This window comes from Pseudoflavonifractor sp. An176, from assembly GCF_002160435.1.
Lineage (GTDB): Bacteria > Bacillota > Clostridia > Oscillospirales > Oscillospiraceae > Enterenecus > Enterenecus faecium.
Window position 1 is genome coordinate 1 of sequence record NZ_NFKO01000014.1, and the last position, 52,082, is coordinate 52,082.

43 protein-coding genes and 1 tRNA gene are annotated in these 52,082 nt (G+C 58.7%); 15 read left to right on the plus strand and 29 right to left on the minus strand.

What is annotated here, in order from left to right; translation table 11 throughout:
• From B5F12_RS07340 to ychF, 3 genes are all read right to left on the minus strand, one after another.
• Positions 1–412: helix-turn-helix domain-containing protein (locus B5F12_RS07340; protein ID WP_143482355.1), on the minus strand; the 412-nt coding region annotated here is incomplete at its 3' end.
• Between the two features lie 85 nt (positions 413–497).
• Positions 498–1,820, minus strand: a complete 1,323-nt coding sequence (locus B5F12_RS07345; protein WP_087232566.1) for a solute carrier family 23 protein — start codon at positions 1,818–1,820, stop codon at positions 498–500.
• Between the two features lie 276 nt (positions 1,821–2,096).
• Entirely contained in the window at positions 2,097–3,194 is a 1,098-nt protein-coding gene (gene ychF, locus B5F12_RS07350) for a redox-regulated ATPase YchF (protein ID WP_087232569.1), read from the minus strand.
• A gap of 201 nt (positions 3,195–3,395) precedes the next feature.
• Here ychF and B5F12_RS07355 point away from each other — a divergent pair, with 201 nt between their 5' ends.
• The 4 genes from B5F12_RS07355 (at position 3,396) to B5F12_RS07370 (ending at position 9,322) form a co-directional block, all read left to right on the plus strand.
• Positions 3,396–4,016 carry an NUDIX hydrolase gene (locus tag B5F12_RS07355; protein WP_087232572.1) on the plus strand — a complete coding sequence of 207 codons (621 nt, stop codon included), beginning with the start codon at positions 3,396–3,398 and terminating at the stop codon, positions 4,014–4,016.
• A 128-nt stretch (positions 4,017–4,144) separates the two neighbouring features.
• The gene (locus B5F12_RS07360) at positions 4,145–5,317 is read left to right on the plus strand and encodes an NADP-dependent malic enzyme (protein ID WP_087232575.1); all 1,173 of its coding nucleotides are present in this window, start codon (positions 4,145–4,147) and stop codon (positions 5,315–5,317) included.
• A 39-nt stretch (positions 5,318–5,356) separates the two neighbouring features.
• Positions 5,357–7,360 (plus strand): fructose-1,6-bisphosphatase, encoded by a 2,004-nt coding sequence (locus B5F12_RS07365; protein WP_087232578.1) that lies wholly within the window; start codon positions 5,357–5,359, stop codon positions 7,358–7,360.
• A gap of 132 nt (positions 7,361–7,492) precedes the next feature.
• Positions 7,493–9,322 (plus strand): LTA synthase family protein, encoded by a 1,830-nt coding sequence (locus tag B5F12_RS07370; RefSeq protein WP_087232581.1) that lies wholly within the window; start codon positions 7,493–7,495, stop codon positions 9,320–9,322.
• Positions 9,323–9,372: 50 nt separating this feature from the next.
• Here the strand turns inward: B5F12_RS07370 and malQ are convergent, their stop codons facing one another.
• Positions 9,373–10,860 (minus strand): 4-alpha-glucanotransferase, encoded by a 1,488-nt coding sequence (gene malQ, locus B5F12_RS07375; protein WP_087232584.1) that lies wholly within the window; start codon positions 10,858–10,860, stop codon positions 9,373–9,375.
• A 295-nt stretch (positions 10,861–11,155) separates the two neighbouring features.
• Between malQ and B5F12_RS07380 the strand changes: the two genes are divergently transcribed.
• From B5F12_RS07380 to B5F12_RS07395, 4 genes are all read left to right on the plus strand, one after another.
• Positions 11,156–11,764, plus strand: coding sequence for a recombinase family protein (locus B5F12_RS07380; RefSeq protein WP_087232587.1), 609 nt, complete (start codon positions 11,156–11,158; stop codon positions 11,762–11,764).
• Positions 11,765–11,971: 207 nt separating this feature from the next.
• Positions 11,972–12,571, plus strand: coding sequence for a zinc ribbon domain-containing protein (locus B5F12_RS07385; protein WP_087232590.1), 600 nt, complete (start codon positions 11,972–11,974; stop codon positions 12,569–12,571).
• A gap of 159 nt (positions 12,572–12,730) precedes the next feature.
• Positions 12,731–12,979, plus strand: a complete 249-nt coding sequence (gene spoIIID, locus B5F12_RS07390) for a sporulation transcriptional regulator SpoIIID (protein ID WP_087232593.1) — start codon at positions 12,731–12,733, stop codon at positions 12,977–12,979.
• 294 nt (positions 12,980–13,273) lie between these two features.
• On the plus strand, positions 13,274–17,797 hold the full coding sequence (locus tag B5F12_RS07395) for an immunoglobulin-like domain-containing protein (protein WP_087232596.1): 4,524 nt from the start codon (positions 13,274–13,276) through the stop codon (positions 17,795–17,797).
• 57 nt (positions 17,798–17,854) lie between these two features.
• Here the strand turns inward: B5F12_RS07395 and B5F12_RS07400 are convergent, their stop codons facing one another.
• On the minus strand, positions 17,855–19,246 hold the full coding sequence (locus tag B5F12_RS07400; protein WP_087232599.1) for an MATE family efflux transporter: 1,392 nt from the start codon (positions 19,244–19,246) through the stop codon (positions 17,855–17,857).
• Positions 19,247–19,270: 24 nt separating this feature from the next.
• Complete coding sequence (locus tag B5F12_RS07405; protein ID WP_087232602.1) at positions 19,271–20,407, minus strand: cysteine desulfurase family protein; 1,137 nt, start codon at positions 20,405–20,407, stop codon at positions 19,271–19,273.
• Positions 20,408–20,682: 275 nt separating this feature from the next.
• Between B5F12_RS07405 and B5F12_RS07410 the strand changes: the two genes are divergently transcribed.
• Complete coding sequence (locus B5F12_RS07410; RefSeq protein ID WP_087232605.1) at positions 20,683–20,898, plus strand: cold-shock protein; 216 nt, start codon at positions 20,683–20,685, stop codon at positions 20,896–20,898.
• Between the two features lie 48 nt (positions 20,899–20,946).
• On the opposite strand, the gene B5F12_RS07415 is transcribed toward B5F12_RS07410, so the two are convergent.
• From B5F12_RS07415 to B5F12_RS07425, 3 genes are read right to left on the minus strand one after another with little or no spacing between them, the layout of a single operon-like run.
• Entirely contained in the window at positions 20,947–21,156 is a 210-nt protein-coding gene (locus tag B5F12_RS07415) for a DUF896 domain-containing protein (RefSeq protein ID WP_087232608.1), read from the minus strand.
• Positions 21,157–21,178: 22 nt separating this feature from the next.
• Positions 21,179–21,970 carry a YlmH/Sll1252 family protein gene (locus tag B5F12_RS07420; protein WP_087232611.1) on the minus strand — a complete coding sequence of 264 codons (792 nt, stop codon included), beginning with the start codon at positions 21,968–21,970 and terminating at the stop codon, positions 21,179–21,181.
• Positions 21,967–23,706, minus strand: coding sequence for an ABC transporter ATP-binding protein (locus tag B5F12_RS07425; protein ID WP_087232688.1), 1,740 nt, complete (start codon positions 23,704–23,706; stop codon positions 21,967–21,969). The genes B5F12_RS07420 and B5F12_RS07425 overlap by 4 nt, the downstream gene beginning before the upstream one ends.
• A gap of 174 nt (positions 23,707–23,880) precedes the next feature.
• On the opposite strand from B5F12_RS07425, the gene ytvI reads away from it, so the two are divergent.
• Entirely contained in the window at positions 23,881–25,041 is a 1,161-nt protein-coding gene (gene ytvI / locus B5F12_RS07430; RefSeq protein ID WP_158096777.1) for a sporulation integral membrane protein YtvI, read from the plus strand.
• Between the two features lie 72 nt (positions 25,042–25,113).
• Here the strand turns inward: ytvI and B5F12_RS07435 are convergent, their stop codons facing one another.
• Positions 25,114–25,326: a helix-turn-helix transcriptional regulator gene (locus B5F12_RS07435; RefSeq protein WP_242954918.1), complete on the minus strand. Its 213-nt coding sequence runs from the start codon at positions 25,324–25,326 to the stop codon at positions 25,114–25,116.
• Between the two features lie 224 nt (positions 25,327–25,550).
• Here B5F12_RS07435 and B5F12_RS07440 point away from each other — a divergent pair, with 224 nt between their 5' ends.
• The gene (locus tag B5F12_RS07440) at positions 25,551–26,990 is read left to right on the plus strand and encodes a trypsin-like peptidase domain-containing protein (protein WP_087232621.1); all 1,440 of its coding nucleotides are present in this window, start codon (positions 25,551–25,553) and stop codon (positions 26,988–26,990) included.
• An 838-nt stretch (positions 26,991–27,828) separates the two neighbouring features.
• On the opposite strand, the gene eno is transcribed toward B5F12_RS07440, so the two are convergent.
• The 5 genes from eno to B5F12_RS07465 form a co-directional block, all read right to left on the minus strand.
• Positions 27,829–29,130, minus strand: coding sequence for a phosphopyruvate hydratase (gene eno / locus B5F12_RS07445; RefSeq protein ID WP_087232624.1), 1,302 nt, complete (start codon positions 29,128–29,130; stop codon positions 27,829–27,831).
• A 95-nt stretch (positions 29,131–29,225) separates the two neighbouring features.
• Positions 29,226–30,749, minus strand: a complete 1,524-nt coding sequence (gene gpmI / locus B5F12_RS07450) for a 2,3-bisphosphoglycerate-independent phosphoglycerate mutase (protein ID WP_087232627.1) — start codon at positions 30,747–30,749, stop codon at positions 29,226–29,228.
• Between the two features lie 330 nt (positions 30,750–31,079).
• Positions 31,080–31,856 carry a triose-phosphate isomerase gene (gene tpiA, locus B5F12_RS07455; protein ID WP_087232630.1) on the minus strand — a complete coding sequence of 259 codons (777 nt, stop codon included), beginning with the start codon at positions 31,854–31,856 and terminating at the stop codon, positions 31,080–31,082.
• Positions 31,857–31,936: 80 nt separating this feature from the next.
• Positions 31,937–33,130: a phosphoglycerate kinase gene (locus tag B5F12_RS07460; RefSeq protein WP_087232633.1), complete on the minus strand. Its 1,194-nt coding sequence runs from the start codon at positions 33,128–33,130 to the stop codon at positions 31,937–31,939.
• Between the two features lie 454 nt (positions 33,131–33,584).
• The gene (locus B5F12_RS07465; protein WP_204210533.1) at positions 33,585–34,073 is read right to left on the minus strand and encodes a tRNA (cytidine(34)-2'-O)-methyltransferase; all 489 of its coding nucleotides are present in this window, start codon (positions 34,071–34,073) and stop codon (positions 33,585–33,587) included.
• 348 nt (positions 34,074–34,421) lie between these two features.
• Between B5F12_RS07465 and B5F12_RS07470 the strand changes: the two genes are divergently transcribed.
• From B5F12_RS07470 to B5F12_RS07480, 3 genes are all read left to right on the plus strand, one after another.
• Positions 34,422–34,922: a DUF4358 domain-containing protein gene (locus tag B5F12_RS07470; RefSeq protein ID WP_087232636.1), complete on the plus strand. Its 501-nt coding sequence runs from the start codon at positions 34,422–34,424 to the stop codon at positions 34,920–34,922.
• A gap of 151 nt (positions 34,923–35,073) precedes the next feature.
• On the plus strand, positions 35,074–36,474 hold the full coding sequence (locus tag B5F12_RS07475) for an MBOAT family protein (protein ID WP_087232639.1): 1,401 nt from the start codon (positions 35,074–35,076) through the stop codon (positions 36,472–36,474).
• A 14-nt stretch (positions 36,475–36,488) separates the two neighbouring features.
• The gene (locus tag B5F12_RS07480; RefSeq protein WP_087232642.1) at positions 36,489–37,607 is read left to right on the plus strand and encodes a DHHW family protein; all 1,119 of its coding nucleotides are present in this window, start codon (positions 36,489–36,491) and stop codon (positions 37,605–37,607) included.
• 691 nt (positions 37,608–38,298) lie between these two features.
• Here B5F12_RS07480 and B5F12_RS07490 read toward each other — a convergent pair.
• From B5F12_RS07490 to fabG, 10 genes are all read right to left on the minus strand, one after another.
• Positions 38,299–38,991: an ABC transporter ATP-binding protein gene (locus B5F12_RS07490; protein WP_087232647.1), complete on the minus strand. Its 693-nt coding sequence runs from the start codon at positions 38,989–38,991 to the stop codon at positions 38,299–38,301.
• A complete protein-coding gene (locus tag B5F12_RS07495) occupies positions 38,982–40,043 on the minus strand; it encodes a hypothetical protein (protein ID WP_087232650.1) in 1,062 nt (353 codons plus the stop codon). The genes B5F12_RS07490 and B5F12_RS07495 overlap by 10 nt, the downstream gene beginning before the upstream one ends.
• Positions 40,044–40,047: 4 nt before the next feature.
• Positions 40,048–41,160, minus strand: coding sequence for an ABC transporter permease (locus B5F12_RS07500; protein WP_087232653.1), 1,113 nt, complete (start codon positions 41,158–41,160; stop codon positions 40,048–40,050).
• Position 41,161: 1 nt separating this feature from the next.
• The gene (locus B5F12_RS07505) at positions 41,162–41,746 is read right to left on the minus strand and encodes a hypothetical protein (RefSeq protein ID WP_087232656.1); all 585 of its coding nucleotides are present in this window, start codon (positions 41,744–41,746) and stop codon (positions 41,162–41,164) included.
• A 634-nt stretch (positions 41,747–42,380) separates the two neighbouring features.
• Positions 42,381–43,082 (minus strand): ABC transporter ATP-binding protein, encoded by a 702-nt coding sequence (locus B5F12_RS07510; RefSeq protein WP_087232659.1) that lies wholly within the window; start codon positions 43,080–43,082, stop codon positions 42,381–42,383.
• Positions 43,083–43,086: 4 nt separating this feature from the next.
• Positions 43,087–43,908, minus strand: a complete 822-nt coding sequence (locus tag B5F12_RS07515; RefSeq protein WP_242954919.1) for an ABC transporter ATP-binding protein — start codon at positions 43,906–43,908, stop codon at positions 43,087–43,089.
• A 22-nt stretch (positions 43,909–43,930) separates the two neighbouring features.
• Complete coding sequence (locus B5F12_RS07520) at positions 43,931–45,010, minus strand: branched-chain amino acid ABC transporter permease (protein ID WP_087232665.1); 1,080 nt, start codon at positions 45,008–45,010, stop codon at positions 43,931–43,933.
• Positions 45,011–45,020: 10 nt separating this feature from the next.
• A complete protein-coding gene (locus B5F12_RS07525) occupies positions 45,021–45,941 on the minus strand; it encodes a branched-chain amino acid ABC transporter permease (RefSeq protein ID WP_087232669.1) in 921 nt (306 codons plus the stop codon).
• Positions 45,942–46,083: 142 nt separating this feature from the next.
• The gene (locus B5F12_RS07530; RefSeq protein WP_087232672.1) at positions 46,084–47,250 is read right to left on the minus strand and encodes an ABC transporter substrate-binding protein; all 1,167 of its coding nucleotides are present in this window, start codon (positions 47,248–47,250) and stop codon (positions 46,084–46,086) included.
• Between the two features lie 158 nt (positions 47,251–47,408).
• Positions 47,409–48,140, minus strand: coding sequence for a 3-oxoacyl-ACP reductase FabG (fabG, locus tag B5F12_RS07535; RefSeq protein WP_087232675.1), 732 nt, complete (start codon positions 48,138–48,140; stop codon positions 47,409–47,411).
• A 100-nt stretch (positions 48,141–48,240) separates the two neighbouring features.
• On the opposite strand from fabG, the gene B5F12_RS07540 reads away from it, so the two are divergent.
• A tRNA-Val gene (locus tag B5F12_RS07540) sits at positions 48,241–48,317 on the plus strand.
• A gap of 163 nt (positions 48,318–48,480) precedes the next feature.
• Here the strand turns inward: B5F12_RS07540 and B5F12_RS07545 are convergent.
• The 4 genes from B5F12_RS07545 to B5F12_RS07560 all read right to left on the minus strand — a co-directional run bounded on the left by B5F12_RS07545 (position 48,481) and on the right by B5F12_RS07560 (position 51,957).
• Positions 48,481–49,896 carry a site-specific integrase gene (locus B5F12_RS07545; RefSeq protein WP_087232678.1) on the minus strand — a complete coding sequence of 472 codons (1,416 nt, stop codon included), beginning with the start codon at positions 49,894–49,896 and terminating at the stop codon, positions 48,481–48,483.
• On the minus strand, positions 49,854–51,059 hold the full coding sequence (locus B5F12_RS07550) for a site-specific integrase (RefSeq protein ID WP_087232680.1): 1,206 nt from the start codon (positions 51,057–51,059) through the stop codon (positions 49,854–49,856). Before B5F12_RS07550 ends, B5F12_RS07545 begins: the two co-directional genes overlap by 43 nt.
• Positions 51,060–51,063: 4 nt before the next feature.
• The gene (locus B5F12_RS07555) at positions 51,064–51,366 is read right to left on the minus strand and encodes a hypothetical protein (RefSeq protein ID WP_087232683.1); all 303 of its coding nucleotides are present in this window, start codon (positions 51,364–51,366) and stop codon (positions 51,064–51,066) included.
• 261 nt (positions 51,367–51,627) lie between these two features.
• Entirely contained in the window at positions 51,628–51,957 is a 330-nt protein-coding gene (locus B5F12_RS07560; RefSeq protein ID WP_143482356.1) for a hypothetical protein, read from the minus strand.
• Positions 51,958–52,082 lie beyond the last annotated feature (125 nt).

The window sequence follows — 52,082 nt, forward strand, 5'->3', positions numbered from 1 at the left end:
TAACAATTTGGATACGCTCTTCCTGCGTGGTTTCCCGTCCTTGCTTCATGTAGCTTCCTCCTCCTGAGTGTTTTACGGAGTTGAAATCTCCATGAGCATTATACACCTTTATCCAATCCCTGAGCTGTGCACGATTCCCAATATGATATTTTCTGCAAATATCTGCCAGACTTCCTATGCCAGACAGATAATCCTCCACGGCCTGCCTCTTTAACTCCGGTCTGTACACATGGTTTTTGCGCGATAGAAATGCATCTACCCCATCTGCCTCATAGTTGCGTATCCATTGATTGACTGTCTCACCTGAAACCTTGCCTCTCCGAGCCGCTTCACTTATGCTGATCTGTCCCTTGAGATAATCTCGTATAATCTTGATCTTTTCTTCTACACCTAACTTTTGCTTCCTTGGCATGACAATGCTCCCCCCATGATTGACAGTGTTTTATTTCACTGTCTCTCATAGAGGGAGCATATCACTGTGCCGGGCGGCAAACATTTTACTTCTGGGCTTCCTCTTCCTTGGGAATGATGAGGTTGAGGAGGATGGCCATAATGGTGGCCACCACCACGGAGGAGGAGCCGAACACGGTGTTCACCCAGCCGGGGAAGCCAGCGCCGGACAGGCAGCCGGACACCTGGGTGATGCCCACGCCCATGGCCACAGACAGACCCATGACGGCGCTCTTCCGGGGAGTAAAGCCGCCCTGGGTGATCATGCGGATACCGGTCATGGTGATGGCGGCAAACACGGAGATGGTGGCGCCGCCGATGACGCTCTGGGGAATGGTGGTGAGCAGGGAGGCGAACTTGGGCATCAGGCCCGCCACCAGCAGGATACCGGAGGCCAGGGCGAACACGGACCGGTTGATGACCCGGTTGACGGTGACGATGCCCACGTTCTGGCTGTAGGTGGCGGTGGGCAGGCCGCCGAAGAACGCGCCCAGCACGCTCATGACGCCCTGACCGATGATGCCGCCGGACAGCTCACGGTCGGTGGGCATACGGTCCAGACCGCCCATGGTGGTGGAGCTGAGGTCGCCGATGGTCTGCACGGCGTTGACCACGTAGACAATGCTCAGGGACACGGCGGCGGAGGGCACGAACTTGATCTCAAAGGGCATGAACTGGGGCAGGGCAAACCACTGAGCGGAGCCGATGGAGGAAAAGTCTACCAATTCCAGGGGAATGGAGATGACATAGCCCACAATCATGCCGATGAGGATGGCGCCCAGTTTGGTCAGCCCCTTGGTGAAGTTGGTCAGGGCGATGACCACCACCAGGGTGATGAGAGCCACCAGCCAGCTCTTGGGGGTGCCAAACTCAGGGGTGCCAGCCCCGCCAGCCATGTACTTCACGGCAGTGGGGTAGAGGGACAGACCGATGGTGAAGATGACGGTGCCGGTGACCAGGGGCGGGAAGAGGGGGCGGATCCACTTGACGAAGATGCCGAAGACGATGGCCACACAGCCGCCGATGATCTCCGCGCCCAAGATGGTGGCGATGCCGAACTCCGCGCCGATGGCCTGGAGGGTGGGGATGTAGGCAAAGCTGATGCCCATAATGACGGGCAGGCCCGCTCCGATGCGCCCGAAGATGGGGAACAGCTGGAGGAGGGTGGCCAGGGCGGTGAGGATGAGGGAGACCTGAATCATCAGGGTCTTCTGCTCCTCGCTGAGGCTACAGGTGTTGGAGATGAGGATGGCGGGGGTGATGATGCCCACCACGGCAGCCACCACATGCTGGAGTCCCAGGGGAATGAGCTGTCCTGTGGGGGGGATACCCTTCCACTGGAATACCGTGTCGGATTTGGTTTGTTTCATCTGCTTCTCTCCTTCTCGTTTTCTCTTTGTGTTGTCCATACTTAAAAAACACCGGGAGGGAACACAAGGTGTTCCCTCCGAGATTGTCATGGGAAAAGCCAAAGACCATGCAGGGAGTCGTGACGATCTTGCATTGACAAAAGCCCTCGGCAGAGTTTTCCGCCCGCAGGCGGGAAAAAATTGAAATCTGTTTTTTCCGAGGACATGCGCCTCGGAAAAAACACTTCTCAGCCCGCTGCATCCCCTCGAGAAAACGCTTGCGTTTTCGAGAAATGATTATACATTGAAGCGGAAGAGAATGATGTCTCCGTCCTTGACCACATAGTCCTTGCCCTCGGAGCGGATCAGGCCCTTCTCTCGGGCGGCGGCCATGGAGCCGCAGGCCTTCAGGTCCTCAAAGGCCACGGTCTCGGCCCGGATGAAGCCCCGCTCGAAGTCGGAGTGAATCTTACCGGCGGCTTGGGGGGCCTTGGTACCGTTGGTAATGGTCCAGGCGCGGCACTCGTCCTCACCGGCGGTGAGGTAGGAGATGAGGCCCAGCAGGGTGTAGCTGGCGTTAATGAGACGGTCCAGACCGGACTGGGCGATGCCCAGGTCCTCCAGGAACATGGCCTTCTCCTCGCCGTCCAGCTGGGCGATCTCTGCCTCCAGCTGGGCGCACACGGGGATGCACTGGGCCCCTTCCTCGGCAGCCCGCTGGGACACCTGCTGATAGTACTCCACCTGGTCGGGGTGGGAGAAGCCCTCCTCATCCAGGTTGGCGGCATAGATGACAGGCTTGAGGGAGAGCAGTTCACTGGTGGCGATGAGGGCGGCGTCCTCCTCGTCCACCTGGCTGAGGTAGCTGCGGGCGGACTTGCCCTCGTTGAGCCAGTCCCGCAGGCCCTGGAACACCTCTGTCTCGTGGAGGAACTTCTTATCCGCCTTGGCGGCCTTGGTGGCCTTGTCAATGCGGCGGTCGGCCATCTCCACGTCGGCCATGATGAGCTCCAGGTCGATGATATCAATGTCCCGGATGGGGTTGGTGGAGCCCTCCACGTGGATGACGTTCTCGTCGTCAAAGCAGCGCACCACGTGGACAATGGCGGCGCACTCCCGGATGTTGGCCAGGAACTTGTTGCCCAGACCCTCGCCGTGGCTGGCGCCCTTCACCAGACCGGCGATGTCCACGAATTCCACCACAGCGGGGGTGGTCTTCTTGGGCTTGTAGAACTCACTGAGCCAGTCCAGACGGGCATCGGGGACGGCCACGATGCCCACGTTGGGGTCGATGGTGCAGAAGGGGTAGTTGGCGCTCTCCGCACCGGCGTTGGTGATGGCGTTGAACAGGGTCGATTTGCCCACGTTGGGCAGACCCACAATACCGAGCTTCATAGATAAGGATATCCTTTCAGACGTTATATATTCTCAACGATTATACAGGGTTTGGCATGGAATTACAAGATGAAGCCGTGAAAACTGTGGGCATAGCTCTTTTATTTTGCAAGATGGTATGATATGATATCACTATTGCACAACAATTCCATTCACAGGCATATTCAAGGAAACAAATCGGAATTTTATGAGGAGTTTGAAATGGACACACAGGAAAAGTGGTTGGAGTGGGCCATGGAATTGCAGAGCATCGCACAGGCAGGCCTGTTCTATTCCAAAGACAGATTTGATTTGGAACGGTTTGAGCGGGTCCGCACGGTGGCAGCGGAAATGGTTTCCCATCAAACGGAGCTTCCGCTCAACAAGGTCAAGGATTTGTTTTGCAACGAAACGGGGTATCAAACGCCGAAAATTGACACGAGGGCAGCCATGTTTGACCAGGGGAAAATCCTGCTGGTGCAGGAGCATGACGGCCGATGGGCGCTCCCGGGCGGTTGGTGCGATGTGGATGTCTCGGTCAAAGAGAACACCATCAAAGAGGTCAAGGAGGAAGCCGGCCTGGATGTCACTGCGGATAAAATCATAGCCGTACAGGATCGGTCAAAGCACAATTTGCCCGTATACCCCTACGGTGTATGCAAGATCTTTGTCTTATGTACCGTAGTTGGCGGCCACTTTGAAGAAAACATCGAGACCCAAGGGTTTGCCTATTTCTCGGCGGAGGAACTGCCAACATTGGCAACGGAAAAAAACAACGAGGAACAGATCCGCATGTGCTTCGATGCGTTTCACAGTCCCAACTGGGAGGTCCTGTTTGATTAAAGCAGAGACCTTGGTAGGCGACGTGTGGGAAGGGTCCTTTTATTTTGAAACATGGTGTGATATGATAACACTATTGTATAACAATTCCTTCCATCCCAGATGGAAGAGTGGAAAAAGGAGTTAGACAAATGGATTACGCAGCAGAATCTTTGAAACTTCACTACCAGTGGCGGGGCAAGCTGGACACTGTGCCCAAGATGGAGGTCAAGGACCGCCAGGCCCTGTCCCTGGCCTACACCCCCGGCGTGGCCCAGCCCTGCCTGGAGATTCAGAAGGATATCAGCAAGAGCTACGAGCTCACCGGACGGTGGAACACCGTGGCGGTGGTCACCGACGGCACCGCCGTGCTGGGCCTGGGCGACATCGGCCCCGAGGCCGGTATGCCGGTGATGGAGGGCAAGTGCGTGCTGTTCAAGGCCTTCGGCGACGTCAACGCCGTGCCCCTGTGCATCCGCTCCAAGGACGTGGACGAGATCGTCCACACCGTTTCCCTGCTGGCAGGCTCCTTCGGCGGCATCAACCTGGAGGATATCTCCGCCCCCCGCTGCTTTGAGATCGAGCGCAAGCTCAAGGAAGTGTGCGACATTCCCATCTTCCACGACGACCAGCACGGCACCGCCATCATCGTGGCCGCAGCCCTCATCAACGCCCTGAAGCTGGTGAACAAGAAGATTGAGGACATCACCGCCGTGTTCTCCGGCGCTGGCGCCGCTGGCACCGCCATTTTCAAGCTGCTGAAGTCCATGGGCCTGGGCGACGCCATTATCTGCGACCGCAAGGGCGCCATCTGCTCGGCCCGCACCGACCTCAACGACGAGAAGAAGGCTCTGCTGGAGCTGTCCAACAAGGCCGACAAGTCCGGCTCCCTGGCCGACGTGATGGTGGGGGCCGACCTGTTCATCGGCGTGTCCTCCCCCGGCGTGGTCACCCCCGAGATGGTGAAGACCATGGCCCCCAACCCCATCCTCTTCCCCATGGCCAACCCCGTGCCCGAGATCATGCCCGACCTGGCCCGGGAGGCTGGGGCCGCCGTCATCGGCACTGGCCGCAGCGACTTCCCCAACCAGATCAACAACGTGCTGGCCTTCCCCGGCGTGTTCCGGGGCGCCTTCGACGTGCGGGCCAGCGATATCAACGAGGAGATGAAGCTGGCCGCCGCCCGTGCTCTGGCCGAGCTGGTCAGCGACGAGGAGCTCACCCCCGACTATATCATCCCCGCCCCCTTTGACCAGCGGGTGTGCCCCGCTGTGGCCGCCGCTGTGGCCCAGGCGGCCCGGGACAGCGGCGTGGCCCGCATCTAAGGCCCGGGACCCCATACACACCAGTTAGGAGGTTATGACATGAACCAGGATACCAATACCCACGGCAGCGAACAGGACAACCTGCACTATCTGCGCATGCTGGCCAAGCAGTACCCCACGGTCCAGGCCGCCAGCACCGAGATCATCAACCTCCAGGCCATTCTCATCCTTCCCAAGGGCACCGAGCACTTCATCTCGGATGTCCACGGGGAGTACGAGGCTTTCCAGCATATCCTCAACTCCGCCTCCGGGGTGGTGCGGGAGAAGATTGACCAGCTGTTTGCCACCAGCGTGTCCAAGGCGGACCGGGACCAGCTGGCCACCCTCATCTACTACCCCCGGGAGAAGCTGGAGGAGCTCCAGAGCCGCATGAACCAGGAGGACATGGAGGAGTGGTACCGCCTGACCTTCCACCGCCTCATTGAAATCTGCTGTCTGGTCAGCTCCAAGTACACCCGCTCCAAGGTGCGTAAGGCCATGCCCAAGGAGTATGCCTACATCATCGACGAGCTCATCCACACCCACTACGAGGACACCGACAAGCGGGACTACTACGAGAACATCATTTCCACCATCATCGAGCTGGACCGGGCCGGGGATTTCCTGGTGCAGCTGTGTCAGCTCATCAAGCGCCTGGCGGTGGACCACCTGCACATTGTGGGGGATATCTTCGACCGGGGCCCCGGTGCAGATATCATTCTGGACGCCCTGATGGACCACCACAGCGTGGACATCCAGTGGGGCAACCACGACGTGCTGTGGATGGGCGCCGCCTCCGGCTCCCGTACCCTGGTGGCCACCGTGCTGGTCAACTCCCTGCGCTACAACAACCTGGACGTCATCGAGACGGGGTACGGCATCTCTCTGCGCCCTTTGTCCGTGTTCGCCGCCGAGGTGTACAAGGACTGTGACGTCAGCCGCTTTGAGGTCAAGCTCAGCCGGGAGGACGAGGAGAACTATAACGAGCGGGACAAGCGCCTGGCCGCCCAGATGTACAAGGCCATTACCATCATCCTCTTCAAGCTGGAGGGGCAGAAGATCATGCGCAACCCCTGCTTCCGCATGGACGATCGGCTGTTGCTGGACAAGATCAACTACGAGGACAAGACGGTGGTGGTGGACGGCAAGACCTACGCCATGGAGGATACCGACTTCCCCACCGTGGACCCCGCCGACCCCTACACCCTCACCCCGGAAGAGGAGAAGCTCATCAACCAGCTCACCCGCTCCTTCCGCCACAGCGAGAAGCTCCAGCGCCACGTCCGCTTTCTCTACTCCAAGGGCAGCCTGTACCAGGTGTTCAACGGAAACCTCCTGTTCCACGGCTGCATTCCCATGACCGAAGAGGGAGAGTTTATGCGCTTCTCCATCGGCTGCGACAGCCTGGGGGGCAAGGAATTTCTGGACTTTGCCGACCTGGCCGCCCGCAGGGCCTATTATGATAAGGTGGGCTCCCCTGAGCGGCAGTTCGGCATGGACTTTTTGTGGTTTTTGTGGGCCGGGCGCAACAGCCCCATCTTTGGCCGGGACCGCATGACCACCTTCGAGCGGCGGTTCATCGCCGACGAGTCCACCTGGACCGAGCAGAAAAACGCCTACTATCGCCTGTACCACGACCCCCAGGTGTGTGAGAAAATCCTCCATGAGTTCGGCCTGGAGGGGGCCCACTCCCACATCATCAACGGACACATCCCGGTCAAGTCCAAGAAGGGGGAGAGCCCAGTGAAGGGGGGCGGCAAGCTCATCGTCATCGACGGCGGGTTCTGCAAGGCCTACCAGAAGACCACTGGCATCGCCGGGTACACCCTCATCTACAACTCCAACTTTATGCGCCTGGTCTCCCACCAGCCCTTTGCAGGCCGGGAGCGGGCCATCCATGAGAACTGGGATATCTCCTCCAGCTCGGAGATCTTCGAGCGCATGGAACAGCGCATGAAGATTCGGCAGACCGACGTGGGCCGTCAGCTGCTGGAGCAAATCCGGGACCTCAAGGACCTGGTGGCCGCCTACCGGGCTGGTGAAATTGTGGAAAATCATTCATAATCCAAGGAGAATTGCCGTAGACTTCCAGGGTCTACGGCAATTCTTTGTCCCTTTTGCAATTTGACTTTTGTGTAAAATTCGTGTATAGTCTGTGTGAATATGCAAAAAGGAAAGGAACCTGGAGAAATTGTGATGGAATGGAAAGAAATGGACAAGAAAAGGAGAGGCATTCTGCTCACCGTGATGCTGCTGACCCCCGTGACGGCGTTTTATCTCATGCAGCTGATCATGGGCACCAAGTTCGTAGACGTCAAGCTCATGGCAGTGGCGGCCAACGGGCTGTGGTTGGCCGGGGTGTACTGGTTGCTGTGCTCCTTCACTGGGTACCCGGTGATGAGCAGCTTGGTGGTGCACCTGCTGTCCGCCCTATGGGGCATGGCCAACTACTTTGTCAATCTGTTCCGGGGTACCCCCATTCTTCCCTGGGACTTCTCCGCGCTGGAGACGGCGGCAGCGGTGTCCGGCAGCTACAAGCTGAGCTTGACAAAGGACATGTATCTGTGGTTGGGCGTGCTGCTGGTGGCGGCCATTCTCTTGCGCAAGTACTTAACCTGGGGCAAGTTCCGGCCCACAGGAAAGACCATCATGCCCCGTATGGCGGGGGTGGTGGCCGGCCTGAGCCTGATGTTCATCTTTGCCCAGCCCGCCGTGCTGGAGGAGATGAAGGTGGGGGCCTACACCTGGCAGCAGATGGTGGGCTACTGCACCGATGGAGCCCTCAGCGCCTTTTTTGACAACACCAAGTACATGGAAGTGGAGCAGCCCACCAACGCCACCATTGACGACGTGAAGTACGTCCTCAGCCAGGTGGAGGACGCCCAGGGGGAGGGGCTGACCTTCCACGTGGAGGGCCCCGCCGACCAGCAGGGCGGCACCCAGACCGGGGAGAAGTACAACGTCATCGCCATTATGAACGAGTCCTGGGCGGACTTTGAGAGCTACGGCAACCTGTCTCTCAGCGAGAGCGTCATGGACTACATCAAGTCCCTGGACAACGCCGTCTTTGGCCACGCCTATTCCTCTGTGTTCGGCGCTGGCACCAGCGCCTGTGAGTTTGAGTTCCTCACAGGCAACTCCATGGCCTTCCTGCCCTCGGGCAGCGCCCCCTATCAGCAGTACATCACCCAGGAGACCCCCTCCATGGCTTCCCTGTTGGGGGATTTGGGCTATCGCACCCTGGCCTTCCACCCCGGAGAGGTGAAGTCCTGGAACCGGGATAAGGCCTATCCGCTGCTGGGCTTTGACGAGATGAAGTTCCGCCAGGACCTGGATGTGCCCGAGCTCATCGAGCACGCCTACCCCAGTGATTACACCGACTTCCAGCAGATCATCTGGGAGTTTGAGCACAAGGAGGCCGGGGAGCCCCTGTTCCTCTTCAACGTCACCTATCAGAACCACGGCGGCTATGAGGAGCCGGACTACCCCACCGAAGTGACCCTCACCGACTGCCCCGGCCAGTACCCCCGGGCCGAGCAGTATCTGACTCTGGCCAACAAGACCGACGAGTATTTCAAAGAGCTGGTGGACTACTTCTCCACCTATGAGGAGCCCACCATCATCGTCATGTTCGGCGACCATCCCCCCTCTCTGGAGCAGGAGTTCCTGGACAAAGCCTACGGCGTGGCTCAGGCGGACATGACCATGGAGCAGTACATGGCCAAGTTCCAGGTGCCCTTTGTCATCTGGTCCAACCGCCCCCTGGAGGCCGAGGACGCGCCCCAGGAGACCAGCCTCAACTTCCTGGGCCAGTACCTGCTGGAATATGCGGGCATCGAGACCGACCTGTACGGCAAGTTCCTTCAGGAGGTGCAGCAGCAGCTGCCCGTGTTCACCTCGGTGGGCTACATCGACACCCAGGGCAAGGCCTACAGCCACTGGGAGACCACCCAGTATGAGCAGCTCCTCAAGGACTACCAGCTGCTGCAATATGATCGGCTGTTTGGTATTTCTGATGTAACATAAATTGCATAAAAAAGGAGCGTTCCGCCTGGAACGCTCCTTTTTTATGCAATTTATGGCCGCAGCCGTCCGTACAGCTTGGTCGTCCGGTACAGCCGATGGGCCAGCTCTTGGGTGAGATAGCCGGGGGTGGCCCGCCACTGCCAGTTCTCTCCGGTGGTGGAGGGGGTGTTGATGCGCCCCTCACTGCCCAGGCCCAGCACATCCTGCATCTGGACGATGGTGTACCGGGCGGCGCTGGCCCAGATGCCCCGCATCATGCCCCAGTTCTCCCCCTCTTCCGGGGTGAGGTTCAGGTAGGCCCGGGCGGCAGCCACGTCGTCCGGGTCGGCGGTGCGGGTCCAGCCCAGGGCGGTATCGTTGTCATGGGTGCCCACATAGGCGATGCAGTTGACGGGGTAGTTGTGGGGCAGGTACAGGTTTTGCCCGCTGTCCCGGTGGTCGAAGGCAAATTCCAGCACCTTCATGCCGGGGTACCCGGTGTCGGCCAGCATCTGGTGCACCGAGGGGGTGAGAAAGCCCAGGTCCTCGGCGATGATGGGCCGATCGCCCAGAGTCTCCTTGAGGATGTTGAAAAAGGCGATGCCCGGGCCAGGACGCCAACGGCCCCGGCGGGCGTTTTTGTCCCCGGCGGGGATGGCATAGTAGGAGTCAAAGCCCCGGAAGTGGTCAATGCGCAGCACATCATAGATGGTGAACTGGAAGGCCACCCGGCGCATCCACCATTCATAGCGGTTTTCCGCCATGCCCTCCCAGTCGAAGAGGGGATTGCCCCACAGCTGTCCGTCCTCGGAGAAGCCGTCGGGGGGACACCCGGCCACCTCGGTGGGGCACAGGTTCTCGTCCAGCTGGAACTGCTGGGGATTGGCCCATACGTCGGCGCTGTCCGAGGCCACATAGATGGGCAGGTCCCCGATGATGGAGATGCCCTGGCGGTTGGCGTGCTCTTTCAGGGCTTTCCACTGGGCGAAGAAGAGGAACTGTACCCCCTTCCAGAAGAGAATGGAGTCGGCCAGCTCGCCCGCCAGCTCCTCCACGGCCTGGGGCTGGCGCAGCCGGATGGGGTCGGGCCATTGGGACCAGGGTGCCCCATCATAGGAATCTTTGAAGGCCATAAACTGGGCGTAGGGCTCCAGCCACTCCTGCTGGGTGCGGCAGAAGTCGGCCAGCTCCTGGGGCCGCTTGATGCTCAGACGAGATACCGCCCGGCGGAGGATGGGGAACCGCTGGCGGTAAATGAGACCGTAGTCCACCTGGGTGGGACTCTCTCCCCAGGTGAGGGACTGAAACTCCTCGGGCAGCAGCAGCCCCTCCTGGGCCAAATCATCCAGGTCAATGAAGTAGGGGTTGCCGGCAAAGGAGGAGAAGGACTGATAGGGGGAATCCCCAAACCCGGTGGGGCTGATGGGGAGAATCTGCCAGTAGGTCTGGCCGGACTCCACCAGGAAGGAGACAAAATCCCGGGCGCTTTGACCCAGCGTACCCACGCCATAGGGGGAGGGCAGGGCGGAAATGGGCATCAAAATACCGGAACTTCTCATGGAACATCCACCTTTCTCTCACAGGAAAACAACACCGCCGGTTCCCGCTGCGGCGTGCCAGATCGGAGGGAAGCTGGAGAGACAGGGGAACGGAGGAATTTATATTGTGTATTATGCTATAAAATGACGAAAAATGCAAGGGGGCTTGACAAGTTTTTGCACAAAGTATACAGCAGCGAAGACGAATAGCGTTCTGTTGTCATGATCTTCCGGGGAGACAACCGGAAGAAGCGTGAGTGTATTCACGAGTATCCACAATCCAGTACCATAGAAGAGCAGAAGGGAGGGAAAGGAAATGGGAAATCTGTATGGCTATATTCGTGTCAGCACCAGAGAGCAGAATGAGGATAGACAGCTTCTTGCCATGAAAGAATTATTCATCCCGGAGAAAAATATGTTCATAGATAAGCAATCGGGCCAGGATTTTCAACGGCCCCAGTACCGGAAAATGGTGCGAAAATTAAAAAAAGACGATTTGCTTTTTATCAAAAGCATCGATCGTCTAGGGAGAAACTATTCTGAAATTCTGGAGCAATGGCGGATTCTGACCAAGGAAAAGGGCATTGACATTGTGGTACTGGATATGCCGCTATTGGACACTCGCCGGGGCAAGGACCTGATGGGAACATTTTTAAGCGACATTGTCCTGCAAGTGCTGTCCTTTGTGGCAGAGAATGAACGCACCAACATCCGGCAGCGTCAGGCGGAAGGGATCGCTGCGGCCAAGGCAAGGGGCATCCGCTTTGGCAGGCCTCCGAAGCCGTTGCCGGAAAATTTTCATCGCCTGTATCAACAATGGAAAAGCGGAAAAATAACCGGTACCACAGCTGCAAAGCTGTGTGGAATGCCGCTGTCTACGTTCCGATATCGTGCGGAAATTTACGAAAATGCCAAATTACTGTAAGTGGGCAATTTTGCAGAAATGTGTACTTTTTTGTAAAATACACACCTCTTTAAGTGAGCAAAATCATTCTACTATAACACGGAAGGAAAATCCAGTGGCAAATGTAAAAATCAGCAAAGTGCACACAAAATTATCTGGAAAATATACCTGCAAAAAAGTACACGATTATGTAAGTGAAAATCAAAGACTTTGCAGGGAGGAAAAGAGATGTCAAAAGAGAGTAAAATGGTAACTTGTAAGCATTGTGGAGCTGAAATTGCTGCGAGTGCCAAGACATGCCCCCAGTGTGGCGGGAAAAACAAGAAGCCCATTTATAAGCGCCCGTGGTTTATTGCTGTGATTGCCATTATCATTCTTGGCGCAATTGGCGGTTCTTTGGGCGGCGAAACCGCCGACAAGCCGGGGAAAACTGATGCTCCAGTGTCCCAATCTGAGAACATCAACACCACACAGCCGGAATCCGAAACCCCGGAAATCACTTATACCGCATATGCCGTCTCTGAGCTGATGGATGATTTGAATGGCAACGCACTGAAAGCAGCGGAGAAGTATAAGGACCAGTACGTGGAGTTGACGGGTCGCCTGAATGTCATTGACAGCAGCGGTATGTACATTTCCATTGTCTCTACCCAGGACGAATTTGCCATTTTGGGAGTTCAGTGCTACATCAAGTCGGAGGACCAGAAAACAGCGGTGATGGATATGGCTGTGGGTGACACCTTGGTGGTCAAAGGAAAAATTACAGATGTGGGAGAAATTTTAGGGTATTCCCTGGATATTGACTCCGTGGAAAAAGCGGCAAATTAAATAGCTCATAACCGATGAAAGGATTTCCATACCGGAAATCCTTTCATCGGCTTCTAGAAGTGGAATTGCCTGAAAGACCCTCAGCGGTAGAAGATCACATAATTGTCCCCCTCCTCACATATATATGCTCGTGTGAGAACCATGAGGGAGTGTTGCCGTTTGAAAGGGAACATGGAAGAGCGAGCCTGCGAGATGGCACTGTACATCATCGAAGAGAAGGGCACGGTGCGCAGTGCCGCCCAGAAATTCGGCTTGAGCAAATCCACGGTGCACAAGGACCTGTCCGAGCGGCTGCCCACCTTCAACCGCCCACTGTATGAGCAGGTGAAGGTGGTGCTGGAGGTCAACAAGGCCCAGCGACACATCCGGGGCGGCCTGGCCACCCGGAAAAAGTACAAAGGGGAATGAAAACATCATCGGCTGTGGCAGGTCAAGGGCGGCGTGCCACAGCCGATTTTGTGTGCAGCGGCGGAAATTTGACATTATCACAGTTTCCAATCTGGCCTGTTTACCGGAATCTTACAACTTATCCGTACAAAAACAACGGGAAACGTGGAGGTTGTCTGGAAAAAGACGGGAGGAACGGAAAAATTGTATTGTAAAGTACGTACAAATTTACGGAGTTGACCGGCTTTCCCTTGAGCAAAATGGACAGACTATGGTACAATAAGCATACCAATCTTGGCAAATAAGGAGGAAGCTATGAAGACCAACTGGAAACGGCCGGCATCTGCGGCCCTGGCAGCGGTGATGACCCTGTCGCTGGTGCCCCTCTCGGGCACGGTGCGAGCGGCGGAGCCTGTCCAGCCCACTGCCCACTATGACATGTCCCACAGCGGCAATCAGCTGCTGGACGTGTCGGGAAATGACAACCACGCCACGTTGTACAACACCGTAGACGGGAATTTCTCTACCTACGGGGACACCAATGTGCTGCACTTTGCCAACAAGCAGTACGCCACCTTGCCCCAGGGACTGATTGGCGAGTCGGACAACGACTGCGCCGTGGAGATCACCCTGTCTGTGGACGGGGGCAACTCCGCTCAGTGGGCCTGGGTCATCGGTGATGGCGTGGGCAACTGGGGCGATGGCCGCATTGGCAACTACCTGTTTGTGGGCCCCAAGTCCAACCAGGGCAGCTATGCCGGAAAGACCCTCACGGGCATTAAGGTGGGCAACGAGGCCGCCGGCGGCGAGAAGCGCAGCAGCATGCCCAATGTGGGCTGGAGCGACGGCTACCACACCCTTACCGTGGTCAGCGAGGACCAGACCGTCACCACCTACCTGGACGGCGTGGCCATCTCCACCATTGACCACGACTACAACCTGGCCGACGTCATCCCCGACGGGGATGTGTTGGGCTACATCGGAAAGTCCCTCTACGCCCCCGACCCCATGCTCACCGCCGATGTGGTGGACATGAAGGTCTATGACGAGGCCCTGACCCAGGAGCAGGTCCAGGCCAGCATGCCTGGTGTGGAGGTACTGGCCGATCTGATGATGGACGACATCATGGCGGAAGTGCTCAGCGGCAACCCCTCCGCCGACCAAGTGACCCGTGATCTGTACTTCCCCACCACCGTGGGCAGCGCCACCCTCACTTGGGGGGAGAGCAGCAACCCCGACGTGGTGGACGCTGACGGCGTGGTCACCCCCTCGGTGGACGGGGATGTCACCGTCACCATCCCTGTGACCATCACCATCCACGGCGAGAGCGTGGAGAAGACCATCACCGTCACCGTGCTGGCTGGCGAGCCGGGCAGCAATGAGGGCGAGCTGGTGGCCGCCTACGACATGACCCACGAGGGGAACACCCTGGTGGACGTGTCCGGCAACGGCAACGATGCCACCCTGTATGACACCCAGGACGGCGACTTCGTCACCTATGGCGATCAGACCGTGTGGCAGCTGGACGGGGCGGGCTATGCCACCCTGCCCTCCTCCATCACCGAGGCCATCGGGGACAGTGAGAACTTCACCATGCAGGCCACTGTCACCACCCAGACCAACGCCGCCCACTGGCTGCTGACCATCGGCGACGGCTTCGGCAACTGGAACGACAAGAACGTGGGGGACTACATCTTCGTCAACCCCTGTGAGAGCAACGGCAACTTCCTGGCCGCCATCAAGACCGGCACCGGCAGCGCCTGGAAGGAGACCCGCCTGCCCGTGGTGGACAGCGGTATGGGCCACGTGGAGGGCTTCGGCACCGTGACTTTGGTGGGCCGGGGCGGCACCCTGAGCCTGTATCTGGACGGGGAGCGGGTGTCCACCGTCACCCAGGACAAGACCATCCAGGACGTGCTCCCCGAGGGCGACGTGATGGGTTACATCGGCAAGTCCCTGTACACCCTGGACTCCCTGCTCAAGGCCAACATCTCCGATGTGAAGGTCTGGTCCTACGCCCTGAGCAAGTCTGAGATCGAGGCCTCTCTGCCCACCGGGGAGGACAAGGCGGACATGGTCATGGCCGACCTGTACGATGTGGTCAAGGGGGATAACGCCAGCCTGGACACCGTCACCGACGACCTCACCTTCCCCACCAAGCTGGACAACGTGACCCTCACCTGGGGCACCTGGGATAACACCGATGTCATCGCCGCCGACGGCACCGTCCACGCCGTGGTGGGCCAGGAGACCAAGGTGACCATTCCCGTGTCCTTCCAGGTGGATGGCGAGAGCTACACCGTGGAGCTGAAGGTCACTGTCATGCCTCTGGATGTGGACCAGGAGCTCACCGAGGCCCTGGAGTCCATCGACATCCCCAACAAGGACGATGTGCGGGGCAATATCACCCTGCCTGAGACCACTTCCAACGGCCTGGACATCACCTGGTCCACCGACCGGGCCGACATCGTCAACGTGGAGCCCATCCCCGCCACCGTGGAGGGCTATGACGACACCCCCGCCGGCACCGTCACCCGTCCGGAGAGTGACACCGTGGTCACCGTCACCGCCCAGGTGACCCTGGCCGACCAGACCGTCACCAAGGACATCGCCCTCACCGTGAAGGCTGCTCCTGAGCCCATCAGCGAGGAGGACTACACCGACTACTTCTTTACCTACTTTGCCGGCGAGGGCTACTCCGACGGCGAGCAGATCTACTTTGCCGCCAGCCAGGACGGCCTGAACTGGACCGATCTCAACGAGAATAAGCCTGTTCTCACCTCCGACAAGGGCGAGAAGGGCGTCCGTGACCCCTTCATCATCCGCTCTCCCGAGGGGGACAAGTTCTACCTCATCGCCACCGACCTGAAGATCAACGGCGGCAACGGCTGGGGCGCTGCCCAGACCGCTGGCAGCCAGGCCCTGATGGTGTGGGAGTCCACCGACCTGGTGAACTGGTCCGACATGCGCATGGTCACCGTCAGCGCTGGCATTGACGCCGGATGTACCTGGGCCCCCGAGGCCACCTACGACCCCCTCACCGGAGAGTATGTGGTGTACTGGGCCTCCAAGGTGGAAGAGGACGGCTACGCCAAGCAGCGGCTGTATTACGCCAAGACCCGGGACTTCTACACCTTCACCGAGCCCCAGGTGTTCATTGAGATGGACGAGTCCTCCATTGACACCACCATCATCCGTTCTTCCGAGGACGGCAAGTACTACCGCTACACCAAGAACGAGGGCGGTGCCACCAACGACTACGGTGCCAAGACCAAGACCGTGTATGTGGAAGTGGCCGACACCCTGCTGGGCGCGTGGACCCACATCCCCTCTGACTCCCTCAACGCCAACCAGTGGGTGGAGGGCCCCACCATCTTCAAGTTCAACCAGGACGACCAGGACAACGGCGCTTACTGCCTGCTGGTGGACCAGTTTGGCGGCATTGGCTATTACCCCCTGGTCACCGATGACCTGACCACCGGCGAGTTTGCCCAGCCCGACACCGCCTTTAAGATGCCCAGCCGTGCCCGCCACGGCACCCCCATCCGCATCACCTCTGAGGAGTACGCCCGTCTGATGCAGCAGTACGGTGGCCAGACCGTGGACAACAGCAGCCTCCAGGCCGCTGTGGATGCCCAGGTGGAGGCAAACCTCCAGGCTGCCGACTACACTCAGGACAGCTGGGAGCGCTATGACGCCGCCCTCACCAACGCCCAGGCCATTCTGGACAAGGGCACTTCCGCCACTGCCGCTGAGGTCAGCGCTGCCCAGGCCGAGCTGGAGGCCGCCGCCATGGCCCTGGTGCCCGCCAACCGCGCCGCTCTGGAGCAGCTGGTGGAGGAGTGCGCCGCTCTCACCAATGACGGCTACACCCAGGAGAGCTGGGACGCCTTCCAGGCCGCTCTGACGAGTGCCCAGACCCTGCTGCTCAACAGCGCTGCCACCCCCGCCGACCTTGCCGCTGCCACCGATGCCCTGGAGCAGGCCAAGGCCGCGCTGGAGAAGGAGGAGCAGCCCGGCCAGGCCGACAAGTTCCTGCTGGAGTACGCCTACCACTACGCTCTGGAGCAGGACACCTCCAACCTGATTCCCACCGTGGCCGCCAAGTTTGAGGCCGCCATGGAAAACGCCAAGGCCGTGCTGGACGACCCCGCCGCCACCCAGACCCAGGTGGACGCCGCCTTTGACCAGCTGGTGGAGGCCATCCACATGCTGGACTTCACCCGTGGCGACAAGACCATGCTGGAACTGCTCATCACCCGGGCCGACGGCATGGTGGACAACGCCGACAAGTATATGCCCGACAACTGGCAGCTGTTGGTGGACGCTCTGGCCAAGGCCAAGGACGTGTACGCCGACCAGGACGCCATGGACGGGGAGATCCAGCCCGTGGTGGACCAGCTGCTCAGTGCCATCCTGGCCCAGCGCTTCAAGGCCGACAAGTCCATTCTGGAGGACCTCATCCATCAGTACCAGGATACCGACCTGGAGGGCTACACTGCCCAGTCTGTGGCCGCCTTCCGCAGCGCTCTGGCTGCCGCCCAGGCTGTGATGTCCGACGAGACCCTGTCTGAGGAGGACCAAGCCACTGTGGATGCCGCCGCCGAAGCCCTGAAGGCCGCCTATCAGGGCCTCACTGCTGAGAATCCCCAGCCCTCTGAGACCCCCGAGGCCTCTCAGAAGCCCGAGGCCACCGACAAGCCCCAGGCCACCGAGAAGCCCGAGCGCGTGCCCCAGACCGGGGACAACGCCCAGCTGATGGGCTACGTGGTGGCTCTGGCCGCCGCTGTGTGCCTGCTGGCTGGCGCCACCGTTGCCGTGCGCCGTCGCCGCAGCTAATAAGCTCAAAAACGCCGGAGTCAGGTTTCGCCTGACTCCGGCTTTTTCGTATTTTAGTTATTCTTTTTCAAAGGACACGATGGTCACATCGTGAATCCACTGGGCGCTGAGGAATCGGCGCAGGCCGAAGATACACTTGATGATGTTCTCACTCATCATGGACAGGTACACCCAGAAGATGCCCAGCTGGAACACCAGGCCGGACAGGGCGGCCAGGGGGATGGCGGCCAGCCACAGGGGGGAGAGGTCGATGAGGGTGGCCATGCGCACGTCACCGCCGCCCCGGAGCACCCCCACGATGTTGGTGGTGTCAAAGGAGCGCAGGGGCATAAAGCAGAAGACCACCGTGAGCATCATGGTGCAGATGTCCCCGGCCTGGGCGGACAGGTGGAAGAGAGGGTAGAGGTAGGGGGCGATGATGAAGTAGAGGATGAGCAGGAACACGCCTCCCGACACCAGCCCGAAGGTGAAGGCCAGCACATCCAGCAGCGCCCCCAGGCTGAACACCTGGTCGGTGCGCCCCGAGCCAATCTCCTGGCCCACCAGGATGGCGGCGGTGCCGCCGATGGCGAACACGCCCACCGTGCACAGGTTGGTGATGTTGCCGGCGATGGCGTAGGCGGCCAGAATCTCCTTGGACCCGTCCATATGGCCCATGATGGTGGGGAACAGGGAGGTGCCCAGGCCCCAGAAGGTCTCGTTGCACATGACAGGAGTGGAGAAGCGGATAAACCGCCGGGTCATCTCCAGGCCGGGGCGGAAGAAGAGGGCGGGCTGGATGCGGAAGCCACGGTCCCGGATGGCCCACACCACGGCAATGGAGCAGGAGAGAATACGGGCCAGCAGGGTGGCCAGGGCGGCACCCTCCTCGGCCATGCGGGGAGCGCCCAGGTTACCGAAGATGAACACCCAGTTGAGGAAGGTGTTGCCCAGCATGGACACCGCCAGGATATACATGCCTCGGTTGGGCTTGCCCATGGCCCGGTGTGCCCCGATATACACCTGGACAAAGCTGTCAAAGAAGTAGGACCAGCCCACAATGCGGGCATAGCGGGCGGCGGTGGCGATGACGTTGGGGTCGTTGCCGAACAGGCTCATGAAGGGCTGGGTGGCAAAGCCCGTGATGAGGGCAAAGACCAGGGTGATGGCCCCGGCCACATACATGCCGATGCCAATGACCCGGTTGATGGAGGCGTAGTCTCCCTTGCCCCGGTATTGGCTGATGAGCACCGCCGAGCCGCTCTGGATGCCGAACATCATCAGCTGGATGACAAACACCGGGATGTTGGCCAGAGTGACGCCCGCCAGAGGGCCTTCGCCCAGGGTGCCCACCATGAAGGTGTCCACCAGGCCGAGGGAGTTGGTAATGAGGTTTTGAATGAGGATGGGGAGGGCCAGGGCCACCAGATGGCGGTAAAAGCCCGGCTCCCGTCGGAAGAAGGAACGCATAACAGACCTCGCAGTACGATAAGATTAGGACAGGGTGGTAAACAGGGTGGCGGCGGCCTCTTTGAGAGCGGCCACCAGTCGGTCCGCCTCCTCCTGGGTGGAGGCGGGGGAGAAGGACAGGCGCAGCGCCCCGTCCAGCCAGGGCTTGGGCAGCCCCAGGGAGGCAAAGACGTGGCTGGGCTTGCCTTTGTGGCAGGCGGAGCCGGAGGAGATGCAGATGCCCGCATCCCCCAGCACCCGCACCACCACCTCGCTCTTATACCCGGGGAGGGTGACGGCGCAGATGTGGGGGGCGTCCCCCTGGGTGATGACCTCCAGCTGGGGCAGCGCCTCGTGCAGCTTCTGGAGGGTGTAGGCCTTGATGGCGGCGGTGCGCTGGAGGCGGTCAGTCTGGGCCATGGTGGCCTGACAGGCGGCGGCAAACCCGGCGATCTGGGCGGTGGGCTCGGTGCCCGAGCGCATGCCGTTTTCCTGCCCGCCTCCGGTGAGGTAGGGAGTGAGACGGACGCCTTTTTTCACCAGCAGGGCGCCAATGCCCTTGGGGGCCCCAATCTTGTGGCCGCTCACCGACACAAAGTCCGCCCCCAGGGAGGCCATGGTGTAGGGCACCTTCAAAAAGCCCTGGACGGCGTCGCAGTGGAACAGAATGGTCTTGTCATAGGCCTTCACCAGCTTCACACACTGGGCCACCGGGAGCACGGAACCCACCTCGTTGTTCACCAGCATCATGGACACCAGGGCGGTGTCGGGGCGCAGGGCGGCGGCCAGGTCCTGGGGGTTGATGCGGCCCTCCCGGTCCGGCTTGAGGTAGGTCACCTCATAGCCCTGGCGCTCCAGGTCCCGGCAGGTCTCCAGCACGGCGGCGTGCTCAATGGCGGTGGTGATGATGTGTTTGCCCTTCCGGCGGTTGAGCTCCACCCCTCGGCGGATGGCCCAGTTGTTGCCCTCGGTGCCGCAGGAGGTGAAGTACACCTCCTGGGGGGAGCAGCCCAGAGCCTTGGCCACCGTCTCCCGGTGGGTCTTCACCCCCTGGGCGGCCTCTCGGCCCAGAGGATAGCGGGAGGAGGGGTTGCCAAAGTGTTGCAGGGCCTCCATCACGGCCTCCATGGCCTGGGGGGAGACGGGAGTGGTGGCGGCATAATCGAAGTAAGTGACGGACATAGATACAGACCTTCTTACATTAATATAATATTTGCAAACGAGCAGATAACATTCTACTGATGGGGAAGGGAAATGTCAACACCCCGGACGGGGAGAATGTTGGGCGGAGCAGACAGGGTGCGACAGGAAAATTCTTGACACCTCTGGGGAGGCAATGCTATAATAATCACGTTGTTTTGATGTATGAACTGTTGCGCCCACCCTTTTCGTACATGAAAGGGATGGGCTTCTCTTTTGCCTCAAAACCGCAATTTTTGATTCAGGAGGAATCCCACATGACCGGTATTGTCAAATGGTTCAACGCTGAGAAGGGCTATGGCTTCATCACCCCCGACGACGGCAGCGAGGACGTGTTCGTGCACTTCTCCGCCATCGTGGCTGAGGGCTACAAGAAGCTGCTGGAGGGCCAGAAGGTCACTTTCGAGACCGAGCCCGATCCCCGCGGCGCTAAGGGCGTGCGTGCTACCAACGTGGTGGCCGTGGCCGAGTAATAAAACCCAAAAAATTGCCGTCTGCATTCGGTGCAGACGGCAATTTTTTTATTGCTTCTTCTTAGGCAGTTTTACTTTGTTGCCCTTCTCGTCCACCAAATAGGTGTTCTCCAGGTTTCCCACCAGGCTGGCCTTCACGCTGTCGATGTACTCTTTCCGCAGGGCCGCCCGTTCCTCCAGCTCTTCAGGAGACAGGGCCTCTCCGGCCTTGACCCGGCGGGCAAATTCGTTGATACGGGCAATCTTTTCTTCCGTCATAGAGGGTGTTCCTCCTTCGATATTATACATAGCGGTGCAAGGTGAGGATGACCCGCCCCTTTCGGGACTGGCCCCCCACCTGAGTTAACACACATTTACCCAGCCCCCGGCAGGTGAGCACGTCCCCCTCCTCCACCAGGCGGTCGGTTTTCAGGCACTCCAGGTGGTTCACCGACACCCGTCCGGTGGTGATGAGCTGGGACGCCTTGGACCGGGACAGGGAGAACCCGGAGGCCATCACGGCGTCCAGCCGCAGGGTGGCCACGGTGTCGTGGATCTCCTTCACAGTCTGGGGGGCGGGGGAGAGCTGCTCCAGAGGGATCTCCTGGAGCTTCAGGGGGTATCGCCCCGCCTGGCTGAACTGGGAGAGCACAATGGGAAGGGCCTCCCGCAGGCACACAATCTGGGCCTGGTGGTCTCCCATGAGGATGTCCCCCAGCTTCTCCCGGGTGATGCCGATGCCCATGAGGCCACCCAGAATGTCCCGGTGGGTGAGATCGGCCTGGCGGGGGAAGGCGGCGGACACCGCCGCCAGCTCCTCCTCGGCCACGTAGTCCTCCGTCTCCTGCCAGTGGGGGAGAAAGACGCACACGGTGCGCTCGGCGTCCTCGTAGCCCCCACAGAACCGATGCTTGGGGTGGCCGCAGGCGTCCAGCAGCAGCTCCACGCTGGCCCGCAGGGCGGGGGAGAGAAACTGGGTGGCGCAGGGGATGGACCGGGTGTCGGCACGCTGCATCTGGTCCAGGACCCGGGCCAGCTGGGTGCGCTGCTCCCCGTCCTTGGCGAATTTGTTTAATAGTTCGGTCTTATTCATACGGATACACTCTTCTGGGCGTTGTACAGCTGGGCGTACTCCCCGCCGCTCTGGAGCAGCTCCTGGTGGGTGCCCTCCTCCACAATCCGGTTGTCATCCACCACAATGATGCGGTGGGCGTTTCGGATGGTGGACAGCCGATGGGCGATGATGAGGGTGGTGCGGCCCTTTGCCAACTCGTCAAAGGCGCTTTGGATGCGGGCCTCGGTCACCGAGTCCAGAGCGGAGGTGGCCTCATCCAGAATGAGGATGGGGGGATTTTTCAGGAAAATCCGGGCAATGGACACCCGCTGTTTCTGGCCGCCGGAGAGCATGACGCCCCGCTCACCTACGTAGGTCTGGAAGCCGTCGGGCATGGCCATGATATCGTCGTAGATCTCCGCCCGCTTTGCCGCCTCCATAATTTCCTCCTGGGTGGCGTCGGGCTTGCCGTAGCGGATGTTGTCGTAGATGGTGCCGGCAAAGAGGAACACGTCCTGCTGGACGATGCCGATGTTCTGGCGCAGGGACTGCTGGGTGAGGTGGCGCACGTCCATGCCGTCCACCAGAATGCGGCCCCCGGTGACGTCATAGAAGCGGGGGATGAGCTGGCACAGGGTGGACTTGCCGCCCCCGGAGGGGCCCACCACCGCCACCGTCTCCCCCTGGGGAATGTGGATGGACACGTGGTCCAGCACGGTCTCCCCGTCCTCGTAGGAGAAGGACACGTCGTCCACCAGAATGTCGCCCTTGGCGGTGTCCATGTCCACGGCGTCGGGGGCGTCCTGCACCGCAGGCTCCACCCGCATCAGCTCCACAAACCGCTTGAAGCCTGCCATGCCGTTGAGGAACTGCTCCACAAAGGCGGCCAGCTTGCGCACGGGGGTGAGGAAGGTGGAGATATACAGAGCGAAGGTAATGAGGTCAATGTAGTTCATCTCACCCTGGAGGATGAACCAGCCGCCAGCGGTGATGGTGAGCACGTTCATGGCGGGCAGGGCGAACTCCAGCCCCGCCATATAGGTGGCCATGGCCTTGTAGTAGTCCCGCTTGGCTCCCTTGAACTGGTTGTTGGACTGCTGGAACTTCCGATTCTCCTGCTCCTCGTTGGCGAAGGCCTTGGCGGTGCGCATGCCGGAGATGGAGGACTCCAGCTGGCCGTTGATGCCCGCCATGTTCTGCTTGACCTGCACCGAGGCCTTCATCATCCGCCGACGCTGGAAGATGGTGAAGATCACAAACAGGGGCACCACGGCAAAGACGATAAGGGCCAGCTTCCACTGGATGGTGAGCATCAGGCAGAAGGCGCCGCCCAGAGTGATCACCGAGATGAACAGGTCTTCGGGGCCGTGGTGGGCCAGCTCGGTGATCTCGAACAGGTCGGTGGTGGCCCGGCTCATCAGTTGGCCGGTGCGGTTTTTGTCATAGAAGGAGAAGGACAGGTTTTGCATGTGTCCAAACAGGTCCCGGCGGATGTCCGCCTCAATGAGCACCCCCATCATATGGCCCAGATAGGTGACGATGTAGTACATCCCCGCCCGCAGCAGATAGGCCGCCAGCAGACAGCCCATGACCCCGAAGAAGGCCCCAAACAGGTTCTGGGGCAGCAGTTCCTGCATGGACAGCCGGGACAGGTAGGGGAAAGCCAGGTCGATCAGGGCGATGCCCAACGCACAGGCCATATCCAGCAAAAACAGGTGCAGGTGTGGCTTGTAGTAGGACAAAAAGATAGACACATGGCTTCTCTGAAATTTCATACGATCCACGATCATTCCTCCCATTAAAATCATATTAAATTAGTATACCTGAGGGGTTTGGGGTTGTCAATGCGGCGGACTGGGAGTATAATCATGACTTGCAAGGTAAAATTTGTGCAACCGTGATCAAATGGGCTCTGACGGACGGCGGGCCTGTGGAGAGGAGTGGTGTGTTTGGAACCCATTCAACTGACCTGGAAGCAGCGGGGGGAACTGTGGCTGCGTTTGGGCGTGCGGGCTGTGCTGTTGGTGCTGGCCCTACTGGCCCTGCGTTTTGGTGTGCTGCCGCTGCTGTCGTGGCTGAGCCCCTTTGTACTGGCCCTGGTTCTTTCCTGGATGCTCAATCCCCTGGTGCGCTGGCTGCAAAAGAAGCTGTCCATCTCCCGGGGCATCATCACCATGACGCTGCTCATTGTGGTGTTCGGCCTGGTGGGCGGCGTGCTATGGGCGCTGACCTGGATGGCCGTGGACCAGGTGCAGGCCCTGTTCCAGAACTGGGGCGGCATTGTGGACAGCGTGCTCACCAACCTGGACGAGGTGGTGGACTGGCTGGGCGGCTTCGGGGACCTGCTCCCCGGGGGAGCCTACAACGCCGGAGAGCGGCTGGCCCAGCTGGTGGAGACCTGGGTGCGGGACATTGACGTGTCCGGCTGGCTGAAGGTGGTGGCGGACCGGGCCCCCTCCCTGGTGGGCCAGGTGTCCTCCTTTGTGGTGGCCACCATCGTGTTTTTGATGGCCACTTACTTCATCACCGCCGACTATCCCCGGCTGCGGTTTTTCATCACCGACCGAGTGCCTGCCCCCGCCCGCAGCTTCTGCGGTGAGGTGCGGCGCATCTTCATGGAGGCCTTCGGCGGCTATCTGAAGAGCCAGCTGATTATCTCCTTTGTGGTGTTTCTCATCCTCTCCCTGGGCTTTTTCTTCATCGGGCAGTCCTACGGCCTGTTGCTGGCCCTGGGCTTTGCGGTGCTGGACTTCATCCCCATCATCGGCTCCGGCACCATCATGGTGCCCTGGGCGGTGGTGGATATCATCACCGGAAACTACACCCACGCCGCCCAGCTCATGATTATCTGGGGTATCATCGCCCTGTTCCGTCGCCTGGGCGAGCCCAAGATTCTGGGCGATCAGACGGGGCTGTCCCCCATCCTCTCCCTGGTGGGCATCTATGTGGGTATGCTCCTGGGGGGCGTGCTGGGCATGATCGTGGGCCCGCTGCTGCTGTTGGTGTTTATCAACCTGACTAAGCTGGGCATCTTCTCCCCCGTCATGGCAGACCTGTCCGCCGCTGCCTCCGACGTGGCCGCCATCCTGAAAAGCGGACACCGGAAATAAGAGAACAAATACTGCAACCAGACTCCCGAGTTCGGAGGAGGGTTGCAGTATTTTTTGCCCTTTTTCGATATTCTATTCGGGGCTCTGGTGGGTGCTCCGGTACTGGCTGGGGGTCTGGCCCTTCTTGCGGCGGAACAGGCGGGAGAAGTACAGGGAGTCCTCATACCCCACCGAGCGGGCAATGTTGGTGATGGTCAAATCCGAGTGGGTCAGCAGGGTGCAGGCCTGGCGGATGCGCACGTCCAGCAAATAGGCCTGGGGGGACATGCGCATCGAAAAAAACACTTCTCAGCCCGCCAGTGTGGAATCGGGTCGCCCTTTGACCCGATTATGCATGCAGCGGGCTGCATCCCCTCGAAAAAATGCTTGCATTTTTGAGAAGTAGCATTGCTGCAACAGGCCCTTGCCAATTTTTTGCGTTTGTTTATAATCAATTTGAATTCATGTCATAATCTGGACATAATTATTTAGTACCCTTTGTTCAGATCAAAAAACAAGGAGCGATCCATATGTTTGAAGAAAATAATAACAATCAGAACGGCTTCGACAACGGGTTCCAGCCTTTGGATTCCAACGGCTTTAACGGTGAGAATCAGAACCCCAAGTTCGTTCAGGGCAGCGGCCCCAATGACGACGGAGCTTACAGATATAGCTGGACGCCCAACGGCGAGAACAACGATACCGGTTCCAACTTCCATGTCAACCCCGCCCCCAAGCCCCCCAAGAAGAACGGGGCCACCCGAGTGGCAGCTCTGGTCCTGTGCTGTGCCCTGGTGGGCGGCGGCGCTGGCCTGGGCGGCGCTGCCCTCTATGACAGACTGGGCGGCGGCAGCTCCGATGGCACCACCATCTACCAGAACACCACCCAGGGCACCCAGGTGAATGTGCAGCAGGCGGACGGGGTCAAGGAGATGACCCTGGAGGAGATCTACGCCTCCTACGCCGACTCCTGCGTCAACGTCACCTGCCAAGTGACGGTGCAGCAGGGCTGGCAGCAGTACACCGGCACCTCCAGCGGCTCCGGCTTCATCCTCTCCGAGGACGGCTACATTGTCACCAACTACCACGTCATTGACGGGGCCAACGCCATCAAGGTGACCCTGAACAACGGCGAGGAGTACGACGCCACCCTCATCGGCGGCGAGGAGACCAACGACGTGGCCGTGCTGAAGATGGACGGCATCAGCGGCCTGAAGCCTGTGGTGCTGGGCGACTCCGACTCCCTGGTGGTGGGCCAGCAGGTATCCACCATCGGCAACGCTCTGGGCACCCTGTCCTTCTCTCAGACCTCCGGTCATGTCTCCGGTGTGGGCCGCTCCGTGACCATGAGCGACGGCACCATCATCAACATGATTCAGACCGACTGTGTCATCAACTCCGGTAACTCCGGTGGCCCCCTGTTTGACCAGTATGGCCGTGTGGTGGGCATCACCTCCGCCAAGTACTCCAACAACGGCGACACCAGCTCCGCCTCCATTGAGGGCATCGGCTTTGCCATCCCCATCAACGATGTCATTGATATGATCCAGGACTTCATCCAGTACGGCTATGTCACCGGTCGTCCCTCCATGGGCATCACCGCTGTGGAAGTCACCGAGGACTACGCCAAGGCCTTCGGTTGGCCCTCCGGTGTGTACGTCAACGCCGTCAATGAGGGCTCCTGCTCCGAGACCGCAGGCCTGAAGCAGGGCGATATCATCACCAAGCTGGGCGACACCGCTGTGACCACCGTGGCCGAGCTCAACGCCGCCAAGAACCAGTTCAAGGCCGGCGAGAGCACCACCCTGGAGGTGTACCGGTCCGGTGAGACCCTGACCCTCAACATCACCTTCGACGAGGAGAAGAACAACACCCAGAACAGCCAGACCCAGCAGGACCCCGCCCCCCAGCAGACTACCAGCATGCAGGACGGCTACTTTGATCCCTGGGACTACTACTTCGGCCACTAATCCGACACATCAAAACAGCAGCGAGAGGTTCCTCTCGCTGCTGTTTTTTTATCTCTGTAACATGGCCAGCTCTGCTTCCGCTTCCCGCCGATTGTCGGCGGAGAAGCAGAATTCTCCGTTGAAAAACACTTCTACATGACCTCTGACATACTCCAGCTCATACATGGCGGGACACTTCCTTTCAAGCCTGGGTTCAGGCGTTCTTCTTTGATGGTTGAAGTGTACCACAGAGAAAGTCCAATAAATAGGACTTTATTGCGCAGGAGGGGAGGGAGGCAGAACGAAAAATGAATAATGAAGAATGTATAATGAATAATTATGGTGTGCCTGCGGCACGGATTTTCATATGCAGGGTGTAGGGGAGGGGCTTGCCCCTCCCGAATGTCTCAGGGCAAAGCCAGGGAAGCAGCGGGCCGGGCAAGCCCGGCCCCTACGACGTTCTACCAGGGGGGCGGTGGTGTCACCCGGCGGTGGCTAAGACACCGCTCTGCCAGAGTAGGCCCGGACGTAGGCACCGCCTAGCCGTAGGGCCAGCTGCCCAGAGTGGCCTGGGTTGGTGGCAGTGACAGGAGAATAGCAGGAGTGACGGGCCGAAAAGCAACTGGACGCAGTTCCAGCCTGGTACCCCAGGGAGGTCCTTAGGGGGGAACGCCCTAAGCGGGTTTTGGTTCCTTTTGGCCGTGCAAAAGGAACCCCAAGCGGGGAGCGTCCCCACCAGGCTGGCTACCCTGAAACTAGGCTATGTAGAAGGTGAGTCCCTCTGCCTACGCCACAAAAGCACAAGCCCCTGGCTCTCGTGAGAGAGTCAGGGGCTTGTTTGTCATTGAAGTATGACCGATTAGCGCAGGTTGAAGAAAGCGTCGCGGCCCAGGTACTGAGCGGCATCGCCCAGCTCCTCCTCGATGCGGAGCAGCTGATTGTACTTGGCAACACGGTCGGTGCGGCTGGGAGCGCCGGTCTTGATCTGGCCAGCGTTGAGAGCCACGGAGATGTCAGCGATGGTGGTGTCCTCGGTCTCGCCGGAACGGTGAGAGACGACGGCGGTGTAGCCAGCGCGGTTAGCCATCTGGATGGCGTCCAGGGTCTCGGTCAGGGTGCCGATCTGGTTGACCTTGATCAGGATGGCGTTGGCAACCTTCTTCTCAATGCCGGTGGACAGACGGGACACGTTGGTCACGAACAGGTCGTCGCCAACCAGCTGGACGCGGTCGCCGATGGCCTTGGTGAGCATGCCCCAGCCTTCCCAGTCGTTCTCGCCCATGCCGTCCTCCAGGGAGATGATGGGGTAGTTGTCGGCGAACTTCTTCCACATGTTGACCATCTGCTGCTTGGTCATGGTCTTCTTGGCCTTGGGCAGGTCGTAGCAGCCGGTCTCCTCGTTGTACCACTCGGACACGGCGGCGTCGATGGCGATCATGAAGTCCTCGCCGGGCTTGTAGCCGGCCTTCTCGATGGCCTGGACGATCACCTTCAGAGCGTCCTCGTCCTTCTTCAGGTTGGGAGCGTAGCCGCCCTCGTCACCCACGCCAGCGGCGGGAGTGCCATTCTCCTTCAGAACGGTCTTCAGGGTGTGGAACACCTCGGCGCAGCGGCGCAGAGCCTCACGGAAGGAGGGAGCGGACACGGGCATGATCATGAACTCCTGGATGTCCACGTTGTTGGTGGCGTGAGCGCCGCCGTTGAGGATGTTCATCATGGGCATGGGCAGGATCTTGGCGTTCACGCCGCCAATGTAGTTGTACAGGCTGGTGCCCAGGGACTGAGCAGCGGCCTTGGCGCAGGCCAGAGAAGCGCCCAGAATGGCGTTGGCGCCCAGACGGGTCTTGTTGGGGGTGCCGTCCAGGTCGATCATGGCCTTATCAATGGCGGGCTGATCCAGAACGTTCATGCCGATCAGAGCCTCAGCAATCTCGGTGTTGACGTTGGCAACAGCCTTCTCCACACCCTTGCCCATGTAGCGGCTCTTGTCGCCGTCACGCAGCTCGCAGGCCTCGTAGATACCAGTGGAAGCGCCGGAGGGCACAGCAGCACGGCCCACGGTGTTGTCCTCCAGGACCACCTCAACCTCAACGGTGGGGTTGCCGCGGGAGTCCAGAATTTCGCGAGCGACGACGTCAACGATTTCGATCATGTTTTTCATGGGAATCAATCTCCTTTCAAATCGTAGAGAATGTTATCTTCAGGTGGGCAGTCCCTAGAGGGCCTGCCCGCCGGATAACCACATCAGGGTGGTGCTTAGTGGACGATCAGGGTCTCACCGGTCATCTCTTCGGGTTTGCTGAGGCCCATGAGGTCCAGCATGGTGGGAGCCAGGTCGGCCAGGCGGCCGTCACGCAGCTTCACGTCCGCACCCACCAGGCAGCAGGGCACCAGGTTGGTGGTGTGGGCGGTGAAGGGGGTGCCGTCCTCGGACAGCATGTGCTCGGCGTTGCCGTGGTCGGCGGTGATGATAGACACGCCGCCCATGGCAGCAGTGGCAGCCACAACCTTGGCCACGCCAGTGTCCACGGCCTCGGCGGCCTTCACAGCGGCGTCAAACACACCGGTGTGGCCCACCATGTCGCAGTTGGCGTAGTTGAGGATGATGACATCATACTTGCCGCTCTCGATGCGCTTGACGCACTCCTCGGTGACCTCGGCAGCGCTCATCTCGGGCTGCAGGTCGTAGGTAGCAACCTTGGGGGAGGGGATCAGGCAGCGATCCTCGCCGGGGAAGGTCTGCTCCACGCCGCCGTTGAAGAAGAAGGTGACGTGAGCGTACTTCTCGGTCTCAGCAATGCGCAGCTGGGTGCGGCCCATGCGGGAGATATACTCGCCGAAGATGTTGGACAGCTTCTCACGGGGGTAGGCCACCACCACGTTGGGCATGGTGGCGTCATACTCGGTGGTGCACACGTACTGCACGTGGAAGAAGCCCTTCTTGCGCTCAAAGCCGGTGAACTCGGGGTCCACGAAGCTGCGAGTGATCTCGCGAGCGCGGTCAGGACGGTAGTTGTAGAAGATGATGGAGTCGCCCTCGCCGATCTCGGCGCCCTTGGTGCACACCACGGGCTCCATGAACTCGTCGGTGACACCCTTGTCATAGGACTCCTGCACAGCCTGAGCGGCATCGGCGCAGAAGGGAGCCTCACCGTAGACCATGGCCTGATAGGCGCGCTCCACGCGCTCCCAGCGGTTGTCACGGTCCATGGCGTAGAAGCGGCCCATGACGGTGGCGATCTGGCCCACGCCCAGCTCCTTCATCTTGGCCTGGAGCTGCTCGACGTAGCTCTTGCCGGAGGAGGGGGGCACGTCACGGCCGTCCAGGAAGCAGTGAACATAGACCTTGGTCAGGCCACGCTCCTTGGCCATCTTCAGCAGAGCGAAGAGGTGGGTGATGTGGGAGTGCACGCCGCCGTCGCTGAGCAGGCCGTACAGGTGCAGGGCAGTGCCCTTCTCCTTGCAGGCGTCCATGGCACCCACGTAGGCAGCGTTCTGGAAGAAGGTGCCCTTCTCAATGTCCAGAGAGATGCGGGGCAGGTCCTGGAACACCACGCGGCCAGCGCCGATGTTGGTGTGGCCCACCTCGCTGTTACCCATCTGGCCGTCGGGCAGGCCCACGTCCAGGCCGGAGGCGGACAGGCAGCAACGGGGATTCTCAGCGAAAATCTTGTCCAGATTGGGGGTCTTGGCGGCGGCAATGGCGTTGTCTCCGGGCTTGTTCTGGCAGGAGGAGATGCCGAAGCCGTCCATGATGATGAGAGTAGTAGGAGTTTTCATGACTAAGCCTCACTATTTCAAATTGTTTGGCAATGCGCCTATCCGCACGCTTCTTGTTGTCACGTTCGGATTGGACGCATGGCCGGGCCCCTAAGTCCGACGACTCCGGGCAAACCCAGAACGGAAGGTACACCGTTCTTGGGCTTTGCCCATCCGCTCTGGGCTTAGCGGCCCTATGCGTCTATCCTTACGCTTCCTGTTGTCACGCTCGGATTGGACGCATGGCCGGGCCTCTAAGCCCGCCGACTCCGGGCAAACCCGGTGCGGTCAGTGCGCCGCCCCTGGGCTTTGCCCATCCGCTCTGGGCTTAGCGACCCTATGCGTCTATCCTTACGCTTCCTGGTTAGCAGCGTTGATGATAGCCATGAAGTCGTCGGGCTTCAGGGCAGCGCCGCCGATGAGGCCGCCGTCGATGTCGGGCTGAGCCAGCAGCTCAGCGGCATTCTTGGCGTTCATGGAGCCACCGTACTGGATGGTGACGGCACGGGCCACGCGGGCGCCGTACAGCTTGCGGATTACGCCACGGATGTGGGAGCACACAGCGCCAGCCTGCTCGGCAGTGGCGGTCTTGCCGGTGCCGATGGCCCAGATGGGCTCGTAGGCGATGACCACGCGGCGCACCTGGCTCTCAGTCAGGCCAGCCAGAGCGATCTTCACCTGATAGGTGATCAGCTCCTCGGTGACGTCCAGCTCGCGCTGCTCCAGGCTCTCGCCCACGCACACGATGGGACGCAGACCGGCCTCCAGGGCGGCGTGGACCTTCTTGTTGACGGTCAGGTCGGTCTCGTTGTAGTACTGACGGCGCTCGGAGTGGCCGATGATGACGTACTTAGCGCCCACTTCCTTGAGCATCTCCACGGTGACCTCACCGGTGAAAGCACCGGAGGCCTCGTAGTGGCAGTTCTCGCCGCCGATGGCCAGACGGGTGTCCTTGAACAGCTTCACGGCGCCGGGGATGTTCACAGCGGGAACACACAGCACCACTTCGCACCACTTGTGCTTGCCCAGCTGGGGCTTGATGGCCTCGGCGTAGGCGCGGGTCTCGGACAGGGTCTTGTTCATCTTCCAGTTGCCGGCGATGATGGTCTTACGATATTTCAGGTTCATAAGATTGAGTCGTCCTTTCTGTATAAATGTGGAGGGGTGAGGGGCTCACCCCTCCACAAATGGGATGCGATATGGGGAGATTACTTGTCGAGCAAGCAGGCAACACCGGGCAGCTCCTTGCCTTCCAGGAACTCCAGGGAGGCGCCGCCGCCGGTGGAGATGTGGGTCATCTTGTCGGCGAAGCCCAGCTGAGCCACAGCAGCAGCGGAGTCGCCGCCGCCCACGATGGTGATGGCGTTGGTCTCGGCCAGAGCCTTGGCCAGAGCGCGGGTGCCCTCAGCGAAAGCGGGGAACTCGAACACGCCCATGGGGCCGTTCCAGATCACGGTGCCGGCGTCCTTCACGGCGTCGGAGAACAGAGCGATGGTCTTGGGGCCGATGTCCATGCCCATGCGGTCGTCGGGAATGGCCATGGTGTCCACCAGCTCGGGAGTGGCGTCAGCGGAGAACTCAGCAGCGCACAGAGTGTCCACGGGCAGCAGGAACTTCACGCCCTTCTCCTTGGCCTTGGCCATCATCTCCTTGCAGTAGTCCAGACGGTCCTCCTCCAGCAGGGAGGTGCCCACGGTGCCGCCCATAGCCTTGATGAAGGTGTAGGCCATGCCGCCGCCGATGATGATGGTGTCAGCGATGTCCAGCAGGTTGTTGATGACGCCGATCTTGGAAGAGACCTTGGCGCCGCCCAAAATGGCAACCAGAGGACGCTTGGGGTTGGCCAGAGCGCCGCCCATGATCTCCAGCTCCTTCTCGATCAGGAAGCCGGACACGGCGGGCAGGTAAGCGGCCACGCCAGCGGTGGAGGCGTGAGCGCGGTGCACGGTGCCGAAAGCGTCGGACACATACACCTCGGCCATATCAGCCAGAGCCTTAGCAAACTCAGGATCGTTCTTCTCCTCGCGGATGTCGAAGCGGAGGTTCTCCAGCAGCATGATCTGACCGGGCTGGAGAGCAGCGGCCTTGGCCTTGGCGTCCTCACCGATGGTGTCGTTGGCGAAGATGACCTCGCAGCCCAGCAGCTCGCTCAGGCGCTTGGCAACAGGAGCCAGAGTCAGGGACTCCTTCCGCTCGCCCTTGGGCTTGCCCAGGTGAGAGCAGGCGATGACAGCAGCGCCCTGCTCCAGCAGGTACTTCAGAGTGGGCAGAGCAGCCACGATACGCTTGTCGTCAGTAATGGCACCGGTGGCCTTGTCCTGGGGGACGTTGAAGTCGCAGCGGCACAGCACCTTTTTGCCCTTTACATCCAGATCCTTGACAGTCTTTTTGTTGTAGTTCATGTTCAGGCTCCTTTCAAAGTAACAGGGAAAATATTACCTTAATGGTATATAAAATTGGGTTGCAGGGTGGGGAACACCCTGCGCTTTCGCAATCCCATTGCGAACAAAAATCATCCGTCCTCAGCCATACTGCCTGTCCCAGACAGACCAGGGAAGCCCTGCTGTTTCAGGCCACCCCCACAAAACCTGTTTTGTGGGGACCCCCGAGGATTTCATATGCGCAGGCCGGAAGTGAATTCCGTCCTGCTCCGCCGCACCAGCGGCGGCCCGCCGGGGGCGGGCTTACTCGGCCTGGGACATCGAGCCTTTCCCGGACAAGCCGGGAAAGCCCTGCTGTTTCAGGCTACCCCCACAAAACCTGTTTTGTGGGGACCCCCGAGGATTTTATATGCGCAGGCCGGAAGTGAATTCCGTCCTGCTCCGCCGCACCAGCGGCGGCCCGCCGGGGGCGGGCTTACTCGGCCTTGGCCATCGAGCCTTTCCCGGACAAGCCGGGAAAGCCTTGCTGTTTCAAGGCCTCGTAGGTGAGGATGGCCACCGAGTTGGACAGATTCAGGCTTCTGGCATCCTCCCGCATGGGGATGCGGATGCAGCGGTCCCGGTAGCGCTCCCGCAGCCACTGGGGCAGTCCGGCGGTCTCTTTGCCGAAAAACAGCCAACAACCGTCGGAAAAGGACACATCAGAGTAGTCCCGGGGCGCTTTTGTGGTGGCCAGCCACAGTTCGGGCTGGGGATGTTGGGAGAAAAAGTCGTCCAAATCGCGGTATACCGTCAACTCCACCATAGGCCAGTAATCCAGTCCGGCCCGGCGCACGGCTTTTTCACTGATGTCGAATCCCAGAGGTTCGATCAAATGCAAATGGCAGCGGGTGGCTGCACAAGTGCGAGCGATATTTCCGCAATTCTGTGGAATTTCAGGTTCCACCAAAACAATATTGACCATAATCTCCTCCTTCAACCATGGACATTATATTCGTTTATGAACCAAATTACAAGAGAAAAAATGGGGAAAACAGCAAAAAAAATAACTTTTTTTCGAGCCAAAGAAAAAACTATGAAAATCGCATAAAATAGTGGATTTTTTAACAATACATATTTTAACTATTGATAAAATTTAACAAAAATATAGATTTTACATTTTGCAAGATATTTACTGAAAATGGAAAGTGAAAAATTTTGTGCAGACAGGGAACTTTTTGCCCCCCTCATGCGTCCAAGTGTACGGCGAGGACAGGGAGGCCTGACCCGCCGGAGAATATAAGAAAACATATAAAGTAAGGAGAACTGCAACATGTTGAAGAAGATCGTGACGCTTGCTATGGCCGCCATGATGGCCGTCGCCCTGGTTGCCTGCGGCAACACCGCCGCTAAGCCCACCGCCACTCCCGAGCCCGTGGACCTGGCCGCCTTTGCGGAGAAGTACGTCTCCGAGCAGTTGATGCCCCCCCTGCTAGACACCAACGAGGACATGGGCAAGCAGATTCTGGACACCAGCTACGCTGGCCTGAGCGACCTGGACCTGGAGCAGTGCCTGCCCTACGTGTCCATGATGAGCATCAACAACACCGAGATGGTGCTGGTGCAGACCAAGAACGCCGATGACGTGGCCAAGGTCAAGGAGATCTTCCAGGCCCGCATTGACAACATGCTCAACGGCGGCACCTTCTACCCTGAGACCATTGAGATCTGGCAGAACAACGCCGAGATCGTGGAGAAGGGCAACTATGTGGCCCTGGTGGTGAGCACCGACAAGGACGCCATCGTGGAGGCGTTCAACGGCCTGTTTGCCTAATTGTTCCGGTCAACCGCCTGTTGCGCCCTCACAATTTGAGCATTTGGCAGAAATTTAGCCAGGCTACCCAACAGGCCCACACGGGGTGTTGCATTTGGCAGCACCCCGTGTTACCTTATAAAGAGCGATTTTGTCAACTGAGGTGACTGCCGTGGTATTCTCTACCCCTTATTTTTTGTTCTTATATCTGCCCATGGTGCTGCTTTTGTACTATATTTCTCCTTTGAAGTGGAGAAATCTGGTGCTGATGGTGGTAAACCTGATTTTTTACGGCTGGGGCGAGCCGGTGTATATCATCATCATGCTGGTCAACATCACCGCCAACTATGCATTTGGCCTGGTGGTGACCCGATGCAAACAAAGGGAAAACCAGCGGGGGGCCAAGATTGCTGTGGCTCTTTCCGTGGTGTTCAACCTGGCTTTGCTGGGCTTTTTCAAGTACTGGGACTTTATTGCCGGGTCTCTGGCCAGTCTGGGGCTGGACGTGATGCCCCAGCTGGGGCTGGAGCTGCCCATCGGCATCTCCTTCTATACCTTCCAGACCATGAGCTATACCATTGACGTGTACCGGGGGGACTCCCGGGTGCAGAAGAACCTCATCACCTTTGGCACCTTCGTCACCTTGTTTCCACAGCTCATTGCCGGGCCTATTCTCCAGTATAAGGACCTGGACGCCCAGCTGGAGCAGCGGGACCACACCGCGGAGCGGTTTGCCCTGGGTGTGCAGCGGTTTTGCGTGGGTCTGGCCAAAAAGGTGCTGCTGGCCAACAACCTGGGCAAGCTGTGGGACGTGTATCTGGCCACACCGGGGGCGGAGCTGACCACCCTGGGAGCATGGCTGGGCATTGTTGCCTTCTCTCTCCAGCTGTACTTTGACTTCTCCGGTTATTCGGACATGGCCATCGGCCTGGGTCGGATGCTGGGCTTTGAGTTTATGGAGAACTTCAACTATCCCTATATCTCTAAATCCGCCACCGAGTTCTGGCGGCGGTGGCACATTTCCCTGGGCAACTGGTTCCGGGATTATCTGTATATCCCCCTGGGGGGCAACCGGGTGGGCAAGGGCCGATTGATGTTCAACCTGCTCATCGTGTGGGCCGCCACCGGCATCTGGCACGGGGCCAGCTGGAACTTCCTCATCTGGGGCCTATACTATTTCGTCTTTATCATGCTGGAAAAGCTGTGGCTGGGCAAGTATCTGAAAAAAGCCCCCGCTGTGCTGACCCACCTCTACGGCATCTTCGTGGTGGTGGTGGGCTGGGCCATCTTCGCCGTGGAGGACTTCACCGCCATGGGCCTCTATCTCAAGGCCATGTTCGGCATTGGCGTGAGTCTGGTGAATGGGGATGCCCTGTACTACCTCTTCAACTACCTGCCCATGCTGGTGGTGGCCTGTGTGGCCGCCACCCCCTTGGCCGCCAAGGTGTGGCACAAGATTCCCGCCAAGGTGTGGAAGCCCGCCCTGCCGGTGCTGGTGTGCCTGGCCCTTGTGGTGGCCACCGCCTACCTGGTGGACGGCACCTACAATCCCTTCCTCTATTTCCGATTCTAAGGAGGTGAACCGCTGTGAGTAAAAAGTATGCTGCATTCATTACCGCTCTCTTCTGCGTGTTCATCTTTGGCTTTGGGGCGGCGCTGCTGATTTCCCCCGACCGGGACTTCTCCCAGCAGGAGAACCGCTATCTGGCCAAGTTCGAGGCCCCCACTCTGTCCACCTTGAAGTCCGGCGAGTTTATGAAGGACTTTGAGCAGTACGTCATCGACCAGTTCCCCCTGCGGGACGGCTGGATTCAGCTCAAGGCTTGGTGCGAGCGGCTGGTGGGCAAGCAGGAGAACAACGGAGTCTACCTGGGCACCGACGACGGACAGACCCTCTTTGCCCAGTACACCAAGCCCTCTGCGGAGGACCTGGCCCGTCGGGTGGGCTACGTCAACCAGCTGGGGGCCAATGTGGACGTGCCCGTGTACTTCGCCCTCATCCCGGACAAGAGCTACGTGTGGGCCGACCGCCTGCCCCACCGGGCACCTCTGGTGGACGACGGGTCCACCATTCAGGAGTCCATGGACCTCACCGGGGAGGACGTGACGGACATTGACCTGCGGGATGCCTTCAGCGGGGACGATGTGTTCTACCGCACCGACCACCACTGGAGCCTCTTCGGAGCCTTCCAGGGCTATGAGGCCCTGACCCAGGCCATGGGCGTGGAGACGGTGACCCCGGAAGGAGAGCCCACCCGAGTGAGCGACTCTTTCTACGGCACCACCTACTCCTCCAGCGGAGCGGGCTGGGTGAAACCCGACGAGATCTACACCTGGGTCAGCGAAGAGGGCATCACCGTGACGGCCTATCCCAAGGGCCAGCCTGAGCCCGGGGTGTTGTACGACAAGAGTTATTTGGAGAAAAAGGACAAGTACTCCATGTTCCTGGGGGGCAACAAGCCTCTGGCCGTGTTGGAAAATCCCCAGGCCCAGGGCGGCAAGCTGCTGGTGATTCGGGACTCCTACTCCGACGCTCTGGCCCCCTTCCTGGCCCAGAGCTACCAAGAAGTGCACCTGTTTGACGTGCGCTACAACCTCAACTCGGTGCAGCAGTACGTGGAGGAGAACCACATCGACCAGGTGTTGGTGCTCTTCTCCGCCTCCAACTTCTCCACCGAGTCTAACCTCTTTGTCATGGGCCGCTAAAAACCCCATAGAATTGTCTGACGCACAGTCCGCCATTTTGGACTGTGCGTCAGTGTTTTGATATATGAGAGAACACCCCGGGTCAGGGTGGCGGTCAAAGCTGGTGTTGGCACATCCGCAGCAGCTGCCGCGTGAATAAACCGATTTGCGGTTTATTCAGCAGACATTACTATAGAGACAGTGTAACAGGTATATGGAGGGGTATGCGCACCCTGCTGGAGCAAATGCTGGAGCTGGCCAAGGGGGACGCATCTGGGCCACCAGCAAGCACGGGGTGAACACCTTTTCGGTGGAGCTGACCATGGCGTAGGAGTGTAGTTGCTACAGCTTGAGAGAAAAGAATCGAAGCCCATGCAGACCATAGACATGGTCTGCATGGGCCAGACTGTCGAAAAAGCTCACGTCAATGCAAGAAGGGCAGATGATCTTGCATCGTCAAAAAGCCCTCGGCAGAGTTTTTCCATCCGAGGATGGAAAAATAAATCAAAATCTGTTTTTTTCGGGGACATGAGCATCGAAAAAAACACATCTCAGCCCGCCAGTGTGGAATCGGGTCGTCCTTTGACCCGATTCTGCGCGCAGCGGGCTGCATCCCCTCGAAAAAATGCTTGCATTTTTGAGAAGCGTGTCGAACTTTTTCGACACGCTCGAAGCCCATGCAGGCCATAGACATGGTCTGCATGGGCTTCTTTCATGGTTGTCCGGCATCTGCCAGCAGCCCGTCTTCGATGTGAAGTACCCGGCGGCACTGCTGCGCAATGTTCTTGTCATGAGTGACCAAGAGAATGGTGACCCCGGTGTGTGACAGGGCGGAAAACAACTCCATAATCTCTCCTGCTGTTTTCTGGTCTAGGGCTCCGGTGGGCTCATCGGCTAAGAGAAGCTTTGGGTGATTGATGATGGCCCTGGCAATGGCCACCCGCTGCTTCTGTCCGCCGGAGAGCTGGGAGACCAGCGTGTTGAGCTTGGACTCCAAACCTACTTGGGTTAGTACCTCCTGAACCCGTTGTTTGCGCTGGGAATAAGAGAGGTGGGCAGATTGGTCGAAATATAGAGGTAAGGCTACATTTTCTATGACGGTCCGCTGGGGCAGAAGTCCGAATTCCTGAAGGACAATGCCGATGTACTGGTTTCGAATCCTGGCCCGCTTGCGTTCGTTGAGGGTGGAGACCTCTTGACTGTCCAGATAGTATCGGCCGCTGGTGGGGACATCCAAACAGCCGAGAATATGCAGCAGCGTACTTTTTCCGGAGCCGGAGGTTCCAACGATGGCACAGAACTCTCCTTCCGAAATGTCCAGACAAATTCCCCGAAGAGCTTCCACCTGGGCCTGTGTATTCGGAGCATATGTTTTAGTCAATGATTCCAGATGTATCAGCGCCATTCTTGCCACCTTCTGATGATATCGATGGGCTGCTGCCGATGCATGCTTCTCCATGTCAGTGTCATGGGGAGGCCAAACAGGGCGAGCAGCAAAAGCGTGGATGTTACCATAGTCGTTCCTTGCAGTGCACGACGCCAAGAGAGAAAGAGGCAGGATACGGCAACTGCACCCGCGACAAGGATCAGGTCGCTTCCTGCCTGTATGAGCATGCAGCTTCGCCAGTTCGCCCCACAGAGGTAATACAAGGCATAGGTGCGGAGCTGTCGGTGTATGGAAAGGTAGATTTGCACGGAAAAGCCGATGATACACAGCAACAGCATGGCTCCACACATGAGTATGGATCGGTGCATAGCTAACATGGAGGACAGCAAATATTCGTCCAGACTAGCTTGGGCGGTGAAGACGGTACCTGTGGTGTTCAGCGCAGCATCGCCCCCCTCTTGGGACAGATACAGGTATATACCCGTAGGCTGAAACCAGGATGCCGACTCCGGGGTACATACCAACAGCATGGAGGTTGGCTGACGCTCCACAGGGGTGATCGTCCCCATGGCGAAGGGGAGTACCGGCATCCAGTCTCCCTCCAAAACCCCGGCCACTGTCACCTCCAGCGTTTGGGCCGATACACCCCATAACTCCAGCTCTAACTGACTGCCTAGGGGGTACTGCTGGGCCAAACTACGGGAAATATAGGCCTGCGTTTTCTGGGGGGTGGCCGGGAGTTGAGAGACAAAGGGGAGTGACAGGGAATCCAGCGTTTCCTGAGATATGGGCTGACACAGGACGGACTGATCCAGGACCGGGTCGTAGCAACTGTCGGACTGTAACACTTGGCCGCAGTCAAGAAAGCTCTCTAGAGGCTCGGCTGCGGGCGTATCGGTCCACATCAAGTTGCTTACTCCCATACGTTGTGCCCAATAAGCCGTTTGCAGCGTGGGAAGCAGCCGCACCATCAAAATATTGCAGGAGACAAGTACCAGTGCCATTTGTATCATCAGTTTTAGGGCATGTCTAGGATGGTCCATGAGGCTGGCCCACATTTGTCCAAACATACATTCACCCCCTGTGAAGCACTGCTGCGCAGCGCAGGATACGGCCCCAAAACCATGCCAGTATGGACAGAGACAGAACATACACGGCAGTGGCAGCGATAACGTACACCGGGCTTATGGGCTGGAAGAAATGCAGCCACGCCCGCAGAGGGTATGCGGCATGGTACAGAATGGCCCCCACGCCATATCCGGCAAAGATCAGAAGGATGATAGGTAGCCAAAAATTCATGCGGAGCATGCCTGGTGGAATGCCGCAGATGCGGTAAATGATGAACTCGTAGCTTCTCCGCCGCAACAACTCACCAAACAGCTCATGGGACACCAGCAAACAACAGGACAGAAGTAGGATACACAGGATGAAATCGGTGAGCAGTGTATTCATATCCATCTGGGAGAAGGCGTCAGCCTGACATTGGGGAGCTGCGTCGAGAGAAACCAGAAGACTCACCCAGGCTTGTCGATCCGAATGGGGTAGGGGATGCGGGAAGGTGACTGTGGAGACATTCAGGGCCAAAACTGAGCTGTGCAATGCCAAAGCATAGGGGGCATAGAGGTCTGTTCCGCGGCAGAGGCCCACCACCCGGAGAGATTCTCCGCCCAGGAACATAGTGGAATCCGGGGGATAGACTTTGCCCAGAGAACTGTTCTCCCCCAGTACCACCACAGCGGCGCCGTGTTCCAGTTCCTCCTGGGAAAACCAGCGACCCTGGACCAGTTCTGGCGTTGCAGGTTCCGAATCCACCGTAAGTATATCGCTACGGGTATTGTCTAGAATGGCTACAGCTTGGAAGGAGGTGGAGGTCTCCGGGCTGAGGTCGATAGTTGCCTGGGAGGACAAAGAGAGATTGGACACGGATGTTACCGTCCCAAAGGATTGATGAAAGAGCACTTCGTCCAACTTCTGATTTCTCTGACTGGGTTGGGGGATGGGGAGTAGATTCAAGTTCCATACCCGCTCCGCTTTGGCCAGAGCGGAGGAGTCCTGGATGGCATTTTCCAGAGCTGTTAACAGCAACAGCATGGATGTTACGGTGACAGCGAGGGTCACCAGAAGAAGGAGAAGAAAGCGCCATTCTCGGCGGAAAAAGTACAAAGTCCAACGAATGCTTTGAGTCATATCAGCACCCAATCTCCAAACGCTCACCTAAAGCGGGCCAAAGGCGAAGAATGAGCCGCCCCACACACCAACCGATGAGCATAGCAACGACAAAATAAATCAAATCGATTCCGGTAATCGTGTACCAAGTCCGGGTAAGAAGAATGATGATGGTCCAGTGTACCAGGTAGTAGGCCACGAATATTCCAGTATACAGGAGAAAACGAGTGATCCTTCTAGGAGGTCGTAACATCAGGGTCAGCAGAACTCCGGGCAAAAGGGCAGGGAGGAAGAACCGATTGGCCTCCTGAATTTCCAACATATAACTGGGATGCTCGAGGAGGGTGAGTAGGTTTTCCTTAAAGTATGGGAAAAAGACCTGGGAATAATTAGGGAATTGAGCCAGGGGATCCTCCATTCCAAGGGGGAAGTCAAGAAGCGCAGAACAGCTAGCCTGGTACATAGTTAACACTAAGGCGGCCATGCCGACCACCCGCAGCCGATTCTGGGTTCTTTTATATTCTCGTATACAGAAGAACAGGAGAAATACCCCGCAGATCATGTGGGTAATCAGCCCACGGCCCAAATATGTATAGGTGACAGGCATGAGAAAAGACCCCCTTATGACAAAAATCAGCCAGCTTGAGCAAAGAGGTGGATGTTACCTCGGTATGTGTAGCTTCCGGTATTGATAGACCGAGTGGAGTAGGCGAAGGCGTGAGAGGCCAACATTCCTGCCAAGAGAAGGCTGGCGATCACTTTACTTGCGACGGATGCTCTTTTATTCGTAAATGTGCTCCTTTCTGTGATTGTAAATGACTCCAAACTGCTCTAAAAAGTGTCTGTAGGAATTATACATAGGAATCACCTCATATGCCCTATAAATTTGGATGCTTTAACAAATTATACCATGGAGCAGAGAGGAAGTAAAGGGCAATTTTTGATAGAAAATATTGTCTAACTTTTGGGGGTCACTTCAGTTCGGTTCTGCATCGTCTCAGATGGGGAAAAAACACAAGTTTACCAAGAAAAATAAATGATCTTTTATGGGTAAAAAGCCCTCGGCAGAGTTTTCCCGCCCGGGGGCGGGAAAATAAATTGAAATCCGTTTTTTTCGGGGACATGTGCATCGGAAAAAACACCTCTCAGCCCGCCAGTGTGGCCTTGGGTCGTCCTTTGACCCAAGGGTGCATGCAGCGGGCTGCAACTTTTTCCGAAATATGCTTGCATATTTCGGAGGGCTATCCGCCCAAGTAAGCCTTCTTTACGGATTCATCATTGAGCAGCTGGGCGCCCGTGCCAGTGGAGACAATCTTGCCCGTCTCCAGCACGTAGGCCCGGTCGGCCACGGACAGGGCCATCTGGGCGTTCTGCTCCACCAGCAAAATGGTGGTGCCCGCCTTGTGGAGATTGCGGATGATGTCAAAGATCTGTTCCACCAGGATGGGGGCCAGACCCATGGACGGCTCGTCCAGCATCAGCAGCTTGGGGTTGGACATGAGGGCTCGGCCCATGGCCAGCATCTGCTGCTCGCCGCCGGACAGGGTGCCCGCCACCTGACGGCGGCGTTCGCTCAGGCGGGGGAACAGCTCATAGGCCCGTTCCAGACCACCTGCCACGGTGGACTTGGGCTGGCTGTAAGCGCCCATCTCCAGGTTCTCCTCCACCGTCATCTGGAGGAAGACCCGGCGTCCCTCGGGGACCTGGGCCAGGCCCTTGCCCACCAGCTTGTGGGCGGGGTGGCCCATGATATTCTCCCCCATAAACTCAATGGAGCCGGTGCGGGAGTGGAGCAGGCCGGAGACGGTCTGCAAGGTGGTGGTTTTACCCGCCCCGTTGGCGCCAATGAGGGTGACGATCTCGCCGTCATTGACCTCAAAGGACACTCCCTTGATGGCGTGGATGGCGCCGTAATAGACGTTGATGTCGTTGACCTTCAGCATGGTCTTAGCCCTCCTTCTGTTTGCCCAGATAGGCCTCGATGACCACCGGGTTGTTCTGAATCTCCTCGGCGGTGCCCTTGGCGATGATCTGGCCGAAGTTGAGCACGCAGATGCCCTCGCAGATACCCATGACCAGGTTCATGTCGTGCTCAATGAGCATGATGGCAATGTGGAAGGTGTCGCGGATTTTCACGATGTTTTCCATCAGCTCCACCGTCTCGGAGGGGTTCATGCCCGCCGCCGGTTCGTCCAGCAGCAGCAGAGAGGGGTTGGTGGCCAGGGCCCGGACGATCTCCAGCCGCCGCTGGGCACCGTAGGGGAGGGAGCCAGCCTTGTGACCCGCCAGATCCTGCATGTCGAAGATGGACAGCAGCTCCATGGCGCTCTCGTGGGCCATTTTCTCCTGTTTCCAGTAGTTGGGCAGGCGGAGGATGCCGGACAGGGCATTGTATCGGGTCTGGTTGTGGAGGCCAATCTTCACGTTGTCCTCCACGGACAGGTTGTTAAACAGCCGGATGTTCTGGAAGGTACGGGCGATGCCCATGCGGTTGACCTGGGCGGGAGTCTTTCCGGCGGTGTCCATGCCGTCCACCAGAATGGTGCCCCGGGTGGGGTGGTAGACCTTGGTGAGCAGGTTGAACACGGTGGTCTTACCGGCGCCGTTGGGGCCGATGAGTCCGGCGATCTCGGTGCGGCCCACGGTGATGTTGAAGTCCTTCACCGCTGCCAGACCGCCAAAGTCGATGCCCAAGTGGCTGCACTCCAGAATGGGGGACTTGTAGAGGTCACGCTCGGGGATGATGGAGTGGCTGGGGACGGGGACCATTTTCCCTTTTTCAAACACTTTTTTAGCCATTGACGGCGGCCCCCTTTCTTCTCTTGGGAATCACACGGCTCAGAGCCGCCTTGAAGCGTTCGTTGTTGGTGGCCAGCATCACCAGGATGAGGACCACGGCGTAGGCCAGCATGCGGTAGTCGGAGAATTCACGCAGGGCCTCGGGCAGGACGTACAGCACCACGGTGGCGATGATGGAGCCCCAGATGTTGCCCAGACCGCCCAGCACCACGTACACCAGCACCAGGATGGAGGTGTTGAAGTCGAACTGGTCGGCGCTGACGCTGGAGTAGTTCAGGCCGAACAGCGCGCCGGCCGCGCCTGCCAGAGCGGCGGAGGTGACAAAGGCGATGAGCTTGTATTTGGTGACGTTGATGCCCACGCTCTCGGCGGCAATGCGGTTGTCCCGGATGGCCATAACCGCCCGCCCGGTGCGGCTGCGCACCAGGTTGAGCACGATGATGAGGGTGATCATCACCAGCACAAACCCGGCGGTAAAGGTGGCAATGCGGTGGTTGCCGGCGGCACCCTGGGCGCCCTTGATGATCTGAATGGCACCTTCCTCCAGGTGCAGGCTGTCCATGGTCTTGGTGCCGTCGATGTTCAGGGCGATGTGGAGCCCGTTTTCATCCCAGCCCACCAGCAAGCAGTTGATGATGCCCTTGATGATCTCGCCGAAGGCCAGGGTGACGATGGCCAGGTAGTCGCCCCGGAGACGCAGCACCGGGATACCCACCACAAAGCCCACCACAGCGGCCAGAATGGCGCCCACCACCAGAGCCAGCACCAGCCGGACCAGCTCATTGGGCACAGAGCTCTGGAGGCTCATGGACACGATGACGCCGGAGAAAGCGCCCACACTCATAAAACCGGCATGGCCCAGGGACAGCTCACCCAGAATGCCCACGGTGAGGTTCAGCGACACCGCCATACAGATGTAGCAGCAGATGGGCACCAGCATACCCGTCATGGAGCGGGTGAGCATTCCAGCGGACTGGAGCAGGGTCACAATCACAAAGGCGGCGATGACGCCCAGATAGGTGGCGTAGTCCACCTTGGTGATGGTTTTCATGTTTTTGAAGTAGTGTTTCATATCCGCCACCTCACACTTTCTCAGGCACGTACTTGCCCAGCAGACCGGAGGGCTTCACCAGCAGCACCACGATGAGCACGGCGAAGAGGATGGCGTTGGACAGCTGGGTGGAGATGTACGCCTGGGCCATGGACTCAATGATGCCCAACAGAATGCCGCCCAGGAAGGCCCCGGGGATGGAGCCGATGCCGCCGAACACGGCGGCGGTGAAGGCCTTGATGCCGGGCATAGAGCCGGTGGTGGGCAGCAGCACCGGGGAGTAGGAGCACAGCAGCACCCCGGCGATGGCGGCCAGAGCGGAGCCGATGGCAAAGGTCATGGAGATGGTGCGGTTGACGTGGATACCCATGAGCTGAGCCGCGCCCTTGTCCTCGGAGCAGGCCCGCATGGCTTTACCCATCTTGCTGCGGTTGGTAAACAGGGTCAGACACACCATGATGACGATACAGGCGGCCACGGTGAGCAGAGCCACATAGGAGATGCGCAGCTGGCCGCCGAACAAAGTCAGCTGTCCGCTGATGACGGGGGTGAAGTTCTTGGGGTTGGCCCCGAAGAGCAGCTGGGCGGCGTTTTGCAAAAAGTAGCTCACGCCGATGGCGGTGATGAGCACCGCCAGGCTCCCCGCCTCTCGCAGAGGGCGATAGGCCAGGCCCTCAATGACAATGCCCAGCACCGTGCACACGGCCATGGCCAGCAGCACGCACACCAGCGTGGACAGCCCGGTAGCCACCGCCGAGGGAGAATCCCCCAACAGGGAGCCGCTGGCATAGGTCATGGAGTAGAAGGCCACATAGCCGCCTACCATGATGACGTCGCCGTGGGCGAAGTTGAGCATCTTGGCGATGCCATACACCATGGTATAGCCCAGGGCGATGATGGCGTAGATGCTGCCCAGACTGATACCGGTGATCAGGTATGATAGAAATTCCATAAGCTCTCGATCCTCTCTTTTTCTCCTCTATTCCAGGAGCCAGAACGGAAGGGGTTCCGTGCCGGCTTCTGGGATAGAAATACAGAGTGGCTGCCGGAGCCCGGCAGCCTGCCCTGTGTTTTATTCGGATTGGATGGTTGCGTCAGGGAGTGACGTAGGTGCCGTCCTTGATGATGACGGCGGCGGGGTCCTTGGACACGGCGCCGTTGTCGTCCCAAGTCATCTCAGACCCGGCGCTGGTCAGACCCACCACAGACAGATCGCCCATGGCCTGGATGAGGCCGTCGCAGATCTCCTCGTTGGACATGTCGGGGGTGACACCGGAGGCCTTAATGGCTTTGTAAAGGATGTACACGGCGTCATAGGCATCGGCGGCGAACTGGTTGGGAGTCTCGCCGTGGCGGTCCTTGTACTCGGTGACGAAGTTCTGAGTGGCTTCGTCCTCAGCGTCGGCGGAGAAGGGAGTGAGCAGATACACACCCTCAGCCAGAGAGGCATCGAAGCCGTCAGCGGTCAAAATGCCGTCCATGCCGTCCACACCGAAGAAGGTGGGGGCGTAGCCCATGGCGTTGGCCTGGGTCAGAATGACGGAGGCGGGGGTGTAGTAGATGGGCAGGAACAGCAGGTCGGCTCCGGCGGACTGAGCACCGGTGAGCTGCACGTTGAAGTCGGTCTGGCTGGAGCTGTCGAAGGTGCCCTCATAGACCACGTCCATGCCGCGGGTCTTGGCCTCGGCGGCGAAGGTGTCCCGGATGCCCTGGGAATAGGGATCGTCATTTTTATAGATGATGGCGATCTTGGCGTCGTCGAAGTGCTCGTCGATGTACTGGGCGGAGCGGCTGCCCTGATTGGAGTCGGTGAAGCACACCTGATAGGTGTTGTCGTTGCCCTCAATGACGTCGTCACCGGAGGCGGAGGGGGTGAGGGTAAACACCCGGTCCTCATTGGCCAGAGGAGACACGGACAGGGCGGGCTTGGAGGTGACGGTGCCCACCAGCATCTGCATGCCCTTGTCCATCAGCTGGTTGTAGGCGTTGACCGAGGTCTCGGGGTCGTTGACGTCGTCAGCGGAGATGAGCTGGAACTGGATGTCACCGCCCAGGGCGTTGATCTCATCCACAGCAATCTGAGCGGCGTTGACCACGTTGGTACCGTAAATGGCGGCGTCTCCAGTGAGGGGGCCCACCACACCCACGGTGAACACGTTGGAGTCGCTGCTGCCTGTATTGTCCTTGTTGCCGCAGCCGGCCAGCATACCCATACACATGGCGCCTGCCATGAGCATTGCTGCAATCTGCTTCTTTTTCATTGTAACAACCTCCCATTTTACCGATTTAACACGCTGCAAGAGAATCGGTAAGATTGTTGACAATTATAGACCTGGGTCATGGGATTGTCAACCTTAAAAATGAACAATGACCGTCCACGTGGGACGGTCATTGTATTGCATACTGACGACAAAATGTCTTAGATTACCAGGCCGCCGTTGGGAGCCAGCACCTGACCGGTGACAAAGGAGGCCCCTTCCGAGGCCAAAAACAGGGCACAGGCGGCGCATTCCTCCGGCGTTCCGATGCGTCCCAAGGGGGTCTCGTCGGCCAGGGCGGCCAGGTCTTCGGAGGACAAATGGGCGTTCATCTCGGTGGCAATGACGCCGGGGGCAATGCAGTTGACCCGAATGTTTGAAGGGCCAACTTCCTGTGCAAGCGCCTTAGTGTAGGCAATGACGGCACCTTTTGTGGCGGAATAAGCCACCTCACAGGAGGCCCCCACCTGGCCCCATATGGAGGAAATGGTGAGGATGCACCCCTCTTTGCGGTGGACCATGTGGGGCAGTACGGCCTGGCAGCAGTAGTGCATGCCGTCCACGTTGACGCCGAAGAGGGTTTTCCACTGCTGGGGGTCAATGTCCGTCACCAGACCCACATGGGACAGGCCAGAGCAACAAATCAAAATGTCAAGTTGACAAAAATTTTCTAACACATTGTCAACCATGGTTTTGGCCTGGACGGGGTCGGACAGGTCGGCGCACACCTCCAGCACGGGCACGGAGAGGGCAGAGAGCTCTTGAGAGAGAGCGTGGAGCTTGTCCACATTGCGGTGGGCGTGGATGGCCACGCCGTACCCGGCCTGGGCGAAGGCGCGGGCGGTGGCGGCGCCGATGCCGCCGGAGGCGCCGGTTATCAGAGCGTATTTCATACGATCACCTCGGGATAGAATAAAAAAAGTATAACATGAAAAAAAGGTGTTGACAAGAAAGGGAGTATTATGTATAATAGCATTCGTTCCCGCGAGCAATGGACGATTAGCTCAGCTGGTATGAGCACCTGCTTGACGTGCAGGGGGTCACAGGTTCGAGTCCTGTATCGTCCACCATAAAAACCGCTGTTTTCGAGAGAGAACAGCGGTTTTTCTTTACTTTTTCTAGGTATTCACGGGGCGAGCCCTGACCACATATTCGTTTTGACCACAGTTTAGTCACAGACAGAGTAAAAACTGCCCTCCGGAAGTGTTCCTTCCGGAGGGCAGTTTTCTTCTTTTAGACGGCTGGTTTCTTAGCTCTGAGGAGGGCCAGTTCCTGTTTCATATCTGCGATCAGTATGGCCAGCTTCTCCTCACACTCCGTCTCCGTGGGGGCGTAGATGTTTCGGGCTATGCGCTTGCCGTTGACCTTGGGGGAGTAGCGTCCCTCCCAGAGGTGATCGTTGATCTGGGTCACGCAGCCGGTTCCAGGCTTACGGTATTTGCCTTTCACCGCCTGGAAGGGGGTGGATGTGGCTGGTCTGCTGGGCTTCGGATTGGGGGGCGGCTCCACCCCGGCAATGCCCCGGTCGATGCGATCAGCGGCTCTCTGGCGCATTTCATCACTGACATGGGCGTAGACGTTCAGTGTCGTGGCGCTGGACACATGGCCGATGATGGCGGATAAGGTTTTGATGTCCATGCCATGCTCCAGGGCGTTGGTGGCGAAGGTATGGCGGAGGTCGTGGAAGCGGACGTGTTTGCATCCTGCACGTTCCAGTACCTTGGACAGCTTCTTTCGTACTGCCGCTGGATCCAAGGGGGAGTCCTTTTTTTGGGGGGAGGGGAACATCCAGCGGGAGCTGCTGCCCTCCCGATACCGGAGCAGGATGTGGAGGATGGGGCGGGGGAGAACCAGGCTTCGGTTGGAGGCCTTGGTCTTGGGCTGGGAGACCACCAGCTTCTTGTGGATGCGCTGCACCTGCCGCTCTACCTTTAATGCTCCTGTCTGCACATCCAGGTCGTCCCATTGGAGGGCCAGGATTTCCCCTCGGCGCAGGCCGGTGGATAGCTCCAGCAACAGGAGTTCATAGCACCCGTCTTCTTTGGCCTGAATCAGCAGGCGTTGAATTTCCTCCCCGGTGAGCACCTGCATTTCCTTGGGACGGGTGGTGGGTACCTTGCAGGCAGCGGCGGGATTTTTCTGAATCAGGCCCTCAGCCAGGGCCTTATCCAGTGCCATGCGGCAGGTGACGTGGCAGCTTTTCACCATCCGGTCGGATAGTCCTGGGCCGTACAGATCCCTTTGGGCCAGCCGCCCGTTTTGTTTCAGCCGTTGATAGAACTGCTGGAGATCCCCTTGGGTCAACTGGGAGAGGGGAATGTGCCCCAACTCAGGGATGATGTGCTGATAAATTCGGTTTTCGTAGTCCGTCTGGGTTTTGGGTTTGATGCCTGGTTTGCAGTACTGCTGATACCAGTGATCCAACCATGCCCCAAAGGTCATGTCTATCTTAGGCAATTTGGATGCTGCTCCCTGAACCTCCTCTTTCAGGGCTTTTAGCTTGGCTGCACATTCTGCCTTGGTTTTAGCCAGTACGTTTTTGGTTTTGGGGCGTCCGTTGTCGTCGTAGCCGATGACGTATCGCCCTTCCCATCGGCCATCCTTTCTCAGGTGGAGGCTGCCACCTCCACGTTTTCGTTTCTTTGCCATGGCTCCATCTCCTCTCCCAGCAATTCTGTCAGGAAGCCGCCCACAATGTCGGCGGCATTGCGCTGCATATCCCCAGTTACATGGGTGTAGGTGTCCAGGGTGAAGCTGGCCTTGGTGTGGCCTAGAATCCCGGACAAGGTCTTGGCATCCACGCCGCTGGACAGGGCATGGGTGGCGAAGGTGTGGCGGAGGTCATGGAATCGAATGTCCGGTAATCCAGCCTCCTGGAGCAGCTCTTTCAATCGCCGATAGGCTTTGGAGGGAGAGACGGGCTGTTCTGGCCGGAGGGGATCAGGAAAGATCCACTGGGATAGGGCGGACTGCTTTCGCTCCCGCAGCATCTGGGCTGTGCTGGAGGGGAGCAGGATGGTCCTGGTTCCTGCGTAGGTCTTGGTATCTCCCACCTCCACGCCACCGCCTTTTCTGGGGTGGATGGTGCGGCGCACCTTCAAGTGTCCGGATGCTTCATCAAAGTCTGACCATTGGAGTCCACACAGCTCGCCCCGCCGCAGACCTGTGGTCAGCTCGGTGAAGAAGAAGTCTCGCCACACCCAATCTTTTTGGATGACCGCTTTGAAGGCATCCAGCTGGTGGTGGTTCAGAATTCCCTTGGTGCGATGAGCCACCTTGGGGGTTGTTACCTTCTGGGCAGGGTTGGCTGGGAGGAGACCTTCATCTACGGCGGTTTTCAAGGCGTGATGAAGGGTGTTGTGAATCCCACGGACGGTGGTGGGACTTAGTCCCGGCCCCTGATTGCCCCGTTTGTCCATGCGTCCGTGCTCCAGCAGCTTCTGGTAGAGGGTGTTCAAGTCTTTGCCTGTGAGTTTCAGCAGGGGCTTGTCCCCCAGGTATGGTTTGACGTGGTTGTTCAAGTCCCTTCGGTATCCATCTAAGGTATTGGGGCGAATGTTTGCTGAGATGTACTCATCCAGCCATTTGTCCAACCATTGGGACAGGGTCATGCTGCTTTTCTCGGTGAGATGTACGCCCTGATAGGCGCTGATGTTCTGCCGCAGTTTGGCAGTTAATTCTCTTTGGGTATCGGCGTAGACGTAGCGGAAGATGGGAGTGCCGTTTTCCTTGTGGCCGATGACCATACGGCCCTCCCAGCGGCCATTCCGTTTCCGCACCATGCCGTCCCCGGATGCTCTGCGTTTTGCCATGGCATCAATCCTCCTTCTGTATGTGATGGCAGGTGTACTCTGTTTCCTCTTCAGGGGAATACAGTCCATCCGCCTCCAGTTCTTTTGCGATTCCCCAGGCCAGCTTGAATCCTGCGGTGAAGCTGGCCTGGGAGATTTCTTCTCGCAGCAGGGCTTGTCCATCTACCAGGTCCATGAGCCTACGCCGCTGTGCTTTGTCCAGGCAGTCCCGCACTTCTTGACGGGCAGTTTCAATCTCATGCTCCAGCTCTGTGAGGTTGGGCTTTCGGAAGAACCGCTGGTGCAGGGCTTTCATATAGTCGTTCATGTGTGCCGCCTCCTTATCAGCAACACACAATATCGAAATAGGAAGAGAATAGCCAGCGGATTTCACCACAATTATCAAACTGTTATCATTTGCTCCGGGCCAATTTCCTCGGGGCGTTTTCTTTGGTGACAGTGTGCTATTTTTGGCGTTGTGATTACCAGCCACCCATGCTCATGCCCCAGCTCAGCTGCTCCTCCTCGTGGTTGACCGAGACTACTTTATCTTTGTATCGCAACACAGATTTTTACACGCTCACATAGATCACACGGACTTCTGGAAGTCCAACACTTCCTTGAAGCTAATGTGGCCGTTGGTGCTGTTCACCTCCCGCACACTCCGGCCACGCATAAGCTCATAGGTTCGCTGATCCATGTCGGTGTCGGCAGTGAGAATGTGATTGCAGAGATTTTGTTCCACCGCCACCTTGTAGAGATACCTGCCCATGCGCTGTGCGAAGTCATCCGTGATGCCGATGAGTATGGTGGAGAGAACCTCGGGCAGGAAGGCGCTGGCGTTCTTGGTGTTGAGATAACCCAGATAGAACTCCACAGCTTTTTCGATGAACTCGCTCTGGCTCTTGCAGTTATCCATTCGATAGGTGTCCTCAATTTTCCTCCTCACAGAGGGGGTGAAAAAGACGGTTGTTTTCTGTTTTCCTTTGACCATAATATTCTCCTTTCGCTTTGAAACTATCTTGAATTCCTTGGGACTGTAAG

What these genes read in the sequence shown, in the direction of transcription:
- B5F12_RS07405 (WP_087232602.1), bottom strand. Translation starts at nt 20,407, where the DNA reads ATGTCCGTCACTTACTTCGATTATGCCGCCACCACTCCCGTCTCCCCC.
- B5F12_RS07440 (WP_087232621.1), top strand. Translation starts at nt 25,551, where the DNA reads ATGTTTGAAGAAAATAATAACAATCAGAACGGCTTCGACAACGGGTTC.
- B5F12_RS07530 (WP_087232672.1), bottom strand. Translation starts at nt 47,250, where the DNA reads ATGAAAAAGAAGCAGATTGCAGCAATGCTCATGGCAGGCGCCATGTGT.
- B5F12_RS07495 (WP_087232650.1), bottom strand. Translation starts at nt 40,043, where the DNA reads ATGTTTGGACAAATGTGGGCCAGCCTCATGGACCATCCTAGACATGCC.
- B5F12_RS07520 (WP_087232665.1), bottom strand. Translation starts at nt 45,010, where the DNA reads ATGAAACACTACTTCAAAAACATGAAAACCATCACCAAGGTGGACTAC.
- B5F12_RS07560 (WP_143482356.1), bottom strand. Translation starts at nt 51,957, where the DNA reads ATGGATAACTGCAAGAGCCAGAGCGAGTTCATCGAAAAAGCTGTGGAG.
- B5F12_RS07555 (WP_087232683.1), bottom strand. Translation starts at nt 51,366, where the DNA reads ATGAACGACTATATGAAAGCCCTGCACCAGCGGTTCTTCCGAAAGCCC.
- B5F12_RS07415 (WP_087232608.1), bottom strand. Translation starts at nt 21,156, where the DNA reads ATGACGGAAGAAAAGATTGCCCGTATCAACGAATTTGCCCGCCGGGTC.
- B5F12_RS07510 (WP_087232659.1), bottom strand. Translation starts at nt 43,082, where the DNA reads ATGCTGAAGGTCAACGACATCAACGTCTATTACGGCGCCATCCACGCC.
- B5F12_RS07370 (WP_087232581.1), top strand. Translation starts at nt 7,493, where the DNA reads ATGGAATGGAAAGAAATGGACAAGAAAAGGAGAGGCATTCTGCTCACC.
- B5F12_RS07400 (WP_087232599.1), bottom strand. Translation starts at nt 19,246, where the DNA reads ATGCGTTCCTTCTTCCGACGGGAGCCGGGCTTTTACCGCCATCTGGTG.
- B5F12_RS07490 (WP_087232647.1), bottom strand. Translation starts at nt 38,991, where the DNA reads ATGGCGCTGATACATCTGGAATCATTGACTAAAACATATGCTCCGAAT.
- gpmI (WP_087232627.1), bottom strand. Translation starts at nt 30,749, where the DNA reads ATGAAAACTCCTACTACTCTCATCATCATGGACGGCTTCGGCATCTCC.
- B5F12_RS07410 (WP_087232605.1), top strand. Translation starts at nt 20,683, where the DNA reads ATGACCGGTATTGTCAAATGGTTCAACGCTGAGAAGGGCTATGGCTTC.
- B5F12_RS07465 (WP_204210533.1), bottom strand. Translation starts at nt 34,073, where the DNA reads ATGGTCAATATTGTTTTGGTGGAACCTGAAATTCCACAGAATTGCGGA.
- malQ (WP_087232584.1), bottom strand. Translation starts at nt 10,860, where the DNA reads ATGAGAAGTTCCGGTATTTTGATGCCCATTTCCGCCCTGCCCTCCCCC.
- B5F12_RS07380 (WP_087232587.1), top strand. Translation starts at nt 11,156, where the DNA reads ATGGGAAATCTGTATGGCTATATTCGTGTCAGCACCAGAGAGCAGAAT.
- B5F12_RS07345 (WP_087232566.1), bottom strand. Translation starts at nt 1,820, where the DNA reads ATGAAACAAACCAAATCCGACACGGTATTCCAGTGGAAGGGTATCCCC.
- B5F12_RS07420 (WP_087232611.1), bottom strand. Translation starts at nt 21,970, where the DNA reads ATGAATAAGACCGAACTATTAAACAAATTCGCCAAGGACGGGGAGCAG.
- B5F12_RS07505 (WP_087232656.1), bottom strand. Translation starts at nt 41,746, where the DNA reads ATGCCTGTCACCTATACATATTTGGGCCGTGGGCTGATTACCCACATG.
- B5F12_RS07515 (WP_242954919.1), bottom strand. Translation starts at nt 43,908, where the DNA reads ATGGTCCCCGTCCCCAGCCACTCCATCATCCCCGAGCGTGACCTCTAC.
- fabG (WP_087232675.1), bottom strand. Translation starts at nt 48,140, where the DNA reads ATGAAATACGCTCTGATAACCGGCGCCTCCGGCGGCATCGGCGCCGCC.
- B5F12_RS07355 (WP_087232572.1), top strand. Translation starts at nt 3,396, where the DNA reads ATGGACACACAGGAAAAGTGGTTGGAGTGGGCCATGGAATTGCAGAGC.
- B5F12_RS07425 (WP_087232688.1), bottom strand. Translation starts at nt 23,706, where the DNA reads ATGAAATTTCAGAGAAGCCATGTGTCTATCTTTTTGTCCTACTACAAG.
- B5F12_RS07470 (WP_087232636.1), top strand. Translation starts at nt 34,422, where the DNA reads ATGTTGAAGAAGATCGTGACGCTTGCTATGGCCGCCATGATGGCCGTC.
- B5F12_RS07500 (WP_087232653.1), bottom strand. Translation starts at nt 41,160, where the DNA reads ATGACTCAAAGCATTCGTTGGACTTTGTACTTTTTCCGCCGAGAATGG.
- B5F12_RS07385 (WP_087232590.1), top strand. Translation starts at nt 11,972, where the DNA reads ATGTCAAAAGAGAGTAAAATGGTAACTTGTAAGCATTGTGGAGCTGAA.
- B5F12_RS07395 (WP_087232596.1), top strand. Translation starts at nt 13,274, where the DNA reads ATGAAGACCAACTGGAAACGGCCGGCATCTGCGGCCCTGGCAGCGGTG.
- tpiA (WP_087232630.1), bottom strand. Translation starts at nt 31,856, where the DNA reads ATGAACCTGAAATATCGTAAGACCATCATCGCCGGCAACTGGAAGATG.
- B5F12_RS07550 (WP_087232680.1), bottom strand. Translation starts at nt 51,059, where the DNA reads ATGGCAAAACGCAGAGCATCCGGGGACGGCATGGTGCGGAAACGGAAT.
- B5F12_RS07460 (WP_087232633.1), bottom strand. Translation starts at nt 33,130, where the DNA reads ATGAACTACAACAAAAAGACTGTCAAGGATCTGGATGTAAAGGGCAAA.
- B5F12_RS07545 (WP_087232678.1), bottom strand. Translation starts at nt 49,896, where the DNA reads ATGGCAAAGAAACGAAAACGTGGAGGTGGCAGCCTCCACCTGAGAAAG.
- B5F12_RS07365 (WP_087232578.1), top strand. Translation starts at nt 5,357, where the DNA reads ATGAACCAGGATACCAATACCCACGGCAGCGAACAGGACAACCTGCAC.
- eno (WP_087232624.1), bottom strand. Translation starts at nt 29,130, where the DNA reads ATGAAAAACATGATCGAAATCGTTGACGTCGTCGCTCGCGAAATTCTG.
- B5F12_RS07360 (WP_087232575.1), top strand. Translation starts at nt 4,145, where the DNA reads ATGGATTACGCAGCAGAATCTTTGAAACTTCACTACCAGTGGCGGGGC.
- ychF (WP_087232569.1), bottom strand. Translation starts at nt 3,194, where the DNA reads ATGAAGCTCGGTATTGTGGGTCTGCCCAACGTGGGCAAATCGACCCTG.
- B5F12_RS07525 (WP_087232669.1), bottom strand. Translation starts at nt 45,941, where the DNA reads ATGGAATTTCTATCATACCTGATCACCGGTATCAGTCTGGGCAGCATC.